Origin of the sequence: Halopseudomonas sabulinigri, from assembly GCF_900105255.1 — a bacterium.
Lineage (GTDB): Bacteria > Pseudomonadota > Gammaproteobacteria > Pseudomonadales > Pseudomonadaceae > Halopseudomonas > Halopseudomonas sabulinigri.
On sequence record NZ_LT629763.1, the window covers coordinates 3,068,518 to 3,122,500 of the forward strand.

52 protein-coding genes, 1 rRNA gene, 1 pseudogene and 1 riboswitch (2 of these 55 running past the window's edge) are annotated in these 53,983 nt (G+C 60.6%); of the genes and pseudogenes, 30 read left to right on the forward strand and 24 right to left on the reverse strand.

Annotation, left to right across the window (positions count from 1 at the left end; all coding sequences use genetic code 11):
- Positions 1–173, forward strand: the 3' end of a protein-coding gene (locus tag BLU26_RS13990; RefSeq protein ID WP_092287502.1) for a tetratricopeptide repeat protein. The gene continues 901 nt to the left of window position 1, outside the view; the window shows 173 of its 1,074 coding nt (coding positions 902–1,074); the start codon falls outside the window, past its left edge; it ends in the stop codon at positions 171–173.
- A 112-nt stretch (positions 174–285) separates the two neighbouring features.
- On the opposite strand, the gene BLU26_RS13995 is transcribed toward BLU26_RS13990, so the two are convergent.
- The 7 genes from BLU26_RS13995 to BLU26_RS14025 all read right to left on the reverse strand — a co-directional run bounded on the left by BLU26_RS13995 (position 286) and on the right by BLU26_RS14025 (position 6,186).
- Positions 286–792, reverse strand: a complete 507-nt coding sequence (locus BLU26_RS13995; RefSeq protein WP_092288499.1) for a DUF3299 domain-containing protein — start codon at positions 790–792, stop codon at positions 286–288.
- Between the two features lie 36 nt (positions 793–828).
- On the reverse strand, positions 829–2,091 hold the full coding sequence (locus tag BLU26_RS14000; RefSeq protein WP_092287503.1) for an ABC transporter permease: 1,263 nt from the start codon (positions 2,089–2,091) through the stop codon (positions 829–831).
- Entirely contained in the window at positions 2,091–2,801 is a 711-nt protein-coding gene (locus BLU26_RS14005; RefSeq protein WP_092287504.1) for an ATP-binding cassette domain-containing protein, read from the reverse strand. Before BLU26_RS14005 ends, BLU26_RS14000 begins: the two co-directional genes overlap by 1 nt.
- Positions 2,802–2,840: 39 nt before the next feature.
- On the reverse strand, positions 2,841–3,434 hold the full coding sequence (locus tag BLU26_RS14010) for a DUF2796 domain-containing protein (RefSeq protein WP_092287505.1): 594 nt from the start codon (positions 3,432–3,434) through the stop codon (positions 2,841–2,843).
- 153 nt (positions 3,435–3,587) lie between these two features.
- Complete coding sequence (gene trxA, locus BLU26_RS14015; protein ID WP_092287506.1) at positions 3,588–4,472, reverse strand: thioredoxin; 885 nt, start codon at positions 4,470–4,472, stop codon at positions 3,588–3,590.
- A gap of 77 nt (positions 4,473–4,549) precedes the next feature.
- Positions 4,550–5,218, reverse strand: a complete 669-nt coding sequence (locus BLU26_RS14020) for a class I SAM-dependent methyltransferase (protein WP_092287507.1) — start codon at positions 5,216–5,218, stop codon at positions 4,550–4,552.
- A 62-nt stretch (positions 5,219–5,280) separates the two neighbouring features.
- Positions 5,281–6,186 carry a LysR family transcriptional regulator gene (locus BLU26_RS14025; protein ID WP_092287508.1) on the reverse strand — a complete coding sequence of 302 codons (906 nt, stop codon included), beginning with the start codon at positions 6,184–6,186 and terminating at the stop codon, positions 5,281–5,283.
- A 130-nt stretch (positions 6,187–6,316) separates the two neighbouring features.
- On the opposite strand from BLU26_RS14025, the gene BLU26_RS14030 reads away from it, so the two are divergent.
- From BLU26_RS14030 to BLU26_RS14120, 19 genes and pseudogenes are all read left to right on the forward strand, one after another.
- Positions 6,317–7,318, forward strand: coding sequence for an NAD(P)H-dependent flavin oxidoreductase (locus BLU26_RS14030; RefSeq protein ID WP_092287509.1), 1,002 nt, complete (start codon positions 6,317–6,319; stop codon positions 7,316–7,318).
- Complete coding sequence (locus BLU26_RS14035; RefSeq protein ID WP_092287510.1) at positions 7,315–8,799, forward strand: AMP-binding protein; 1,485 nt, start codon at positions 7,315–7,317, stop codon at positions 8,797–8,799. Before BLU26_RS14030 ends, BLU26_RS14035 begins: the two co-directional genes overlap by 4 nt.
- A gap of 125 nt (positions 8,800–8,924) precedes the next feature.
- The gene (gene nrdR, locus BLU26_RS14040; RefSeq protein WP_092287511.1) at positions 8,925–9,398 is read left to right on the forward strand and encodes a transcriptional regulator NrdR; all 474 of its coding nucleotides are present in this window, start codon (positions 8,925–8,927) and stop codon (positions 9,396–9,398) included.
- On the forward strand, positions 9,391–10,521 hold the full coding sequence (gene ribD, locus BLU26_RS14045) for a bifunctional diaminohydroxyphosphoribosylaminopyrimidine deaminase/5-amino-6-(5-phosphoribosylamino)uracil reductase RibD (protein WP_172830660.1): 1,131 nt from the start codon (positions 9,391–9,393) through the stop codon (positions 10,519–10,521). Before nrdR ends, ribD begins: the two co-directional genes overlap by 8 nt.
- Positions 10,522–10,533: 12 nt before the next feature.
- Entirely contained in the window at positions 10,534–11,790 is a 1,257-nt protein-coding gene (gene nhaD / locus BLU26_RS14050; protein WP_092287512.1) for a sodium:proton antiporter NhaD, read from the forward strand.
- 28 nt (positions 11,791–11,818) lie between these two features.
- The gene (locus tag BLU26_RS14055) at positions 11,819–12,481 is read left to right on the forward strand and encodes a riboflavin synthase (protein ID WP_092287513.1); all 663 of its coding nucleotides are present in this window, start codon (positions 11,819–11,821) and stop codon (positions 12,479–12,481) included.
- A 23-nt stretch (positions 12,482–12,504) separates the two neighbouring features.
- On the forward strand, positions 12,505–13,599 hold the full coding sequence (gene ribBA / locus BLU26_RS14060; RefSeq protein ID WP_092287514.1) for a bifunctional 3,4-dihydroxy-2-butanone-4-phosphate synthase/GTP cyclohydrolase II: 1,095 nt from the start codon (positions 12,505–12,507) through the stop codon (positions 13,597–13,599).
- Positions 13,600–13,661: 62 nt separating this feature from the next.
- Positions 13,662–14,135, forward strand: a complete 474-nt coding sequence (ribH, locus tag BLU26_RS14065; protein WP_092287515.1) for a 6,7-dimethyl-8-ribityllumazine synthase — start codon at positions 13,662–13,664, stop codon at positions 14,133–14,135.
- A complete protein-coding gene (nusB, locus tag BLU26_RS14070) occupies positions 14,136–14,612 on the forward strand; it encodes a transcription antitermination factor NusB (RefSeq protein ID WP_092287516.1) in 477 nt (158 codons plus the stop codon).
- Positions 14,613–14,645: 33 nt separating this feature from the next.
- Positions 14,646–15,634 (forward strand): annotated as a pseudogene (gene thiL / locus BLU26_RS14075) (thiamine-phosphate kinase).
- Positions 15,627–16,121, forward strand: a complete 495-nt coding sequence (locus tag BLU26_RS14080; RefSeq protein ID WP_092287517.1) for a phosphatidylglycerophosphatase A family protein — start codon at positions 15,627–15,629, stop codon at positions 16,119–16,121. Before thiL ends, BLU26_RS14080 begins: the two are co-directional and overlap by 8 nt.
- Before the next feature lie 47 nt (positions 16,122–16,168).
- On the forward strand, positions 16,169–16,828 hold the full coding sequence (locus BLU26_RS14085; RefSeq protein WP_092287518.1) for a retropepsin-like aspartic protease family protein: 660 nt from the start codon (positions 16,169–16,171) through the stop codon (positions 16,826–16,828).
- 111 nt (positions 16,829–16,939) lie between these two features.
- Positions 16,940–17,563: a GTP cyclohydrolase II gene (ribA, locus tag BLU26_RS14090; protein ID WP_092287519.1), complete on the forward strand. Its 624-nt coding sequence runs from the start codon at positions 16,940–16,942 to the stop codon at positions 17,561–17,563.
- Entirely contained in the window at positions 17,556–17,981 is a 426-nt protein-coding gene (locus tag BLU26_RS14095) for a hypothetical protein (protein WP_092287520.1), read from the forward strand. The genes ribA and BLU26_RS14095 overlap by 8 nt, the downstream gene beginning before the upstream one ends.
- Positions 17,982–18,815, forward strand: a complete 834-nt coding sequence (locus BLU26_RS14100) for a cobalamin-binding protein (protein ID WP_092287521.1) — start codon at positions 17,982–17,984, stop codon at positions 18,813–18,815. It abuts the gene before it with no gap.
- Positions 18,816–19,125: 310 nt separating this feature from the next.
- Positions 19,126–19,644 carry an Hcp family type VI secretion system effector gene (locus BLU26_RS14105; RefSeq protein WP_092282965.1) on the forward strand — a complete coding sequence of 173 codons (519 nt, stop codon included), beginning with the start codon at positions 19,126–19,128 and terminating at the stop codon, positions 19,642–19,644.
- Between the two features lie 118 nt (positions 19,645–19,762).
- Positions 19,763–21,835: a type VI secretion system Vgr family protein gene (tssI, locus tag BLU26_RS14110; RefSeq protein WP_092287522.1), complete on the forward strand. Its 2,073-nt coding sequence runs from the start codon at positions 19,763–19,765 to the stop codon at positions 21,833–21,835.
- Positions 21,836–21,840: 5 nt separating this feature from the next.
- Positions 21,841–22,683, forward strand: coding sequence for a DUF4123 domain-containing protein (locus tag BLU26_RS14115; protein WP_231701953.1), 843 nt, complete (start codon positions 21,841–21,843; stop codon positions 22,681–22,683).
- Positions 22,684–22,695: 12 nt separating this feature from the next.
- Positions 22,696–25,248 carry a LysM peptidoglycan-binding domain-containing protein gene (locus tag BLU26_RS14120; RefSeq protein ID WP_092287524.1) on the forward strand — a complete coding sequence of 851 codons (2,553 nt, stop codon included), beginning with the start codon at positions 22,696–22,698 and terminating at the stop codon, positions 25,246–25,248.
- A 22-nt stretch (positions 25,249–25,270) separates the two neighbouring features.
- Here the strand turns inward: BLU26_RS14120 and BLU26_RS14125 are convergent, their stop codons facing one another.
- Positions 25,271–26,263: a formylglycine-generating enzyme family protein gene (locus tag BLU26_RS14125; protein ID WP_092287525.1), complete on the reverse strand. Its 993-nt coding sequence runs from the start codon at positions 26,261–26,263 to the stop codon at positions 25,271–25,273.
- 219 nt (positions 26,264–26,482) lie between these two features.
- Between BLU26_RS14125 and BLU26_RS14130 the strand changes: the two genes are divergently transcribed.
- Entirely contained in the window at positions 26,483–27,022 is a 540-nt protein-coding gene (locus tag BLU26_RS14130) for a type 1 glutamine amidotransferase domain-containing protein (RefSeq protein ID WP_092287526.1), read from the forward strand.
- 55 nt (positions 27,023–27,077) lie between these two features.
- Here BLU26_RS14130 and BLU26_RS14135 read toward each other — a convergent pair whose 3' ends face one another.
- From BLU26_RS14135 to crp, 11 genes are all read right to left on the reverse strand, one after another.
- Positions 27,078–28,199, reverse strand: coding sequence for a Wadjet anti-phage system protein JetD domain-containing protein (locus BLU26_RS14135; RefSeq protein ID WP_231701954.1), 1,122 nt, complete (start codon positions 28,197–28,199; stop codon positions 27,078–27,080).
- Positions 28,196–31,828, reverse strand: a complete 3,633-nt coding sequence (locus BLU26_RS14140; protein WP_092287528.1) for an ATP-binding protein — start codon at positions 31,826–31,828, stop codon at positions 28,196–28,198. The genes BLU26_RS14135 and BLU26_RS14140 overlap by 4 nt, the downstream gene beginning before the upstream one ends.
- A complete protein-coding gene (locus BLU26_RS14145) occupies positions 31,828–32,490 on the reverse strand; it encodes a DUF4194 domain-containing protein (RefSeq protein WP_092287529.1) in 663 nt (220 codons plus the stop codon). The genes BLU26_RS14140 and BLU26_RS14145 overlap by 1 nt, the downstream gene beginning before the upstream one ends.
- The gene (locus BLU26_RS14150) at positions 32,483–33,922 is read right to left on the reverse strand and encodes a Wadjet anti-phage system protein JetA family protein (protein ID WP_092287530.1); all 1,440 of its coding nucleotides are present in this window, start codon (positions 33,920–33,922) and stop codon (positions 32,483–32,485) included. The genes BLU26_RS14145 and BLU26_RS14150 overlap by 8 nt, the downstream gene beginning before the upstream one ends.
- A 183-nt stretch (positions 33,923–34,105) precedes the next feature.
- Complete coding sequence (locus BLU26_RS14155; RefSeq protein WP_092287531.1) at positions 34,106–35,920, reverse strand: TonB-dependent receptor domain-containing protein; 1,815 nt, start codon at positions 35,918–35,920, stop codon at positions 34,106–34,108.
- 128 nt (positions 35,921–36,048) lie between these two features.
- Positions 36,049–36,252, reverse strand: a riboswitch (cobalamin riboswitch).
- A gap of 22 nt (positions 36,253–36,274) precedes the next feature.
- A complete protein-coding gene (gene dxs, locus BLU26_RS14160; protein ID WP_092287532.1) occupies positions 36,275–38,191 on the reverse strand; it encodes a 1-deoxy-D-xylulose-5-phosphate synthase in 1,917 nt (638 codons plus the stop codon).
- Positions 38,192–38,284: 93 nt separating this feature from the next.
- Complete coding sequence (locus tag BLU26_RS14165) at positions 38,285–39,172, reverse strand: polyprenyl synthetase family protein (RefSeq protein WP_092287533.1); 888 nt, start codon at positions 39,170–39,172, stop codon at positions 38,285–38,287.
- Entirely contained in the window at positions 39,169–39,408 is a 240-nt protein-coding gene (locus tag BLU26_RS14170) for an exodeoxyribonuclease VII small subunit (protein WP_092287534.1), read from the reverse strand. The genes BLU26_RS14165 and BLU26_RS14170 overlap by 4 nt, the downstream gene beginning before the upstream one ends.
- A 100-nt stretch (positions 39,409–39,508) precedes the next feature.
- Positions 39,509–40,231 carry a 16S rRNA (uracil(1498)-N(3))-methyltransferase gene (locus BLU26_RS14175; protein WP_092287535.1) on the reverse strand — a complete coding sequence of 241 codons (723 nt, stop codon included), beginning with the start codon at positions 40,229–40,231 and terminating at the stop codon, positions 39,509–39,511.
- A gap of 4 nt (positions 40,232–40,235) precedes the next feature.
- Positions 40,236–41,588, reverse strand: a complete 1,353-nt coding sequence (locus BLU26_RS14180) for an adenosylmethionine--8-amino-7-oxononanoate transaminase (RefSeq protein WP_092287536.1) — start codon at positions 41,586–41,588, stop codon at positions 40,236–40,238.
- 128 nt (positions 41,589–41,716) lie between these two features.
- Positions 41,717–42,361 carry a cAMP-activated global transcriptional regulator CRP gene (gene crp / locus BLU26_RS14185; protein ID WP_092287537.1) on the reverse strand — a complete coding sequence of 215 codons (645 nt, stop codon included), beginning with the start codon at positions 42,359–42,361 and terminating at the stop codon, positions 41,717–41,719.
- A 181-nt stretch (positions 42,362–42,542) separates the two neighbouring features.
- On the opposite strand from crp, the gene BLU26_RS14190 reads away from it, so the two are divergent.
- Both BLU26_RS14190 and BLU26_RS14195 read left to right on the forward strand, forming a co-directional pair.
- Complete coding sequence (locus BLU26_RS14190) at positions 42,543–42,965, forward strand: OsmC family protein (protein WP_092287538.1); 423 nt, start codon at positions 42,543–42,545, stop codon at positions 42,963–42,965.
- A 145-nt stretch (positions 42,966–43,110) separates the two neighbouring features.
- Positions 43,111–43,386, forward strand: a complete 276-nt coding sequence (locus BLU26_RS14195; RefSeq protein ID WP_092287539.1) for a DUF1145 domain-containing protein — start codon at positions 43,111–43,113, stop codon at positions 43,384–43,386.
- Here the strand turns inward: BLU26_RS14195 and coq7 are convergent.
- Both coq7 and BLU26_RS14205 read right to left on the reverse strand, forming a co-directional pair.
- On the reverse strand, positions 43,374–44,021 hold the full coding sequence (gene coq7 / locus BLU26_RS14200; protein ID WP_092287540.1) for a 2-polyprenyl-3-methyl-6-methoxy-1,4-benzoquinone monooxygenase: 648 nt from the start codon (positions 44,019–44,021) through the stop codon (positions 43,374–43,376). The genes BLU26_RS14195 and coq7 overlap by 13 nt on opposite strands.
- 69 nt (positions 44,022–44,090) lie before the next feature.
- Positions 44,091–44,429 carry a histidine triad nucleotide-binding protein gene (locus BLU26_RS14205; protein WP_092288501.1) on the reverse strand — a complete coding sequence of 113 codons (339 nt, stop codon included), beginning with the start codon at positions 44,427–44,429 and terminating at the stop codon, positions 44,091–44,093.
- Positions 44,430–44,569: 140 nt separating this feature from the next.
- Here BLU26_RS14205 and BLU26_RS14210 point away from each other — a divergent pair, with 140 nt between their 5' ends.
- Positions 44,570–46,051 (forward strand): AAA family ATPase, encoded by a 1,482-nt coding sequence (locus BLU26_RS14210; protein WP_092288502.1) that lies wholly within the window; start codon positions 44,570–44,572, stop codon positions 46,049–46,051.
- Between the two features lie 5 nt (positions 46,052–46,056).
- On the opposite strand, the gene hemJ is transcribed toward BLU26_RS14210, so the two are convergent.
- Positions 46,057–46,539 (reverse strand): protoporphyrinogen oxidase HemJ, encoded by a 483-nt coding sequence (gene hemJ / locus BLU26_RS14215; protein WP_092288503.1) that lies wholly within the window; start codon positions 46,537–46,539, stop codon positions 46,057–46,059.
- Positions 46,540–46,621: 82 nt separating this feature from the next.
- Here hemJ and argC point away from each other — a divergent pair, with 82 nt between their 5' ends.
- From argC to erpA, 4 genes are all read left to right on the forward strand, one after another.
- Positions 46,622–47,656, forward strand: a complete 1,035-nt coding sequence (gene argC / locus BLU26_RS14220; protein WP_092287541.1) for an N-acetyl-gamma-glutamyl-phosphate reductase — start codon at positions 46,622–46,624, stop codon at positions 47,654–47,656.
- Positions 47,656–48,414: a DUF6776 family protein gene (locus tag BLU26_RS14225; RefSeq protein ID WP_092287542.1), complete on the forward strand. Its 759-nt coding sequence runs from the start codon at positions 47,656–47,658 to the stop codon at positions 48,412–48,414. The genes argC and BLU26_RS14225 overlap by 1 nt, the downstream gene beginning before the upstream one ends.
- Complete coding sequence (locus BLU26_RS14230; protein WP_092287543.1) at positions 48,414–48,836, forward strand: bactofilin family protein; 423 nt, start codon at positions 48,414–48,416, stop codon at positions 48,834–48,836. The genes BLU26_RS14225 and BLU26_RS14230 overlap by 1 nt, the downstream gene beginning before the upstream one ends.
- Positions 48,837–48,903: 67 nt before the next feature.
- A complete protein-coding gene (gene erpA, locus BLU26_RS14235) occupies positions 48,904–49,257 on the forward strand; it encodes an iron-sulfur cluster insertion protein ErpA (protein WP_092287544.1) in 354 nt (117 codons plus the stop codon).
- A 21-nt stretch (positions 49,258–49,278) separates the two neighbouring features.
- Here the strand turns inward: erpA and BLU26_RS14240 are convergent, their stop codons facing one another.
- Positions 49,279–50,361 (reverse strand): anhydro-N-acetylmuramic acid kinase, encoded by a 1,083-nt coding sequence (locus BLU26_RS14240; protein ID WP_092288504.1) that lies wholly within the window; start codon positions 50,359–50,361, stop codon positions 49,279–49,281.
- A gap of 24 nt (positions 50,362–50,385) precedes the next feature.
- A complete protein-coding gene (locus tag BLU26_RS14245; RefSeq protein WP_092287545.1) occupies positions 50,386–51,804 on the reverse strand; it encodes a peptidoglycan DD-metalloendopeptidase family protein in 1,419 nt (472 codons plus the stop codon).
- A gap of 232 nt (positions 51,805–52,036) precedes the next feature.
- Here BLU26_RS14245 and tyrS point away from each other — a divergent pair, with 232 nt between their 5' ends.
- Together tyrS and BLU26_RS14255 are read left to right on the forward strand one after the other, a co-directional pair.
- A complete protein-coding gene (gene tyrS / locus BLU26_RS14250) occupies positions 52,037–53,236 on the forward strand; it encodes a tyrosine--tRNA ligase (protein WP_092287546.1) in 1,200 nt (399 codons plus the stop codon).
- A gap of 532 nt (positions 53,237–53,768) precedes the next feature.
- Positions 53,769–53,983 (forward strand): 16S ribosomal RNA (locus tag BLU26_RS14255); it runs 1,322 nt beyond the window's last position.

Below are 53,983 nucleotides of genomic sequence, written 5' to 3' on the forward strand. Positions count from 1 at the left end.
GGCAAAGTGGTGATACGCGCTACTGGCTGCAGGTAGCTTTTCTGCAGTATCAGCAGAACGACTGGGCCGCGATGCAGACGACGCTGGGGCAGTTCCGGCCCGCTAACGCTGAACAGCGGCGCCAGGTGCAATCGCTGCGTAACGCCGCTGCTGCGGCCCAGGCCGGGCTCTGATCTTGCCGCGATAATGTGTTGGGCGTGGGGGCTGGCGCTTTGGTCGAGGGCCAGTTGGCAATGCTGGACGTGGCCCGTTACTCGGCAAGGCAAGTGCGGCGGGCGGTTCCGTTCAGTACTCGAAAATCTCAATCTGGCTGGCGCTGAGGCGGTAGCCGGCGCTGGCCAGTTCACTGTCGCTTTGCTCGACGTGCAGGGTGCCGGTCACCCAGATCGGGATGTAGGCCGCATCCAGCGCGACCCCGTCTTCACTCTGTACCAGCACAATCTGGTTGGACGGCGGCGGCGGTACGTGAATGCAGGCGCCAAAATACGGCACCAGCAGAAACTCGGTTACACGGTTATCGTCACTTAGCGTCAGCGGCACTATGTAACCGGGCAATTTCACCTCCTGACCATCCAGCTCGGGCACCGTTGGCGCCTGCGGCTGCTGCTGTTCGATGACCGAGCTGTTGTTGCCGGTGGCGTCCTCGCTGAGCACGTCTGCCAATTGCGACAGGTCGTGCATCGGCTGCGGCATGCCGAATTGATTGGCGCTGCCCGGGGGGATCAATGCTTCCCAGCTAAGCTCGCGGGCCGCCTGCGCGGCGGAGCTGCCGAGCAGCAGGGCGGACAGCATGAAAACAGGTATCAGGGCGCGCACGGGATTACATCCTCAGGTCTTGATCGACAGGCCATCTACCAGCGCCAGGCGATAAGCGCGCCAGGCTGGGATACAGGCCAGTAACAGGCTGGCCAACAAGATGGTTGCCAAGAGTTTCAGTTCCGCCGGGCTGGGCCAGGCAAAGGGCATGAACAGGCCGTACTCTTGCTCAAGTACTGGCCTTGCCAGCCCGAGGCCAATGTACAGCAAGCCGAGGCCGAGCAATATACCCGCGGCAGCCAGGGCCATGGCCTCGAGTACCAGCAGGCTGAAAATATGCCAGGGTTTGGCGCCAACGGAGCGCAATATGGCCATTTCCCGGCGGCGCTCGTTCAGGCTGCCAAGGATGGCACTGAGCATGCCGACGAGGCCTGTCAGCACCACGCAGGCAGACACCAGCAGCAGCGCTTTTTCTGCCACGCTGAGCAGGCTCCACAGCTCCTGCAGTGCGACGCCCGGCATGATCGCCAGCAGCGGCTCGCCACTGAACTGGTTGACCTGGCGTTGCACCGCAAAGGTGTCGATGCGTCGGTTCAGCCCCACTAGCATGGCGGTGATGGCTTTGGGAGTGAGATCCAGCTCGCGTGCCTGCGCGGCGCTGACGTGGCCGGCGCCGCGCGCCGGCATGCCCTGTTGCCAGTCGACGTGCAGCGCTTCAATACCTTGCAGGCTAACGTGAATGGTGCGGTCAACCGGCGTGCCGGTCTTGGCCAGGATGCCACTGACGCGAAAGGGTTTGTCGGCATGCTCGACAAAGCTCACCGCCCCGGCGCCGTGCGCCAGCACCAGCTCGGTCCCAACCTGATAACCCAGTTCACGCGCGATGTCGGCGCCAATCACTGCGTCGTAAAGATCGTCGAAGGGCTTGCCCTGGGCGAAGCTCAGGGGGATGTCGCGGCCGAAACGAAAATGCGTGAAATAGCTCTGATCGGTGCCCATGACGCGGAAGCCGCGGTGCGAATCGCCCAGTGAAATGGGGATAGCCCACTTCACCTGGGGCAGCGTGCTGATGTCGTTGTAGCTGTCCCAGCGGATATTGTTGGTGGCGTTGCCGATGCGAAATACCGAGTACAGCAGTAACTGCACCGAGCCGGAGCGCGCGCCGACGATCAGGTCGGTACCGCTGATGGTGCTGGCAAAGCTGGCGCGGGCCTCGCTGCGCACCCGCTCGACGCTCAGCAGCAGGGTGACGCTGAGGGCAACCACCAGCACCGTGAGCAGGGCGGTGACACGGCGGTTGTTGAGGCTCTGCAGAGCCAGGCGCAGCAGATACATCACAAGCCCTCCAGATGCGTGGCGCGGTTCAGCTCGGGCAGCGCCAGGCTGCGATCGAACAGCGGCGCCAGTGCGGTGTCGTGACTGACAAACAGCAGGCTGCTACCGGCTTCGCTGCACTCGGCAAACAGCAGCTGCAGGAAGGCCTCGCGGCTGTCGGCATCCAGTGCCGAGGTGGGCTCGTCGGCGATCACCAGCTCCGGGTTGCCGATCAGCGCCCGGGCAGCGGCAACCCGTTGTTGCTGGCCGATGGACAGGGCGGTGGCCGGGCGACGCAGCAAGGCCGGATCGCTCAGCCCCAGCCCGTTCAGCAAGTGTGCGGCCGCTGCCTCCAGGCTGCCGTGGCGCTGGAGCGCACGGTCTTTGCGGCGCGCCGAAAAGCGGCACGGCAGTAATACGTTGTCCTGCACCGAGAGGTAGGGCAGCAGGTTGAACATCTGGAAAATGTAACCGGTGTGCTCGGCACGAAAACGATCGCGCTGGCGTGCCGAGAGGCTGGCGAGCGATTGTCCCAGCAAGGTGACCTCGCCCTGCTGGGGCAGGTGCACGCCGCCGAGCAGGCCGAGCAGGGTTGTCTTGCCGCTGCCCGAAGGGCCTTTCAGAAACAGCCGCTCACCGGCCTGCAATCGAAAATGCACAATATCGAGCAGCACCGGCTGCTGCGGCCAGGCGAAGCGCAGCTCATTGAGCTCTAGCAGGGGGCTGGTCATCGTACTGAAAGTCCTCGGGCGTGGGGTCGGTTCAGGATATCAGTCGAACTGCACTGTGGCGCGCTCGGCAGTCAATTCGGCCCCCATCTGGCCCTTGGGGGTGATGCCTTGAAGGTTGATACGTTCCAGACCGGGATAGACGGCAAACAGTGGCAGCTCCAGGTGAGTGAGCTGGTCCGGCTCGGCGCAGTTGAAGGTATAGCTCGCCTCGATATCAGCGTGATGATGCGCAGGCTCTTCGTCGTGGTCGTGCGCGCCGTCGTGGTCATGATCCTCATGCTCATGCTCCGCGTCGTGCTGGGTGGCGAACAGCGGGCTGTCGAGGTCGGCCGAAGCCAGGGTGCAATCGGCAGCTGCCGGGAAGCGGAACAGCTGGTCTGCCTGCTGCAGTTGCGCTTGCACCGCCTTGACCTTGGCAATGTCGTCTGGCGAATGGGCGGCATGCTCAAAGCCGAGCAAGTTCATGGCGGGGCTGTCCAGCTCCAGCTGCACCTGAGCGCCTTCGATCGCCAGATTGAGGCTGGCAACACCGTGCTCATGAGCTCCCAGGCTGGCGTGCTCATCGTGTTCGTAGGCCAGCGCATGGAGGCTGAGTGGCAGGGCAATACTGAGAGTAAGCAGTTGGCGACGCATGGATAGGATCCTTGGGTGAGGGGTAGCGGCTGCCATAATGTTATCTTATTTCATTTTTGTAAAGGGCCGATCTGCCGAGCGCGGCGGCCTGCTGGGCTGGTTGCTGTTGGGGGCAGGTGAGTGGGCGAGCGGCGGCTGCCGCTCGCATCGGGATCAATACAGCGCCTGATACAGCTTGCGGCGATACTGGATGCTTAGCGGGTTGCCGGCGCCGAGCAGATCAAACACCTGCATCAGGGTTTTCTGGGCGATGCCGTCGGCATAACTGCGGTCGCTTTGCATCAGCGCCAACAGCCCGCCCATGGCAGTGTCGTACTCCTGCCGGCCAAGACTGATGATCGCCAGCTGGTAAGCCGCTTCGCTGTCGCTAGGGTCTTTGGCCAGGCGGTGGGTGAGCAGTTCGGCCGGGGGTAACTCGGCGGCCTGGCGCTGGAACACCAGGCGGGTGCGCAACTCGGTGATCGCCTGTTTGTGTGCATCGGGTTTGCTGATGGCGCCCAGCACCTGTTCGGCATCGTCCAGCTCGCCGGTTTCCGCCAGCGCACGAGCCAGCAACAGCAGCAGGGCGTCGCTCGATTGCTCGGCAATCGCCTGTTGCAACACCGTGATGGCCTCGGCGGCGGCCCCGGAGGCCAGCAGCTCGGTGGCATGGGCCGCCGGGTCCATTGGCTGGGAGGGTGCGGCTGCGGTCTCTGGCATGGCGCCAATGTGCGGGACCAGCAACTCGCGAATCGCGCTTTCCGGCTGAATGCCGGCAAAGCCTTCTACCGGCTGGCCGTCCTTGAACAGCACCACGGTGGGCAGACTGCGGATGCCAAAGCGCTCGCTCAGGGCCGCTTCTTCATCGCAATTGACCTTGGCCAGCAGCAGCTCGCCGGCGTAGCTGTCGGCAATGGCGGTGAGCGTCGGCAGCAGAGCCTTGCACGGCGCGCACCAGTCGGCCCAGAAGTCGACCAGAACCGGCTTGTGGAAAGAATTTTCGAGCACGTAACGATCGAAGGTGTCGGTGGTGACATCAAACAGGTAGGGCGATGACATGGCGATTCCGATACAAGGGTGGCAAGGCGCTGCGGCCTTTGGTCTGGCAGTCTTTATAGGGCGGGTGCGGGGCTAGATCAAGTAGTGCCGAGTGCTGCGCCGGCGGCATAGAGGCTGACCTGGCGAAACTCCAGCGGCTCGCCAAGGTCCGGCCAGGTGCGCCCGGGTAATATCTGCTGGCGCTGGTAGGGCGGATGGTTCAGTTCGCGCACGCGTGAATCGGCGATGAGGACGGCATCGGCGCGTTTGGCAAAGTGGTCGAGAAATGGTCGGTTCTCGGCATCGTAAAGCACATCGGCGGCGATGATCAGATCCAGCGGGCCACTCACTGCAAAATAGTCGGCGGCGATCGCCAGCTGCATGTCGTTGAGTTTGGCGTTCAGTGCGCAGGCCAGCTGCGCGGGTTGGTCCAAGTCGCAGGCAATCACGCTCTCAGCGCCGGCCAGCTTGCAGGCCAGGGCGACTACGCCGGAGCCGGCACCAAAATCCAGCACCCGCAGGCCGCGCACCTGGTGCGGGTTGTCGAGTATCCAGCGCGCCAGCGCCAAACCGCTGCCCCAGCAAAAGCCCCAGTAAGGAGGATGTTCCAGCAGGCGACGGGTTTCTTCGTTGTCGAAAGCGCGGTCCAGATTCGCCGGGTCGAGCAGCCAGAGCTCCAGCTCTTCCAGTCCGGGCAGGCGCGCTGGCAGCAGTTGCGCGTCGCTCAGCACCTTGTTCAGTTCGGCGTTCAGGGCAGCAAGGGTCATGGGGTGGTCCACAGTGGTCTCGGCGGCATTGTAACGTCGGTGACGGTCTGTCGGCAGCCCCGTCAGACCGGTAACTCGCTGCGCAGTCGGCTGTGCAGAAACTCGATCAAGGTGCGGGTGGCCAGCGTGGGATAGAGGTTGGGTGCGGTCAGCAGGTACAACTGGTCGCCCCAGGCGCTGACCCGCACGCGCTGGTCGAGCAGCAGGCGTATCAGCTCGCCACTGTCGAGTTCCTGCTGCACGCTGTACAGCGGCAGCAGGGCGCATCCAATGCCGGCCAGTGCCGCGCGCTTGAGGAACAGCATGTCTTCGGTTTGCAGGCGCGGGCGCAGCGTCAGCGTGCGGGTCTGGCGGCCGTCGAACAGTTCCAGCGGCAGGCGCTGCTCGGGCAGGTTGACGCTGACCATATCAAGTTGCAGTAGATCGTCCGGCTGCTGCGGCGTGCCGTGCTGCTGCAGATAGGCAGGGCTGGCGCATAGCGCCCAGTCGACCGGCCCCAGGTCACGCGCCACCAGCGTATCGGGCGGGGTGGAGGTCACGCGAATGGCGACATCGATCTCCGCGGCGACCAGGTCGAAGATACGGTTGCTGAAGGTCAGTTGCAGGCTAACCTCTGGGTAGAGCGCGGCGAACTCCAGCAGCAAAGGTCCGACCACCTGCTGGCCCAGGGCAACCGGTACGCTGAGGCGAATATGCCCGCGCAGGTTCTGGCCAAGATCGTCAACGGTGGCCTGCAGGGCGGCGAGCTCCTGACTGATGCGCGCAGCGTGCTCGTAGAGTGCCCAGCCGATCTGCGTGGGTTCTACTCTACGCGTGGTACGCCGAAACAGCTGTACCTGCATGCTCTGCTCCAGTGCCTTGAGTCGCCGGCTGACATGCGAGCGTGAGGTACCCAGGCGTCGCGCGGCACTGCTCATGCTGCCGGCCTCTACCACGGCGCTGAGAAACTGCAGGGTTTTTATATCCACTGATTGTTGCCTATTTGTAAACAGTTTGGGCTTGCTGGCGGGTATTGTAGATCAATTGGTCGGCTTCTATAGTCCAAGCACTCGAACATTCTGGTGCTGTCATCGCACGACTTATCCAAGGAGAACAACAATGAGTCTTCCCAGCGTTCTGCAGAATTCACTCAAACTGCCGGTTATCTGCTCCCCTCTGTTCATCATCTCCAACCCTGATCTGGTGATTGCCCAGTGCAAGGCCGGCGTGGTCGGCTCCTTTCCGGCGCTCAATGCACGGCCGGCGGAAGAGCTGGAGGTTTGGCTCAAGCGTATTACCAGTGAGCTGGCCGACTATCAGGCGGCCAACCCGGATGCGGTGGTGGCGCCCTTCGCGGTGAACCAGATCGTGCACAGCAGCAACGATCGCCTGCAGCACGATGTGGAAATGTGCGTGAAGTACAAGGTGCCGATCATTATTACCAGCCTGCGCGCGCCTAACGAGGTGGTCGGCCCGATTCACAGCTACGGCGGCCTGGTGTTCCATGATGTGATCAACGTCAAACACGCCAAGAAGGCCATCGAGGCCGGGGTAGATGGCCTGATTCTGGTCTGTGCTGGCGCCGGTGGTCATGCCGGACAGCTCAGCCCGTTTGCCCTGGTGTCGGAGATTCGCGCTTTCTACGATGGCCCTATTATCCTCTCCGGCTCAATCGCCAAGGGCGAGCAAATTCTTGCCGCGCAGGCTATGGGCGCCGACCTGGCCTACATGGGCACGCGGTTTATTGCTACCCACGAAGCCAATGCCGATCAGGCCTACAAGCAGATGCTGGTAGATACCACTGCCGATGACATCGTCTACAGCAACCTGTTTACCGGCGTGCACGGCAACTACCTCAAACCCAGTATTCAGAATGCCGGCATGGACCCGAATGCGCTGCCCGAAGGCGACAAGAGCAGCATGAAGTTTGGCTCCGGTGGCAGTAACAAAAGCAAAGCCTGGCGCGATATCTGGGGCGCAGGGCAGGGCGTAGGCAGTATCGGCGCTATTACCTCCACCGCCGAAGCGGTCATGCAGTTGGAGCAGGAATACGCTGCCGCGCGGGCGCGGATGCAGCAGATCGCCAGCCCCTATGTTGGCAAGACCGGTGACAAGGCATGACGGCGCGCCTGATTTGCGGGGAGCTTGACCGCAGCGGTGATCAGGTAGCCCAACGTGCACTGCAGCTGGCGGGCGGTTTGGCCCGGTTGGGGGTCGAAGACGGCGATGTGATTGCCGTGATGCTGCGTAACGGGCCGGCTTTTATCGATGCGATCCAGAGTTGTCAGACCGCCGGCTGTTTCTATTGCCCGGTCAACTGGCACTTCAAGGCTGATGAAGTCGCCTTCCTGCTGCAGGATTCGGCGGCCAAGGTGTTTCTGGTCGAGGCCGATCTGCTCGACGCGCTGGCCGGTGCTATTCCCGAGGGCGTGGTGGTGCTGGTGAATGGCGTTGAGGCAGGTTTGACCGCTGGCCGGTTGCCCTATGAGCCCTGGCTGGCCGAGCAGGCACCCTACGCCGGTGAACCACGCACCCCACGCGCGCACATGGCCTACACCTCAGGCACTACCGGGCGGCCCAAGGGCGTCAAACGGCTGGCACCGGCGCCGGAAGAGCGTGAGGCCATGGCGGCGGCCATGCGGGGGTTGTCGCGTGCGGCCTGGGGTATTGAGCCCGGCGTGCGGACGTTGGTATCGGCGCCGTTGTACCACAGCGCCCCCAGCTCCTTTGCCCAGCAGTCGATTCTGCAGGCCGAGTTGATGGTCGTGATGCCGCGTTTTGATGCCGAGCAGACATTGGCGCTGATCGAGCAATACCGCATCGACACGGTTTTTCTGGTGCCCATCATGTACGTGCGGCTACTGCGCCTGCCGGCGGAGACAAGAGCCAAGTACGATTTGTCGTCGGTGCGCTTTGTTGCGTCTACCGGCGCGCCCTGCGCACCGGACGTGAAGCTGGCAATGCTCGATTGGTGGGGACCGGTGATCTTTGAGACCTACGCCTCCAGTGAAACCGGCATGATCACTATCCAAGACCCGGCCTCGGCACGGCGCAAGCCGGGCAGTGTTGGCTTGCCGATTGGCGACACCCGCATCCGCATTGTCGATGAGCAGGGCAATGACTGTCCGGTGGGCGAGCCCGGCGTGATCTACGTACGTCAGCCCGCGGTGCCGGACTTTACCTACCTGAACAACGAGGGCGCGCGGGAGAAGGCCGGACTGGACGATCTGGCGACCGTGGGTGATATCGGCTACTTGGACGAGGAAGGTTACCTGTACGTTTGCGATCGCAAGTCGGACATGGTGATTTCCGGTGGCGTGAATATTTATCCGGCCGAGATCGAGCATGTGTTGATCACCCTGCCTGGGGTCATCGATTGCGCGGTGGTGGGTATGCCTGATGCCGAGTACGGCGAGTCCCTGATGGCGGTGGTCGCTGCGCCAGCGGGGCTGCTCAGCGCAGAGCAGGTGCAGCAGTTCGTGCGCGAGCGTCTGGCCGGCTACAAGGTGCCGCGCCGGGTGGAGCTGATCGAGGCGCTGCCGCGCGATGACAACGGCAAGGTGGCCAAACGTCGGCTACGCGAACGCTTTGTTGCATCTTGAGCCCGAAAGCCCGGGATATCTGCCTTCCCGCCGGCTTTTTGGTTTGGAAATGTAAGGATACATTTTTATCGCGGCCTACAAGAGAGTAAGATGTAGGCCGCTTTTATCCTTCCAGGAAATCTTACATGCATTGTCCATTCTGTGGCGCCAATGACACCAAGGTGATCGACTCTCGCCTCGTGGCGGAGGGTGACCAGGTGCGCCGCCGCCGCGAATGCCTTGCCTGTCAGGAACGCTTTACCACCTTCGAGACCGCCGAACTGGTCTTGCCCCGCGTGATCAAGCAGGACGGCCGCCGCCAGCCCTTTGATGAAGACAAGCTGCGTGCCGGTTTCCAGCGCGCGCTGGAAAAGCGCCCGGTCAGCGTCGAGCAGATCGAAGCCGCGATTGGCCACATCAAGCACCGCCTGCGCGCCACCGGCGAGCGTGAGGTCAAGGCCATGGTGGTGGGCGAGATGGTGATGCGCGAGCTCAAGCAACTGGACGAAGTCGCCTACATCCGCTTTGCCTCCGTCTACCGCCGTTTTCAGGATCTGAACCAGTTCCGCGAAGAAATCGAACGGCTGTCGCGCCGCGAGCAGGACGATGCCGATGCCTGAGAGGAGCAGCATTGACCGCGAGTGGATGAGCCGTGCGCTGGAGCTGGCCGCACGCGACCTCTACACCACCGAACCCAATCCGCGCGTGGGTTGTGTGCTGGTGCAGGGCGACGCTCTGGTCGGTGAGGGCTGGCACGTGCAAGCTGGCGAAGGCCATGCTGAGGTCAACGCGCTGGCACAGGCCGGCGAGCGAGCCCGTGGCGCCACCGCCTACGTCACCCTGGAACCCTGCAGCCACACCGGCAAGACACCGCCCTGCGCCGATGCGCTGATCAAGGCCGGCGTCAGCCGCGTGGTGGCGGCCATGCAGGACCCCAACCCGCTGGTTGCGGGCCAGGGTCTGCAGCGTCTGCGCGACGCCGGCATCGCCGTCGATTGCGGTCTGCTCGAAGCGCAGGCGCAGGCGCTGAATCCGGGTTTTATCAAGCGCATGCAGCAGGGCTTGCCCTGGGTGCGAGTCAAGCTGGCGATGAGTTTGGATGGCCGCACCGCGATGGCCAGCGGCGAGAGCAAATGGATTACCGGCCCTGCCGCGCGGGCCGATGTGCAGCGCCTGCGCGCGCGCAGCGGCGCGGTGATCAGCGGCGCCGATAGCGTGTTGCTGGACGACTCGGCGCTGACCGTGCGGGCCAGCGAACTGGGCTTGCCCGACGATGAAGCGGCCGCCGCCGTGCAGCGCCAGCCGCTGCGCGTATTGATCGACAGCCTGCGGCGCGTGCCGCTGGAGCAACGTTTTTTCCGCGAGACCGGCCCCACCTTGGTGATCAGCACCAGTGCCGAGCAGGCCGCGGAGTCCTATCAGGCTATTGGCAGCGAACTGCTGGCACTGCCCGGTGACGACGGCAAGGTGGATCTGACCACCGTGCTGCGCACCCTGGCCGAGCGTGGCTGCAACGAGGTGCTGGTCGAAGCCGGCGCTGCGCTGTCGGGTGCTTTCTGGCGTGCCGGTCTGGTAGATGAACTGATTGTGTATATGGCGCCGCGCCTGCTGGGAAGCCAGGCGCGCCCCCTGATGCAGCTCCCCTTCGAGAGCATGAGCGAGGCGATGGACGTCGCCGTTTCCGATATGCGAGCCATAGGCCAGGATTGGCGCATCACCGCACGCCCGATTTTCCCTTCCTGAGAGTGTTAAACAATGCAAAGCAGCGTACAGCTACTGCTATTGGTGATGGCAATCATCGCCTTTTTGGGCGTGGTTCTTGAAGAAGTCATCCATGTAAACAAGGCCAAGGTGGTGCTGCTGTTCGGCGCACTGTCGTGGGTGGTGCTGTTTATAGCGGCGCCCGACGAGGCCATGCGCGTGCGAGTGCAGGAGGCGCTGAACGAGAACATTACCGACATCGCCAGCCTTTGGCTGTTCCTGTTGGCGACCATGACCTTTGTGGCCTACCTGAACAAGAAGGGCCTGATCGAAAACATCATTTACCGGATTTTGCCGGGGCGAATTACCGAGCGAAAACTGCTGTTTCTCACCGGTATTTTCTGTTTTGTTTTCTCCTCGATCGCCGACAACATTACCGCCACCCTGGTGTCGGTGGCGCTGGTACTGAGCCTCAATCTGGAGCTGCGCAAGATGTTGCGCTTTGCCACTTTGGTGGTGTTTGCGGTGAACTCCGGCGGCGTGGCGATGATTACCGGCGACGTGACCACCCTGATGATCTTCATGGCCGACAAGGTCGAGATCACCAACCTGCTGCTGCTCAGCGCGCCGGCCCTGCTGGCGGTATTGCTGCTGGCGGCGTTGCTGTCGGTGGGTCTGAACAGTGAAGTGGTGATTGAAAAGAACGCGCTGCACGAGTTGCGCGGGGTCGATAAGCTGATCGGCGCGCTCTTCCTGCTGACCATTCTCGCCACCATTCTGCTCAGCCTGTTCTTCGCCATCCCGCCGGTACTGACCTTCCTGACCGGCCTGGCCAGCATGTTTTTGCTGGCGCGCTTCTTCAACGAAGATATTGATAACGATCCGATTCTGGAATACATCCGCGTCATCGAATTCGAGACGCTGCTGTTCTTTCTCGGCGTACTGTTGCTGGTGGGCATGCTGCAGTTCATCGGCACTTTGCAGAGCCTGACCTCGCTGTATGACATCATGCCGAGCCTGCTGGCCAACTTCCTGATGGGCATGCTTTCGGCGCTGATTGATAACGTGCCGCTGACCGCTGCGCTGCTCAAGGCCGACCTGCAGATGAGCGTCGCCGAGTGGATGGGGCTGACCTATGCTGTCGGTGTGGGCGGTTCCCTGCTTATAATTGGCTCCGCTGCCGGCATCGTTGCCATGAGCAAGATGCCCGGCCTCACATTCATTACCTACCTGCGCAGCTTTGGCCTCCTGTTGATGGCCTTTGCTTTCGGCTTTATCGCCGTCTACGGGTTGGGGCTGCTGGTCGCCTGACCGGCACTGAACAAGCAAGAGGCAGTTTATGTTTACCGGCATCATCGAAGCGGTTGGCCAGATTCAGAGCATGCAGCCCAGTGGTGGCGATGTGCGTCTGTATGTGAAAACCGGCAAGCTCGATCTGGGCGACGTCAAGTTGGGTGACAGCATAGCGGTCAACGGCGTTTGTCTGACCGCGGTCGAGTTACCCGGCGACGGCTTCTGGGCTGATGTCAGCCAGGAGACCATCCGCCGCACCGCCCTGTCGCGGCTCAAGCCGGGCAGTCGGGTCAACCTGGAAAAGGCGCTGACGCCGACCACGCGGCTGGGCGGTCACCTGGTCAGTGGCCATGTGGATGGCGTCGGCAAGGTGCTGTCGATGCAGGAGGATGCGCGTTCCTGGCATTTTCGCATCGAGGCGCCGGCAGAACTGGCCAAATACATCGCCGAGAAAGGCTCGATCACCGTCGACGGCACCAGCTTGACCGTCAACGCCGTGGAGGGCGCGGTCTTCCACCTGAACATAGTGCCGCACACCCTGCAGGAAACCATCATGGGCGACTATGCCAACGGCAGCCCGGTCAATCTTGAAGTTGACCTGATCGCCCGTTATCTCGAGCGCCTGCTGCTCGGTGAGAAGGCCGCAGAGCCGACCGCCACGGGTATCAGCATGGCCTTTCTGGCCGAGAACGGTTTTCTGAAATCCTGATTAACCAGCCCCTGGAGGGCCGGATGAAACTGAACAGCATTGAAGAACTGATTGAAGACATTCGCGCCGGCAAGATGGTCATCCTCATGGATGACGAGGACCGCGAGAATGAAGGCGACCTGATCATGGCCGCCGAGGCCTGTCAGGCCGAGCACATCAACTTCATGGCCCGTTATGGCCGCGGCCTGATCTGTATGCCGATGAGTCTGGAGCATTGCGAGCGCCTCAAGCTGCCCTTGATGGTGCAGCGCAATGGCTCGGGCTTTGGTACCAAGTTCACCGTCTCCATTGAGGCCGCCGAAGGCGTTACCACCGGTATCTCCGCGGCTGACCGTGCACGCACTGTGCAGGCGGCGGCAGCGCCGAATGCGGTTGCCGAGGACATCGTCAGCCCCGGTCACATTTTCCCGCTGATGGCCCAGCCCGGCGGCGTGCTGGCGCGGGCCGGCCACACCGAGGCGTCCTGCGACCTGTCGCGCATGGGCGGTTTTGGCGAGTCGGCGGTGATTTGCGAGATCATGAATGACGACGGCAGCATGTCGCGTCGGCCCGATCTGGAAAACTTTGCCAAGCAACACGATCTGAAGATCGGCACCATTGCCGACCTGATTCATTACCGCCTGCTCAATGAGCGCACCGTCGAGCGCGCCGAAGAAAAGCAGCTGAAGAGCGAGCTGGGTGAATTCCGCCTGGTTGCCTACCGCGACCGCACCGACGATGTGGTGCACATGGCGCTGACGCTGGGCGATATTCAGCCGGAAGAGCCAACCCTGGTGCGGGTACACAACGTCGACCCGCTGCGCGACCTGTTTCTGGTCCCGGAAGGCGGCCGTTGGAGCCTGCAGGACGCCATGCGTCGGGTGGCTGCGGAAGGCCGTGGCGTGGTGCTGCTGCTGGGTAATCAGGTCGACAGCGAATCGCTGCTGGCGCATGTCAGCAACCTCGGTGAAGGCAAAGCGGCGCCGCGCCGCCCTTCGACCTACAATACCGTAGGGGCCGGTTCACAGATTCTGCGTGACCTGGGCGTGCGCAAGATGCGCCTGCTGTCTGCGCCGATGAAGTTCAATGCCATATCCGGCTTTGATCTGGAAGTAGTAGAATACCTGCCCTGCGAATAAACGCATTGATTCACGACAGCGCCTGAGCGCGCTGCCGGTTCTTTAATTGAGAGAGAGTGCCCATGACTATCCGTACCATCGAAGGCGATTTTGTAACTGGCCAAGGCCGCTATGCACTGGTTGTTGGCCGGTTCAACAGCTTTGTCGTCGAGAGCTTGGTCGAGGGCGCCGTAGACTCACTCAAGCGTCACGGCGTGAAAGAGTCCGATATCACCATCGTCCGCGTGCCGGGCGCCTTTGAAATCCCGCTGATGGTCAAAAAGGTCGCTGACCTGAAAAAGTACGACGCCATCATCACCCTGGGCGCGGTTATCCGTGGCGGCACGCCGCACTTCGAGTATGTTGCCGGTGAATGCGTCAAGGGCGTGGGCTCGGTCTCGCTGGAATACGGTATTCCGGTTGCCTTCGGCGTACTGACCGTCGACAGCATCGAGCAGGCCATCGAGCGTTCTGGCACCAAGGCCGGCAACAAGGGCGCAGAAGCGGCCATGTCGGCCTATGAAATGGTCAGCGTGATCAAGCAGCTGGAGGCCTGAGTGGACAACCACGAGCAGCAACCCGCAGCGGCCGGTCGTCCCAAGGCGTCGGCGCGGCGCAAGGCGCGCAGTCTGGCGCTGCAAGCGCTGTACTCCTGGCATATGGCCGATCAGCCGTTGTCGGATATCGAAGCGCAGTTTCGCACCGACAACGACTTCAGCAAGGTCGACAGCGCCTATTTTCATGAGCTGCTGACCGGCGTGCCGCGCAATCTGGACGAGCTGGACAACCAGCTGGGTGCGGTGCTGGATCGCGATATCAAGGATCTGGACCCGATCGAGCTGGCTGTACTGCGCATTGGCGTGTACGAACTGCTCAAGCGTATCGATGTGCCGTATCGCGTGGTGATCAACGAAGCCATCGAGATGGCCAAATCGTTTGGCGCCACCGACGGTCACAAATACGTCAACGGCATCCTCGACAAGCTGGCACCCCGCTTGCGCAAGGCCGAGGTCAGCGCTGCGCGCAACCGGTAAGCCGTTATAGCGGTGGGAGAGGGCGGCATGGCACTGGATGAATTTGCGCTGATTGGCCGCTACTTTCGTACCGCAGAGCTGGAGCGTGCTGCCGATCCTTCGGCCATTGCGCTGGGCATCGGTGACGATGCCGCTCTATTGCAGCTGGCCGCCGACCAGCAACTGGTTATCTCTACCGATTCGTTGCTGGCCGGCGTGCACTTCCCTGAGCAGTATCCCCCGCCGAGCTCGGTTATCGAGCTCTGGCGGTGGCAGTCAGCGATCTGGCCGCCATGGCCGCTACCCCTCTTGCCTTTACCCTTGCCCTGAGTCTGCCCAAGGTAGACGAGCCCTGGTTGCAGGCGTTTTCCCGCGGCCTGTCGGTTGCCGCGCGTGACTTTGCGATCAACCTGATTGGTGGCGATACCACCCGTGGGCCGTTGAATCTGGGCGTTAGCGTGTTTGGGCAGGTGCCGCGCGGACAGGCACTGCGGCGCGACGGCGCGCGGGGTGGAGATTTGCTCTGCGTTGGCGGGCCGCTGGGCGATGGCGCCGCTGGTCTGGCCGTGGTGCAGCGCCGCGATGTACCAGCTGGGCTGCCGCTGGTCGGCCAGGATTATCTGCAGCAACGTTTCTGGCGACCACAGCCGCAGCTGGCGTTGGGGCAACTGCTGCGCGGCGTGGCAACCGCCGGCCTGGATGTATCCGATGGCCTGCTGGCCGATGCCGAGCATATCGCCAGGGCCAGCGGCGTAGCGCTGCATATTGATGCGGCGCGTCTGCCGGCCAGTGAGGCGCTGGTCAGTTGGCCCGAACGTCAGCAACTTGAGTGGATGCTGCGCGGTGGTGACGACTATGTGCTGCTGTTCACCCTGCCGCCAGCGGCAAAGCCGCGTATCGCCCAGTGGCGTGCAGCAGGGCATGCGGTCAGCGTGATCGGCAGCGTGCATGCGGGCGACGGTGTGCTGCTGGATGTCGGCAAGGGCTACGCCCCGCTCAGTGGCGAGCGTGGTTATCAACATTTCAGGAGTTCGGATGACTGATTCGCAGGAGCACGCCCCCGCCTCGGTATGGCGTAACCCCATTCACTTTCTGGCCTTCGGCTTTGGTAGCGGGGCCATGCCCAGGGCGCCCGGTACCTGGGGTACGCTGGCGGCGTTGCCCTTTGTGCTGCTTTGGCAGCAGCTGCCGCCCTGGGGCTACGAGACAGTCCTGGTGCTCAGCACCCTGGTGGGTATCTGGCTATGCCACAAAACCGCGGCGGATCTAGGCGTGCACGATCATGGCGGCATCGTCTGGGACGAGTTCGTCGGCCTGTGGATCGCAATGTGGCTGGCGCCAACTGGCTGGCTCTGGCTGTTGGCCGGTTTTCTGCTGTTCCGCCTGTTTGATATCTGGAAGCCCTGGCCTATTCGCTGGATTGATCACCATGTGGGCGGCGGGCTCGGCATCATGCTGGACGACATCATCGCCGGTTTCATGGCGCTGGCCGTGCTGTTGCTTGCCGAGTACCTATTGGCTATGGTCTAACGCGGTCTTCCGGCCGACAGTTCCGCACGCAGAAAAAGGATAATCGCATGCATAACACCCTCATCAAGCTGATCAACTCAGCCCTCTTGCCGCTGGCCTTGCTCGCCAGCGCCGCCTGGGCCGAGCCGGTGGTGCGCGTGGTTGGCCTGTTTGCCAATGCGGCGGTGGTGAATATCGATGGCCAGCGGCACATGCTGCGGGCAGGTAAGCCGGGGCCGCAGGGCGTAACGCTGATTTCGGCAAACAGCACGAGTGCGACCATCAGCATCAACGGTCAGCGGCGTCAGTACGGCCTGCAGCGCGAATACACCGAAGGCTTTGCCGAGCGCGACACCCAGCAGGTCAGCATTGCACGGGGCGAGGGCGGGCATTTCATTGCGCATGGCTCGATCAACGGCCATAACGTGCAGTTCATGGTGGATACCGGCGCCACCAGCGTGGCGATGAACGCCTTTCAGGCACGGCGCTTGGGCATCGACTTTCTGGTTACCGGTACCGAGGTGCGCGCCAATACCGCCAGTGCCAACGTCAAGGCGTATCGGGTCCAGCTCGACCGCGTCAAGGTCGGTGATATCGAACTGCGCGATGTGCAGGGGCTGGTGCTGGAGGGCGGTTTCCCGACGGATGTACTGCTGGGGATGAGCTGGCTCAGCCGGGTGCGCATGGATGATCAGGGCAGCACTCTGGTGCTGGAACGCAAGTACTAAACGGCACCGGTGCATTCACCGGGCTGATTCAGGCCTCTTGAACGTCGCCCGGGCGGCCTTCTCCTGCTAATATAGCTGCCCCTTTATGCAGCAGCTGTACAGGAGACCGGTGTGACAGTCACCTTTATTGCGTCATCCCAGCTACCCACCCAGTGGGGCACATTCACCATGCACGGCTTTCTCGAACAGGAGACCGGCAAGGAGCATGTGGTCCTGACCATGGGTAACGTAGCCGATGGCGAGCCGGTACTGGGCCGTTTGCACTCCGAGTGCCTGACCGGCGATGCGCTGTTCAGCCTGCGCTGCGATTGCGGCTTTCAGCTCGAAGCAGCGCTCGCTGCCATTGCCAAAGAAGGCCGCGGCGCGCTGCTGTACCTGCGTCAAGAAGGTCGCGGCATCGGCCTGATGAACAAGATCCGCGCCTATCACCTGCAAGATGGCGGCGCCGATACCGTCGAGGCCAACGAGCTGCTGGGTTTTGGTGCCGATCAGCGCGATTACGGCATCTGCAAACCGATGCTGGAACATCTGGGTATCACCAGCCTCAAGTTGCTCACCAACAACCCGCGCAAGGTCAAAGCCATGCAGGGCTTTGGGGTCGAGGTAGCGCAGCGGCTGCCACTGCAGTTTGGCAAGAACCCCCACAACAGCAAGTATCTGGCGACCAAGGCTGGCAAGCTTGGGCACATGCTGGGGCAGCTGCATCAAGCTGAAACCGAGCCTGACGATGTTTGACGCCAAGCCGCAGTGGCGCACCCTACGCACGGTCTGGCGCATGCAAAGCGCCAGTGCGCTGCTGATTCCCATCATTGTGGTCTGGGTTATGGGCGACTGGGATGGCGTGATTCAAGCCGCGGCCATTCCGCTGTTTACGCTGGCCATGGCTAGCCTGTTTGTCACCCTGTGGCGGTTTCGGCGCTACAAGCTGGCGCTGATTCACGCCGAGGCACTGGGCAACGACGAGGGCGCCAAGGCGGCCTGGTCGGTGCTGCACCGTGAACAGATGTTTGGCCTGCTGGCAGCGGAGCTGCCCGGTTTTATTGGCGTGATTCACTTCTTCTGCATCGGCGAGTGGATTCCACTGTTGTTGTTGGTGCTGGTCAGCCTCGGCGCCATGGCACTCTATCGCCCGCCGGCAGCCTGGGTTCAATAGATGCTGCCCAGGCGGCGGATCTGCCTGTGGGCAGCCTTGCTGGCCTGTTTATTTGCGCTGCCGGCTCAGGCTGCAGCGCAGCGCATTGTCAGTCTCGCTCCCTTTCTCACCGACATGGTGCAATTACTTGATGCCGGCGACCGTCTGGTCGGCGTGTTGGACGACGGCCAGCTCCCCCCCGAGTTGGCCCAAGTGCCGCGTGTGGGTGCCTACCAGACGTTGTCTGCCGAGAGCATAGTCGCGCAACGCCCGGACCTGGTGTTGGCCTGGACCTCCGGCAATTCACCGGCGTTGCTGCAGCGGTTGCGCAGCTGGCATATCCAGGTGGTCGAATTTGATCCGCAAAGCCTGGCGGATATTGCCAGCGCCACGCAGGCCCTCGGCGAGTTGCTCGGGCAGGATACGCAAGCCGAACAGGTACTGAGCGACTATCATCAGCAACTGCAAAGCCTGGCGCCGCCGGCCGGTCAGCGGCCGCAGCGGGTCTTTATCCAGTTGTGGGACAACCCGCTGTATACGGTCGCCGGCGGTCAGCTGGTCTCGGACGCCCTGCAACATTGCGGCGCGCAAAATGTGTTCGCCAAGCTGCCGGGGTTGGCGCCGCAGGTGGGCAGGGAAGGGGTACTGGCGGCCAACCCGGATATCATCATTGCCCTAGCCGATCAGGCCATTTCGGCCCAGCCCTGGCTGGATGACTGGCGACGTTTTCCGCAGCTCAAGGCGGTGGCCGATGAGCGTCTTTATGTGCTGGCCAGCGATCAACTGGTGCGTCCAACTCCCCGTGTGGTCGAAGGTGTGGCCAAGCTTTGTGCGCTGGTGACTGCTCCCCGCTGAGGGCGGTTACCGGTTTTTGAGTCTGCGTGAGGTTGGCAACTATTGGCGCAGCAACCACGCCGCCATCCTGCTAAAAGCGCCTGCAACCCCCGTGCTACGCTGCCTCCACCCCACTGCGCAATAACTTGCACAGCACTGCGCAACATCCTGCGCAACTTTGCGTGACCGAGATCACAAACGGCTTTTCGGCTGCCTGCCTGATCACTCCAATCGTTTGATTTAATTGCCCTTTTTATTCCTGGCACAGCTCTTGGTTGTACTGGGTCAACCGGATCAGCCGGTCACCCCATTTCAAGCAAGGAGAGCAGCAATGCCAACACCCGCGTATCTGACCATCGAAGGCACCAAGCAGGGCCTGATCACCGCCGGTACTTTCACCGAAGACTCAGTCGGCAACATCTTCCAGGAAGGCCACGAAGACCAGGTGCTGGTGCAGGGCTACAACCACCAGGTCATCATCCCGCGTGACCCGCAGTCCGGCCAGCCCACCGGCCAGCGCGTCCACAAGCCGCTGATGATCACCAAGGTGTTCGACAAGTCCTCACCGCTGATCTTCAACGCTCTGACCTCCGGCGAGCGCCTGAGCAAGTGCCGCCTGGAGTGGTACCGCACCTCTGCCACCGGCACCCAGGAGCACTACTTCACCATCGAACTGCACGACGCCATCATCGTCGATGTGCAGTCGCAGATGCCTAACTGCCAAGACCCGAACATGGCGCACTTCACCCACCTGGAAGACGTCTACTTCACCTACCGCAAAATCGTCTGGACCCACGAAGTCTCAGGAACCTCCGGTTCTGATGACTGGCGCACACCCATCGCCGCCTAAGGTCTTTACAATGCCAGGCCACCGAGTGACTTGAGAGTCAGTCGGTGGCTTTTCGCGTTCAAGCGTCTCGCCGATCCCCGCCTGGATCGCTGAACGAATTCTGTAAAAAGGACAACGGATGTTCTCTCCAGCCAATGAAGCGGCCTTCAGCCTGCACATCGACGGCGCCGCCCACGACTTCAAGGTACTGGCCTTCACCGGCAGCGAGGCCCTCAACCGGCCCTACGCCTTTGAGCTGGAGCTGGTCAGTGAACAGCCGGACATCGACCTGGCCTCCCTGCTGCACCACACCGCCTATCTGGACATGGGCCAGGGAGCAGGCATCCACGGCGTAATCGACCGCCTCGCCCAGGGCGAAGCCGGCAAGCGCCTCACCCGTTATCATCTGTGCCTGCGCCCCCAGCTCAGCTACCTGGCGCACCGCACCAATCAACGCATCTTCCAGCACCTGACAGGGCAGCAGATCATCAGCCGCCTGCTGGAAGAGCACGGCATCCAGAGCGATGCCTACCGCTTTCAACTGCACCAGAACCATCCGGCGCGCGACTACTGCACCCAGTACGACGAAACCGACCTGCAGTTCATCCAGCGCCTGTGTGAAGAAGAAGGTATTCACTACCACTTCGAACACAGCCAGGAAGGCCACATCATTGTCTTCGGTGACGACCAGACCGCCTTCCCGCAATTACAACAAATCGGCTACAGCCAGGGCACCGGCCTGGTCGCCGACCAGCCGGTCGTCAAACGCTTCGGCTTAAGAGTAGAAACCCGCCCCAGCCGCGTCACCCGCCGGGATTACGACTTCGAGAAGCCCCGCCTGCTGATGGAAGCCGCCTACAAAGGCGAGGCCACAGCAGAAGAACAAAATAAACCCCAACCCGACCTCGAAGACTACGACTACCCCGGTCGCTTCACCGACCGCGAGCGCGGCAAACAGCTCAGCCAGATCGCCCTCGAACGCCATCGCGCCGAACAACAACTGGCCGACGGCAGCAGCGATCAACCGCAACTGCGCAGCGGCCACTTCATGCCGCTCACTGGTCACCCCAGAGACGACTGGAACGACCTCTGGCTGCTGACCGAAATCCAGCATGAAGGCAAACAACCACAAGTGCTCGAAGAAGGCGTCACCAGCGATGTCAGCAAAGCAGACGGATTCACCCAGGGTTACCGCAACCACTTCAAGGCCACGCCCTGGCAGATCCTCTGGCGACCACAGCTCGATCACAGAAAACCAAAGGTCCTCGGCAGCCAAAGCGCCGTAGTCACAGGCCCTGAGGGCGAAGAAATCCACTGCGACCAGTACGGTCGCATCAAAGTCCAGTTCCACTGGGACCGCGAGGGCCAGGCTGACGACAAAACCAGCTGCTGGCTCAGAGTCGCCTCCAGCTGGGCCGGCGACCGCTACGGCGGCATCGCTATTCCCAGAGTCGGCATGGAAGTACTCATCTCATTCCTCGAAGGCGACCCCGATCAACCCCTGGTCACCGGCTGCCTGTACCACAAGGAACACGAAGTCCCGTACGAATTACCCGCGCACAAAACCCGCAGCGTGTTCAAAACTCTCAGCAGCCCTGGAGGCGACGGCTACAACGAACTGCGCATCGAGGATAAAAAGGGCGAAGAACAGATCTACCTGCACGCGCAGAAGGACTGGGACGAGAACATAGAGAACAACCAGACAGTGCGCGTCGGCAACGAACGCCACGACACGGTCGAGGCCAACAGCTACAGCGAGTTCAAAGCCGAAGAGCACCACACCACCCACAGCGACCGCAAAACCGAAATCAAAGCCAACGACCATCTCACTGTCGGCACCAGCCAGCACGTCAAGCTGGGTGACAGCCAACTGGTCAAAGCTGGCCGCGAAATCCACCTCAAAGCCGGCCAGAAAATGGTCATTGAAGCTGGCAGTGAAATCACCCTCACTGCGGGCGGCGCCTTTATCAAAATTGATCCCAGTGGGGTCACTCTGGTCGGGCCGAATGTGAAGATGAACGCGGGTGGCGCGCCCGGTAAAGGCTCAGGGGCGGCCCCGGCACTACCAGCACAAGCAGCTGCGGCGGATACGGCGGAATCCGGCATAGTGCTTGAGCAGTACCGTGCTCAGGCGCTGGCAGGCCACCTGCTGCCAGCCGAGGGCTGTGTATTTGATGCCAGCGGCAAATGCACTATTCATACGCACGGATAAGAACCATGCCCCAAGAGATTTCTTCTCCCTTTGAGCGCGCTCCCACGGGTATGTCAGGCAAGCGTTGCGTGGTTCTGGATGCCACGGCGGATGCTGAATTGTGGCGCTGGATTTATCAATTAGCGCCGCAGGGCGAGCCTCAATGGACATCCCTGTTTCATGGCACTGAATATGCGGCTTTGAGTGAACACGGTCCGGCACTGGTGCTTTCCGAGCAAGCGGGCGATTGGGTTGACTACGCCAGCGCTTTGTTGGAGCAGAGCAATGGTGGTTGTGTGCTGTATCTGGATCACCCGCAGGATTGGTCTGCTGCGGTTGAACATTGTCAGAGCTTGCTAACCGTGACCACGCATGACGGCCGCAAGCAGTTGATGCGCTTTTTCGAGCCACGCTGGCTTGAGCCGTTGCTCGTGAGTTTGACAGCGGTCGAGCGCGACGAATTTCTCGGTCCCTTTTCTGGCATAGCGTGGCGAAATGAACTGGGTTGGCGGTATGTCGCACGGTCCGGTGCCTGGAGTGGCGCAGTGCAGAAGCCCGGTTGGCTGCACCTAGGCCCGCAGCGGCAACAGCAAATAACTCAGGCGCGGCTACAGATAATCGCAGCTGAACTGACGCTTGATTACCAATCCGTACTCACCATGCCTGAACCAACGGATTTTGTTTTCAACCAACTGCTCGCCGCGCAGGCTGCCGGTGCGGAACAAAAGGCCCACTACGAACGTTGGCTCAGATTGGCGCTTTGCTGTGAAGGCGCCAATTGGCCCTCTCCGGCAGCAGATGCGGTGCTTGCGCGTAAGGATTTGGTTATGACGGGCAAACTGGATGAATTGGAACGCCTACAGGGCTAGGGACGAAAGGATATGCCAAACAGCAACGAGTACATTGTGCAGACCGGCGACACACTCACCGCGATTGCTCGGCAACACGGCACCAGCTCTAAGGAATTGCAGGAGCGCAATCCCATCATTCGGAGTCCTGACAACATTCAGTCCGGCTGGAAGCTCAAGCTGCCCCCGCGGGATGCTGCCGCCAATGATGCTTCGATTGTGAGTGCTCCTACGCCCGCAAATACTTCCAGGTCATCCCTGCCGCCTGCCCGGCATACAGATGATTGCAGCAGCACCCAGACCCAAGCTGGCAGCCCTTGCACAGCAGAGCTGGTGGATGTGGTGCACGTGACAGGTGATCCGCATCTTTATGTGCTGACCGAAGAACAAGCCACGGTGTTGAATCGTGAGATTGACCGGGTCCAAGCGTTGATGGATGAGCTGGAGGCGTCACTCGCTGCCGCCCGTCAGCGAGTCGACTGCCAGAAAGAGCAGAGCCCCGATGCTGAATGCGCCTGCGCGCGGTGCAAGAAGGAGGAGTGGAACAGGAAAGCCGAAGAGGCGGGCCTGCTTAGCATTGACCCTCCCGCTGCGCAGCCGCAACCCACCCTGACTAGCGAAGAGGATATTCAAGGGCAGCTCACCAAGCTGCGCCAAGCGCGTGAATGGTATATCGCCTATAGCCCGGTGCGTGCACTTGATGCGGGAAACATGCTGGAAAGCAACTGGGAGCCCCTGCGCGCAGAGAAAATTAAACAGCTGGATGCAGAGATTGTTCGACTGCGGGGCATGCTTAAAAGTGAACCTGAAGACGGCTCCTCACTAGCAAACGGAGCAATGCCAAATGTTGATTACGGCTGGCGTGGTAGCCGACAAACACAGAGGGAGAGAGGTTCCCGGCAACGCAGTGGTATAACCGTGGTTGAGGTCAGTCTGTTCGGTCGGCCTGACCGCCGCTATTACGTGGCGGCACGATTCCACGAGCAGGTTGATTGGAAAATCAAAGTGAGTACCCGCGTGCTGAAAGGCAAGTCCTTTGGCAGGCAATTGGGTAAGCAATTGCTGGACGAGATACGCAAAGAGATTGGCAACGACCGTAGAGCGAGCCCGCTGGGGAGTCTTGAGGCCAAGCTAGTTAGTTGGAGCAGCCAGAACGACAATCTGCTCAACTCGCTACACAAAGAGACAGCTTGGACCAGCAACAGTGATGATGCTGCGCCCTACGCAGTGTCCGCAGAAGCGCATGCCCTGCGCTTTGCCGCCAGCGCCAGCGCAGGAGTCAATAGCTGGAACCCAGCCGAAGGAAATATTGAGGTGGGCGCCAAGGGCAGTGCGGCGTACTCGCTTGGCGAAGCCGCAGTGGCATTTACTGCTTTTTTTCCTTCGCAGGGCGGAAGAACCATGCAGCTAGCCTATCGCAACGCCAATGGTGAGGCGGTATTGCACCCGTTCGGCGTGTTCCGGCTGCAGGGAAAACTAGAATTCTCAGCTTTCCTGGGAGCGCAGGTACAAGGCCACGCGCGGGCAACAGCGCAGTATAAGCCGAGCGACGAAGGCCCAAGCGGCGCAACGGCCTTGTTTGGCTCACCACGACTCGAGACAAGTCGAGGAGGATATATTGGGGTTAAAGGTGATGCCTTTGGCGGCGTCCAGGCAGGCGGTGCACTGAGCGGCGCGCTGCAATGGATTGAGCCGAGCAAGGTGGGTCGTGGCAAGGTCGTTTCTGGGCAGTCTAACGCCAGTAGCAGCTGGACTAGTCTGGCGGAGATAAAGGCTGAGGGTAATGGTGCGCTGGGTATTGGTGCCGGGTTTGATTTTGGATTAACGATTCGTAGTGATCGCCTGGCTCTTAATTGCAATGGTCGTTTGGTTTTTGGACCCGGAGCCAGTGGCGGTTTTGCGACTGTGGTTGATCTGGAAAATACATACAAGGTAGTGAGGCTCTTTTGCGATGCATTGGCTGAGGTGGATTACTATTACCTGCTAAGTGTTAACGAAGATGCTTTTCGATACCTTGTTCAAGGCCTCTATCAGGTGCTTTCGACGCCAGGCAAGGCTGCAATAAAAGTATTCGAACAGGGAGCTCTGGAGCTGGACTTGTGGTGGAAGTCGCGTCAAGCCTCTAAGTTGGAGGCTGAAAATATGGCGAATTACCTGCTAACTCATCAAGCCGTGCTTGTGGATGGTGAGCGCCTTTCTCTGGGTAAGCTACCTCCTGAAGTGCTGGGCCCCATTGTCTACCTGTTAAGCGAAAGCTTTATAGAAAGTTGGCACGAGAAGCAGGAGAGAGCCTTGGTTCTACTGTTGTCGCATATTCGGAGCTGGAGGCAGATGATTAAATTGCTGGAGTGCTGTTCCCCGAAGGGTGAAAACGTCAACGCCATGGACAGTCTTAACCGTTTAAATCGGCTGTTGGATGCTCGTGAACAGGGGGAGTTTAACCGCTTCATGCGTACCTTGTCTGTTGCTCAAGGCGCACATTCTGCTGCTTCTGTGGGTTTGGCATGGACCCCGTCCGCTCCTCTGAACAAGCGAGAAACGTTGCTGGCGGCCCAACGCAGTGGTCAGTTTGATGGGCTTGCCTAGAGCTGAGAAGCTATCGCTGTCTCTAGAGTGGCGCATCTGATTGTATTGAACAGCGAAAGCTAGTGCCTGGTAGGTGTCTGCTCTTTTCAGGCTCGTCATTCCAGCGCCGGACGGTGTTCGCGCTCATCCACATAGACTCTTGATAGTTCGACCCGCGACGTACTCTTTGCGTGCCAGTGGCTGGGCCTTTCGGGTTTTCTACTGGCGATACCCGGTAGTAATTTTCGGAGTACCAATCGCTGACCCAGTCGGTGGCGTTGCCGGCCATGTCATACAAGCCAAGAGGCGTGGGCGTAAAGTGAGCGATAGGTAATTCGTCGGTAACCTCGTCCGCTGCGATATTGCGACCGTAACCCAGGCTGCCATTATCAGTAGGATACTGCACGTACTGCCCACGATTCCGTGCCGCGTATTCCCACTGAGCCTCAGAGGGAAGGTCTACGGGGTAGCGACTCAGTTCTCCAAGCCATAAGCAGTAATCTTTTGCTTCCTTCCAGTTTTTCGTCCATGCAGGTTTAGCCGGATGAAAGAGTTCTTGAAGGTCTTCACGCTTCCGCAGCTCCGCATCGAACAACTCCAACCCCAAACTCGTGCGAAACAGATCAAAATCCTCAAGCCGCGTCTGATATCGCGACAGGTGATAACTGCTCAAACGCACCTGATGCAGGTAATCATCATGCCGCTCGGGCGTAATGGGACATAACCGCTCCGGGTCCTGTCCATAGGGCCAAGTGCCCATGTTCGCCGGGTCGTACTGGCAGAGGGTGCCAAAGTCACCCATCTCGAACTCGCCGCCTTCAATAAACACCATATCGTCCAGCGAGCGCACCACGGTAGCGAGGATTCGCTCACGCAAATCGCGCGAAAGGTCGGGATAGTTGGTTTCGACGCGCTCAGCGATAGCTTTGACTTTGTCGGTGCTGAGTTTTTCGCTTTCGGGGAGCGGCTGAGACTGGGCTTCGCAGCCTGTCAGCAGGGCGAAAAGGGTTGCCGACAGTAAAAGGCGGGCTTGCATGGACACGTCCTTGTTTGTTGCAGGTCACGTTGAATTCAGGCGAATAAATTTAACAGGTAGTCGGCAGAAAAACGTCGGTCCTGTTCACGAATGACGGATATTCTGCGCCGTAGTCTTTCATTGATGCTCTCTGAATACGCAGACACAATTTAAAACTGTCGGAACCACTGTTCGGATACGCGGCCATAACAAGTACACCTATCCGAACAGGAGAAATTTATGAGCAATTCACTGAGCGGCAAAAGCATTGCGTTTCTCGCCACTGATGGCGTGGAGCAGATCGAGCTGACGCGTCCCTGGCAAGACCTGAAAGGCGCGGGGGCTACTGTGCATCTGGTGTCGCTTGAGAGCGGTGAGGTCAAAGGCTACAACCACCTGAGCGAGGCGGATTCCTTTACCGTCGATAAAAGCGTGAAGGCGGTCTCGGCTAGTGATTACGATGGCTTGGTACTGCCCGGTGGCGTGGCTAATCCGGATGCGTTGCGGATGGACGCAGACGCTGTCGCTTTTATCAAATCGTTCTTCACCGCGGGCAAGCCGGTTGCCGCTATCTGTCACGCGCCCTGGACGCTGATCGAGGCGGGCGTGGTCGAGGGCCGTACTCTGACGTCCTGGCCCAGTCTGAAGACCGATATTGCGAACGCCGGCGGTAATTGGGTGGACCAGTCGGTGTGCGAAGACAGCGGGCTAGTCACCAGTCGCAAGCCTGACGATCTGGATGATTTCTGCAGCAAGATGCTTGAAGTGTTTGCTGCCTGATTACAATGTAAAACCGTCCAACTCGTCGGTTTGAGTTCGGTAAAAACTGGTTGCGTCAGCCTTGACCTTCATTGATCAGAAAACCTTCTTGATCGATGAAGCGTCCGGTCATGCGTAGTGCTGGCAATATTTCCGCGTCCGCAAAATCGCACCCTGTGTTGAGTGGGTCTGTCTGTTCTTCTTTTTTTGCTTGCTCGGGAGTATGGCCAGCCCCTTCGAGCAGAGAGCTTAACATCGGCGCATAGCCCGGACGCCAAGCTGTCAGCGTGGGAATGCTATTACGCAAAGCCCGCAAGATACTCATGCCTGCATAATCAAGGTCGCCCCAGAAGTGAGCTTGGGTAGGTGGCCAGTTTTGCTTGAAATAACCGTGGTCTGATCCGGGTAAAAAGCTGAAACAAGTATGCTCGCTGAGCAGGCGTTGGGCTCCGGCCCGAAAGCCACCGCTATAGAGTAGGGCGCAGCTGGTTGGCGGCCTTTCGTACAGGCGTAGAAAGCTATCCTGGTTTTCTACGATTAATACTCGGTCAAACGCGACTGGGGCCCATACGTTTAATAACAGAGGTCGTGCCTTAATGGCTTCGGCGTCCGCTCCATACAGCTGCGCCAGTAGGTCGTATCGCCGATCCAGAACCTTGGAGTTACCCAGGAAGCAACGTGCCGATAGTTCGCGTAGGCTAAAGCCTTGTTGCAAGTGGTTGCCTACGGCAACCAGTCCTTGTACTACTTGATTGGGCGTCAATCCCGGAATATCTATCCTGCGCTGGTGAAATACCTTCCGCTGCTCGGCGGAATCTGCCGCGTAAAGATCAATCGCTTTTTGCCAGGCAAGCTGTTCTTCTGAAATCTCAGGACGATTGAGCCACAGCCTAAGCAATGGTTCAGCGAGAGAGTTCAGGCGCAACTGGGCGTCTTGGTAGCGCTCCGTTGTACTGCTCTGACGAGCGTAACGAACTTGGAAAATCTCATAGTTGTTCGCCAGCTCTTCACTTATCAGCTCCCAGCGATAAGTAACCGCTTCATTGAAATCAAATAACGCTGGAATATTCTTTGCGGTAACCCTTCTGATGACATCTCGTTGGCGGTCTGTCTCAAGCCGGGTTAGAAACCAGTCGAGCAAGTGCATCAACCAAGGCTCGTCGGTTATGCAACGTGGAGGGGGTGGCAACTCGCTCATAAGTCCGCCATAAATTCCAGCGCCCCCTGCTGCCGAATAACCCGACGATGCTGCGCCCATAGCTCAGCCACCTTGTCGCGGTTGAGTTGTTGGCGGTCGAGTAGCACGCGGGTGTTGAGTTCACCGACGGCCACTTTGCTCGGCACCTTGCTGAACACAAACTGGTTGCTGACCATTTCCAGGAAGGGGCCGGCCTTACTGGTGGGCATGATGAAGGTGAGCTGCAGGCCGAGGGTTTCGGTCAGGTAGGCGATCACCTCGCGCGAGCGGGTTTCGTCCATGTGCATGAAGGCTTCGTCGACGATCACCATGCGCAGGTGGCTGTCGCCCTCGTTGAAGCGGAAGGCGCTGGTGACGGCGGCGGCGCGGATGATGTAGGCCGGGGTTTCCAACTGGCCGCCCGAGCCGGTGCCGTATTCGCTGAGGCGGATCGGTTGCTTGCCGGCGGGATGCTTGAGGATGTCGTAGCGGCGATAGCGGCGGTAGTCGCTGATACGCTCCAGCTCGCGCAGGGCCTGCTGTTCATCGCCATCGAGCAACAGACTGAGCAGCTGATCGCGGATGCCGCTGGCCTTGTCGGACAGGCTGCTGTCGAACAGGCTGGCGCCGTCCCCCAAATTGGGCGTTTGCATGATCTCCTTGAAGAAGTCCCAATAGCCCTTGTACTCGGGCAGCCAGTCCCAGTCGAACTGAAAGCGCTCGCGGTCGGCGCCGAACTGGTGGTGCTCGAGCTCCTGATTGAGGTTCTCCAGTACGCGGCGGCCGTCGTTGATGGCCTGGTGAATTTCGTGGCACAAGTCGCTGACGAAAGTGGTATTGAAGCTGTCACGCAGGCTGGCGAGCTGTTCCTGCTTTTCCAGCAGCACGTTGTTGCGCAGGCGGTTGTGCAGGTTGTCGAGCTGCTGGTGCAGGCCGCCGACGTGGCTGAAGAACGCCAAGCTGTGCAGTTCTGCCGGCGTGTCTGCCATCAGCATGTCGGCTGGCTGGGCTTGCAGGTTGTACTGCTCCAGCGCGCGCTGTAGTTCAATTGCCTGACGGTGCAGTAGGTCGGTGAGCGCCAGGCTGTCGGCGGCAAAGTCGAACTGACCGCCGCTTTGCTGCAGCATGCTGTCGAGCTCTTCCAATCGCGCTTGTGGGTCTAAGCCCGGGACTTTGGCGGCGGCCTCGAGTAGTGCATGTTCGGCGGCGTCCTTGGCGTCTAATAGCTGATCGCTCTGGGCGGCAAAATGCTGAATGCGCTGTTCGCGGCCGCGCAGCTTTTCTTTCAATTCGCCATGCTGCTCGCCCAGCGCGTCGCGCTTCTGCTCCAGCTCGGCATGCCGCTGGCTGACGCGTTGTTGCTGATCTTCCAGATCGCGGTGTTCGCCCAGATCCAGCGTGGCCAGTTGCTGTTCGACGTCGTGCAGTTGCCGCTGGCTGTCGAGCAGGGCGGCGGCGCGGGCGGCGTAGTCCAGCGGTTGAATCTGGCCCAGCTGGCGGGCTAGCTGCTGAAGCGCTTGGTGCTGTTGTTGCTGGCTGTGGCGTTGCACGCTGAGCTGCTCCAGCGCGGCCTCTTGCGCCGCCAGGTTGCGCTCGCGGGCAGCGGCGCCGAAGACCAGTTGACTGTCGTCAATGTCGCAACGGAAGAGTGCGTAATTGCCCGAGCCCATACCCTCGCTGGTCACACCACGGCGGGTATGGCGCAGGGCTTCCGCGTCGGCCACGCGGCTAACGCTGGCGTAGGAGGCGCGCAGATAATATTCGGCAATCTTGTGACTGAAGCGCATGACCTTGAGGATGGAGTCCTCGGGCAGGCTGATACGTTCGGCGTCCTGGCGTGCCTTGTGGCCCTGAATCACGCGGGCACGGTTACGCTCGCGGCTGTTCATCTGGCGCACGATACGGATGGCTTCGGCCTCGAACTCGGGCTCGACCAGAATCGCATAGCGGCTGCCACCGATATAGCCTTCGATTGCCATCTGCCAATCGGGGTCGACTATTTCCACATGGTCACAGAGCACGCGCGGGTCGGCCTGCGGGCAGCGTTGGCGAATGGTGCGCAGCGCCTCCTCAACATACAGCGGGTAGCTGACGCGGCTGGACTTCAGCGCGCTGATGCGCTGATTGGTCTGGTTTATCTGGCGTTCCAGCTGGCTGAGCTCGGCGGCGCTTTTTTGCTCAAGGCGATCAAGCTGCTGCAGCACCGTAACGCCTTCAGCATCCTGCGTGCTGAGCAGCTCGGCCAGCTGATTGTGGCTGGCCTGCTGACTGCGAATGGCGTCCAGGCCGGCGTCCAGCGGGGTAAGGTCAATCCAGTCGCGCGCCAGCAATTGATTGAGGTCGGCCACCGGAGCTTGCTCGGCACTCAACACCGCCTGGCTGCGCTCCCGCCAGCCACGACTGGCCAGGGCCGGCAATGACAAGCTGAGGCTGTGTTGGCTAAGCAACTGTTGAGTGGCGCGCAGGGCATCGATATTTCGGTCACGCTGCTGTGCCTGGGTCAGCAGTGCGGGCACCGCGCCGCGCAGCTGGTTGCTCAGTTGGCTCTGGCGTTGCTCCAGCTGGTCCTTGTTCTGCAGGGCGGGGATGCCCTGGCGGCGGGCTTCGAGCTGTACCAGCTCAGCGTGGGCCTGCTTGATGCGCTCGGCGGTGAGTTTCTGCTCCTCGCTGATGTTGGCGAGCTCGCTGCTCAGCTGTTTCTGCTCTTCCTTCGCGGCCAGATAACCCTGCTGGTTCTTTTGCCAGCTGTGTGCGGCAGCGGCGTAAGTCAGGCCGGTGCGCTCCAGCCAGGTCTGCTGGTAGCGCTCGGCCTGCTGGCTGGCGTGCGACAGTAGCTCGACCGCCGCGCGCACGCGGCTGGCTTCCTGCTCCATTCCGTGCACGGTGCGCAGCAGCTCGCGGATGCGTTTGATGGTGTCGCCAAACTCGCGGGCCTCCAGCACCTCTTCGGCGACAAACTGATCGATGGATTTGACCGGCTTGTAGGCCATGAAATTGGCAAAGGTACGCGCGGCGTTCTTGGCTTCGCGCACCGAGACGGCATCCGGGCGGCCGCGCAGCGCGCCGTACAGGCGAGCCAGATAGGCGCTCTTGCGCTCGTACACTTCGACTTGCTGTTTGCCGAACTGGCGGCGCAGCAGGTTAGGCAGCTCGGTGACGCTGACCGCGTGGCGGCCATCGTCGCGGCTTTGCACAAAGTGCGAGAGCGAGAGCATTTCGCCCGGCACTATCATCAGCAGGAGTTCGTCCTGGCGGGCCTGGCGGCTGCTGCCGGCGGCGTCCAGGTGGGCACGTACGCCGATGACCGCAGTAAAGGGGTCGGCAGATTCGCCCTGGGTCGGGTGGAACACGCCGACGATGTAGCCGTCGGTGTCCCAAGGCCGCGCAAAGGCGCCGTCGTCGCAGCCCAGCACATAGGAGGCGAGGGTGCGCACCTGCTTGCCGCCGCGCCCACGTTGGGTGGTTTCATCCTGCCCGGGGTTGTAGTTGAACAGATTGTCGTGGGCGGCGGTCATCAGCGTTTGCAGGGCGTCGGCGGCTGTGGTCTTGCCGGAGCCGTTGCCACCGGAGAACAGGTTGACCGGACCGTACTCGAGTTCCTCAACCGGCAGGTTGCCCCAGTTGACGGTGATTGAGCGTTTCAGATACATCAGTGGCTATCCTCGGCGGGCAGGTCGTCGTTGTCATCGGTCGGCGCGCTGGCCAGCTGTGCCAGCGCGCTGTCGGTCACCAGGCTGATGATGCCGGGGCGGATGGTCAGCCAGGCCTCACCCTCATCCAGCGCGGCATCGCTCGGGCTGCGGATCAGCCGCAATTGGCGCAGACGGCGCAGCAGGGCCTTGCGCTCGCCCTGCTGCTCGGGCAGGGAGCGGCCGAGCAAGTTGCGGCAGCTCAGGTTGAGCGCTTCCAGTGACAGCATCACCTGGCCAAACTCGTCGATCTGGCCTTCGCGCAACGCCTGGTCGTACTCGGCGCGCAGCACCAGGATCAGCGCCACTTCCTGTTGGCTCAGCCGTTCGCGCAGGCCGCTGCTGAAGCTGTCGTCGGTATCGGCCAGTCCGGGTACTTCGGCACCCGGCGGGAAGATGCGCAGCAGATTGAAGCGTGGCTCGTGCAGCACACGGATGCGCAGCACCGAGAGGTAATCTTCCACCAGCTCACTGACCTGCAGGTAGCGATCGTAGAGTTCGGCTTCGCGCTGGCTTTCGTCGCGGCACAGCACGCCGCGGTCGAGCAGGCGGATCATCAATTCCGAAAAGGCTTCCGGGCTGAGGCCGCGTTCGTTGAGTTGGCTATCCAGTGCGTCACGCATGATCGTCTTGTTCCAGGTCGATGATGAAGCCATCGCGGCGGGAGAAATAGGTTTCGTCGGTGATTGGCTTGCCCGTGGGCTCGATACGCACGCGCAGGCCATGGCTGGCATGATCGGCCCCGGCCAGTTCGATCAGGTGGCTGAGCGCAAGCAGGTCGCGCGCGTTGCTGATCGGCAGGTCGCGGTTGTCGATGCGCGTACCGCTGCCCAGCGCGCTGCGCAGGTAGTCGCGCAGGTTGCTGGCGTTGATGGTGAAGGCCTTGTCGAGTAGCTGCTGTACGCCCAGCTCGTGCAGGGTGTCGTCGTCCGGCTGGTCCAGATCGCTCATCAGACTCTGCACCGGCGGGCGCTCGCGGCGCTCGCGCAGCCGCACACTGGCCGGGTCGACCAGCCCTAGCCGCACGCTGGCCATGGCCTCGCCGGCGGCATCGAGCCGCGCTGCGCACTCGTCTGCCGGCAGACTGGACAACTCGCGGCACAGACCCACCACGTCGCTGTGCTTCTGGCTATGCAGGTAGCTGAGTTGACGAATGATGATGTCGGCGCGTTGGGTAAAGCCTTGCAGCGTTTTGCGCAGCGCCGGCAGCATGATGTCCGAGGCATTGCGCAGGCGGCTTTCGATGCCGTCGAGCAGTTGCCAGAGCACCGAGCTGTTGGCGTCGATCAGCAGGTCCGGGGCCAGTCGGCGCAGGTCGCGCTCGGCCTGTGCCTTCCATTCGCGCGGCTTGCGGCGGATGCGTTCGATGGTCTCCTGGATGCGCTCGCGGTGCTTTTCAACGCTGTCGGCGGACAGACGGATGGCCACGTCCGGTTGAAAGCGGCGCTCCATGAAATCGAAGAACTGGTCGCTGGCCTGCTGTACCAGCTGCTGCGCTTCTACCTCGCGCACCAGTTCACGCTTGCGCTCTTCCAACTCGGCGATGATGTCGGTGAAGTCGGCGATGATGCGCTCGGAGTACTCGTGGGCATCCAGCAGGTCATAAACCTCGCCGTGATTGAGAAACGCCGAGAGGGCGTTGAGCGTATTGCGCGTGTTGCGGTGGCGGGTGCGCACGCTGCGACCGTCGGCTTCCACCAGCGGTTGGGTAAACAGCCGGCCCATGCGGCTGAACGGATAGGTGGACTGGAAGGTGGCCTGGTCGACCTGGCGCTCCAGCCAGCCGTGCTCCAGCAGAGCTGTGAGTACCCAGCCGGCCTGTTCGCGGTTGCTCTTGAAGCGGCCGCTGTCGTCGTCTTCACCCTCCAGCAAGGGCGCACGTTCCAGCGCCTCGCAGAAGATATCCAGTACCTGCTCACGCTTGAGTGACTCACCATAATCGGCGCGCGCGCTGTACAGCCGCTCGTGCAGCAGGCGCAGGCATTCGACTATCTGTTCGCGGTATTTGCTGGTGAGCGGGCGGAAGAAGTGCAGTCGCTCGTCGGTGAAAAACATGCGGGAATCGGGTCCGGTCTGGGCAAAGGCGCATTATGCCTTAAACGCAGCGCCACGCCGCAAGGGACAAGCGACAAGCTGTGATCTGGTTTTGCGGTTGCGTAGAGGTGGGTGGCAGCGTTGTGGGGGGATAAAAGCCAGCCTGGACGGGTCAAGCCATCCAGGCTGTCGTTCAGGCAGTGCTTAGAACTGAGGCGTCCAGGTCAGTGCCAGATTGCCGGTCAGCCCTTCGTTCTGGTAGGCGTAGGTCTGGCCGTTGTAGTTGTAATTGGCCAGACGGTAGTCCTTGTCGAAGGCATTGCCGATTTTCAGGTCCCAGCGTAGCGCATCGCTCATCAACCAGTTGGCGCGCGCTTCTACGGTGCCGAAGCCGGAAAGCTTCTGGGTGTTATCCAGGTCGTTGTAACGGGTGCTGTTGGCAACCAGGCTGAAGCCCAGGCCGACAACGCCGAACTGACGGTCGGTATCAATACTCAGCAGACGTTTCGGCCGGCGCGGCAGTTGCTTGCCGCTTTCGCGGTCGCGTGGGTCGAGCCAGGTGGCGGAAACCAGCGTACTCCATTCCAGCACTGTAGTGCCGGCACTTAACTCCAGGCCGTGAATGCGAGCGCTGCTGATGTTCTGCGCGACAAAGAAAGGGTCCAGCAGGATCAGGTCTTCGATGTCGGTACGATAGGCGGCTGCCTGCAACTGGGTATCGTCCCACTGGCCACGCCATTGCAGTTCGTAGCTTTTGGATTTCTCGGGCTGCAAGTCTGGATTGGCGCCGAAGGCGGTGTACAGGTCGTTGAAGGTGGGTGCGCGGAAACCTTCGCCATAGGACGCAATCACTTGCTGATTAGTGTCGAGCGGCACCGTTAGCGCGGCATTGAAGGTGTTTTCGTGGCCGAACTGCTCGTTGTCGTCATGGCGCCAGCCGAAGTCGGTGCTGAACCGCTCGGCATCGTAGCGATGCTGCACAAACGCGGCCTGATTGTAACGTTCGGTCTGGTTGAATGCCGAGGTGCTGTTCAGGCGGTCTTCATACCAATCCAGCCCGGCCTGCAGGGTGTTGCGCTCGCCCAATTGCAGGTTGTTCAGCCAGCTGGCGGAGTCGCGGTAGGTATTGTAGGCGAAGGCAAAAAAGTCGTAGTTGCTGTCGCGCTTGTCTTCGGCATGGCCGGCCTCGACACGGGTACGCCACACATCGTTGACCTGCCATTGCAGGTGGGTTGCCACGGTGCTGAGGCGGAAATCGTCTTCCGGGTTGCCGAACAGGTCGTACTCGGTATTACCGCTTTGCTCCAGTACGCGGATGCCGACTTCCAGATCGTCGGTGAAGTTGTGCGCGAAACTGGCGTTGTAGGCGCGGTTGCGATAACCGTCTCGGTCCTGATCACCGTCGGCGTTGTGGCGAGTGCGGTCGATGCCGGCGGTTTCATTCAGGCTGGCGCCGAGGTTGAAACGGGTCTGACCGTTTCCGCCCGACAAGCCCAACTCACGGGTGTAGGTCTGGTTGCTACCGACGCCAAGCTTGATGCGAGGGTTCAGGCCATCACTGCCCTGGCGGGTGAAAATCTGAATGACACCGCCAATGGCGTCTGAGCCATAGAGCGCCGAGCGCGGGCCGCGGACAACTTCGATACGCTCGATCTGATCAACGTTGATGAATTCAAGACTGGCTTGGCCTGCAGAGGCGCTGCCGATCCGCTGGCCGTCAATCATCACCAGACTTTGGGTGGCGCTGGTACCGCGCAGCGACAGGCTGGTCAGACTACCGATGCCACCGGTTGTGGTGATCGACATGCCGGGAACGCGGCGCAGCAGGTCGGCGACGCTGGCAGGTTGCAGGCGATCAATGTCGTCACGGGTAAACACGGTGGTGGCGGCTGAGCTGTCGCTGGCGGACTCTGCCTGCCGCGAGGCGGTCACTATGGTATCGGGCAGGTCCACGGCCTCGTTGGCCTGGGCGATGGCGCTGGCCAGCAGCGCGGGCAGCAGAAAGAGTGACTTGTTCATTCAGAATCCCCAAAAGTACGGCTTTTGAGGAGGGCGGGGAGTCAGGAGGGGTCCGGGCAGCGGACGACCACGCCGACCGGTGACGCCCTCCGCGACACCTCAGCAGTAAAGTCGTGGCGCAGGGGCGCAGCAACTTAGCGCAGTGGGCCGGTCTCCGGGCTTAGAATCTGACTGCGGTCGCCTTCCCGTGCGGTGCACAGTGGCTTGCTTGACAGCAGCTGCAGGTGGACCTGCGATTCCTTACCGTTGCGGGGGCAGCGTCGGACTTGAACCGACTTCCCGTTTCACCCGATCCGCGTGGCGGATCAGGCACCCAGTGCGAGTACCAAGAATTGGAGCGGGACTCTAGGGCTTTCAGTCGGTGGGGTCAAGCCCTTGATCAGGCTCGGGGAGGGTGCTCAGGCGCTGGCGAATGGCGGCTTCGATGCCAGCGGCTTCCAGTCCACATTCGGCCAGCATCTGTGCGGGTTTGGCGTGCTCGACAAAAACATCGGGCAGCCCCAGGTTGAGCACCGGGGTAGCTATCCCCTCGGCCAGCAGCCATTCATTGACGGCACTGCCGGCGCCGCCCATGACAGTGTTCTCTTCCAGGGTAACCAGCAGCTTGTGAGTAGCGCTCAACTCGGCGATCAGGGCGGTATCCAGCGGCTTCACGAAACGCATGTTGGCCACACTGGCATTCAACGCTTCGGCTGCCTTGAGCGCCTGCTGATGCAGAGTGCCGAAGCAGAGAATGGCCACCTCCTGGCCCGCACGGGTGACCACGCCCTTGCCGATCGGCAGGGTGTCGAGCGCCGGGTCAATGGGGGTGCCCGGCCCGGTACCGCGCGGGTAGCGCACGGCCGCTGGCCCGTTGTGCAGAAAGCCGGTGCTGAGCATCTGCCGGGTTTCGTTCTCATCGGCTGGTGCCATGATTACCATGTTCGGCAGGCAGCGCAGGAACGACAGGTCGAAACTACCGGCGTGGGTCGGGCCGTCCTCACCCACCAGCCCCGCGCGGTCGATAGCAAAGAGCACATCTAGGTTCTGTACGGCTACATCGTGTACAACCTGATCGTAGGCGCGTTGCAGAAAGGTCGAGTAAATCGCCACCACCGGCTTGGCGCCTTCGCAGGCCATGCCGGCGGCCAGCGTCACGGCGTGTTGCTCGGCAATGGCAACATCAAAGTAGCGGTTGGGATACTGCTCGGCGAAGGCGATCAGGTCGGAACCTTCCTTCATCGCCGGGGTGATGCCGATCAAGCGCGCGTCCTGCGCGGCCATGTCGCACAACCACTGACCGAAGATATTCGAGAATTTTGGCTTGCTGGCGCCGGTGGCCGCGGCGGGCTTGGGTTCCAGCTTGGTAATCGCGTGGTAGCCAATCGGGTCGGCCTCGGCGGGCGAGAAGCCTTTGCCTTTTTGCGTGACTACGTGGAGAAATTGCGGGCCCTTGAGTTCACGCATGTTCTTCAGGGTTTTTACCAGGGCGGGCAGGTCGTGGCCGTTGATCGGGCCGATGTAATTCCAGCCCAGCTCTTCAAACAGGGTGCCCGGCACCAGCATGCCCTTGGCGTGCTCTTCGGTCTTGCGTGCCAGTTCCCAGGCCTGCGGCAGTTTCGACAGCACCTTCTTGCTGCCCTCACGCATGTGCGAGTAGGTGCGGCTGGAAAGAATCTTGGCCAGATAATTGGACAGCCCGCCGACGTTGCGCGAGATCGACATGTCATTGTCGTTCAGTACTACCAGCATGTTGGCCTGGGCGTCGCTGGCGTGGTTCAGCGCCTCAAAGGCCATGCCGGCAGTCAAGGCGCCGTCGCCGATGACTGCGACCGTGCGGCGATCCAGTCCCTGCAGGTTGGCCGCAATCGCCATGCCCAGCGCGGCGCTGATCGAGGTGCTGGAGTGACCAACGCCAAAGGTGTCGTAAGGGCTTTCTACGCGGCGAGGGAAGGCGGCCAGGCCATCTTTCTGGCGCAGGCTGGCCATCTGTTCGCGGCGACCGGTAAGAATCTTGTGCGGGTAAGCCTGGTGGCCTACATCCCAGACCAGGCGGTCCTCCGGGGTGGCGTAAACATAGTGCAGCGCGATGGTCAGCTCGATAACCCCCAGGCCCGCGCCAAAGTGCCCGCCGGTCTGGCCTACGCTCCAGAGCAGAAACAGCCGCAACTCATCGGCCAGTTCAGGCAGACGGCTTTCGTCCAGCTCGCGCAGTTGCGCGGTGTCGTCAAGACTGTCCAGCAGGGGGGTGCTGGGGCGTTGGTGCGGTATTTCGTGGAAAGTGCTGGGCATCAAACAAGGCTCTGAATGCCATTGGCAATGGCAGGAAAACAAGTGCGCAGTTTAACCGATGCACCCCGATAGCCCAACAGTTAGCAGGGTTGTTTAAAAACGGCGTTGCACTATGTAGTCGGCGAGTTGCTGCAGGTGGACGGCCGCGGCGCCCAGTGGCTGCAGTGCGGCGACGGCTTGATCGCGCAGCTGGTCGGCCAGTCGGTGCGCACCTTCAAGCCCCAGCAGAGCCGGGTAGGTGGGTTTGTCGCGCGCGATATCGGCGCCCTGACGCTTGCCCAGAACACTGGTCTCGCTTTCGATGTCGAGTATGTCGTCCTGCACCTGAAAGGCCAGGCCAATGCAGTCGGCATACACGGCCAGGGTTTGCAGTTGATCGGCACTGGCGCGTTCGCTGGCCAGGGCACCCAGCTGAATGCTGGCGCTGATCAGCGCGCCGGTCTTGTGCCGATGCATCAGCTCCAGCGTGGCCAGATCAATCTTCTCGCCGACGGCGCCCAGGTCGATGGCTTGGCCACCCACCATGCCCTGGGGGCCGGCAGCACGGGCCAAGGTCTGTACCATCTGCAGGCGAGTCGCCGGCTGCCAGTCACCCAGCGTGCTCAGCCAGTCGAAGGCCAGCGCCTGCAGGGCGTCGCCGGCAAGAATGGCGGTGGCTTCGTCGAAGGCGCGGTGGCAGGTGGGCTGGCCACGGCGCAGGTCGTCGTCGTCCATGGCCGGCAGATCGTCGTGAATCAGCGAGTAGGCATGCACCAGTTCAACCGCGCCGGCGGCGGGGTTGGCTGCAGCGGGGTCGCCGCCGAGGGCTTCGCAGCTGGCGTAGCACAGCAGTGGACGTACACGCTTGCCACCGTTGACGACGCTGTAGCGCATGGCGGCATACAGGCGCTCAAGGCGAAGTTGCGGGGTATCCAGTTGGCTCAGCAAAAAGCCGTTGATACGCGTCTGGCAGGCCTCAAGGTAGGCAGCAAACTCGCTCATTCAGCGGCGCCGTCGAAGGGTTCGGTGCTCAGCTCGCCGTTTTTCTCGACCAACTGCTGCACTTTCTGCTCGGCCTGCCTGAGCGCCTGCTGGCAGTCGCGGGTGAGTACGACACCTTGTTCGAAGGCGCTAAGAGACTCTTCAAGGCTGAGCTCGCCGCTTTCCAGTCGCTCGACCAACTGTTGCAGCTCGCCCAATGACTGTTCAAAGTCCACGGTGGTTTTTTTGCGGGCCATGCGCTACCTCGTCTGCGGCGTGGATAAAACGGCTGAACATTACCCAAGGGTGGGGGTGTGGTCAATCGGCAGCGTTGCGCTCTGAGCTAGAAGCCGCAGGCTAGAAGTCGCCCCAGCGTTGTTGCGCCATGCTCAAGGCGACTACCGGGGCGGTTTCGGTACGCAGTACGCGCGGGCCAAAGCGGGCGGCCACGAAGCCGCTGGTTTCAGCCAGGTGAATCTCGTCGGCGCTCAGGCCACCTTCGGGGCCAATCAGCAGGGCCAGCGAACCGGGCTTGGGCAACTGGTCCAGATCCTGGTCGGTACGGTGGTGCAGTACCAGTTTGAGGTCAGACGTCAGTGCCGGCAGCCAGTCGTGCAGACTGGTCGGCGGGTTGATGGCGGGCACCACACTGCGGCCGCACTGCTCGCAGGCGCTCACTGCCACCTGTTGCCAGTGTGCCTGGCGCTTGTCGGCGCGCTCACCCTGCAGCTTGACCTCGCAGCGTTCGGTAAACAGCGGGGTGATCTGGTTGACGCCCAGCTCCACCGCCTTTTGGATCGCCCAGTCCATGCGCTCGCCGCGCGACATCGCTTGACCCAAGTGAGTCTGCAGGGGCGATTCGGGCAGGCCGGCAATCGCCGCCTGCAGTTTGATCAGCACCTCGCGCTTGCCCGCCGCCATGACTTCGCCCGGCCATTCCTGACCGCTGCCGTTGAATATCTGCACTTTGGCGCCCGGCCCCAGGCGCAGCACGCGGCCGATGTAATGCGCAACGTCACCGGTCAGTGTCTGCTCACCTTCATTGAGCGGTGTGTCGAGGTAGAAGCGGGAAACGCGCATTGGCTCAGTCCCGCGTTGCCAGTTGAATACCTTCCCAGGCAACGCTGGCAAGATGGTCGATCTGGTCCGGGGTGATCACGTAGGGCGGCATGAAATACACCACGCTGCCGAGCGGGCGCAACATGGCCTCGTTCTTCAGTGCGTGCTGATAGACACGGATGCCACGCCGTTCCTGCCAGGGATAGGCTTCCTTGGTGGCCTTGTTCTTGACCATCTCGATGGCCAGTACCATGCCGGTCTGGCGCACTTCGGCAACATGCGGATGATCCACAAAATGCGCAGTGGCCTTGGCCATGTGCGCCGACAGCGCCTTGTTGGCCTCGATTACGTTGTCGCGCTCCAGCAGATCGAGGGTTGCCAGCGCCGCGGCGCAGGCCAGCGGGTTGCCGGTGTAGCTGTGCGAATGTAGGAAGGCGCGCATGCTTTCGTAGTCGTCGTAGAACGCCTGGTAGATCTTGTCGTTGGTCATACACACCGCCATCGGCAGGTAGCCAGCGGTCAGCGCCTTGGACAGGCAGAGAAAGTCCGGCGCGATCTCGGCCTGCTCACAGGCGAACAGGCTGCCGGTGCGGCCGAAGCCGACGGCAATTTCATCGTGAATCAGGTGCACGCCGTAGCGGTCGCAAGCCTCACGCAGCAGCTTGAGGTAGACCGGGTGATACATGCGCATGCCACCGGCGCACTGAATCAGCGGCTCAACAATAACGGCGGCGACCTCGGTGTGGTTCTGCTCCAGCGCGCGCTCCATGTGGGCAAACATCTTGCGGCTGTGCGCTTCCCAGCTTTCGCCCTCTTCGCGGTCGTAGCAGTCGGGTGAGGGTACGGTGATCACGTCCATCAGCAGCGGCTGATAGGTTTCCTTGTACAGCGCCACGTCGCCGACGGCGAGGGCGGCCAGGGTCTCGCCGTGGTAACTGTTGGACAGGGTGATGAAGCGCTTTTTCTCGGGCTTGCCGATGTTGAGCCAGTAATGGAAGCTCATTTTTAGCGCCACTTCGATGCAGGATGAGCCGTTGTCGGCATAAAAGCAGCGGGTTAGCGGCGCCGGTGTCATTTTCACCAGGCGTTCGGACAACTCGATCACCGGCGGATGGCTGAAGCCGGCCAGAATTACGTGCTCCAGGGTGTCGAGCTGATCCTTGATGCGCTGGTTTATATAGGGGTTGGCGTGGCCGAAGATGTTGACCCACCAGGAGCTGACGGCATCCATATAACGGTTGCCTTCAAAATCATGCAGCCAGATACCCTCGCCGCGCTGCACCGGAATCACCGGCATGTGCTCATGGTCTTTCATCTGGGTGCAGGGGTGCCACAACACCGAAATGTCACGTTGCATCCAATCGTTATTCAAGCCCATGTTCACCTCATTATTATCAGAAACCGTGGTCGCTGAATTGTACATGAGGCGGGCGGCGACTGCCGAGGACGCAAGCGCAGAGGCTGGCACCGGGCACCTTGTCCCGGTCTGCAGAAAAGAACGTGAGGTTAGCGGGTGCCGTAGACCACCATGGTTTTGCCTTTGACTTCGATCAGGCCCTGTTCTTCCAGGCTCTTGAGCACCCGGCCGACCATTTCACGTGAACAGCCAACGATGCGGCCGATCTCCTGGCGGGTGATCTTGATCTGCATGCCATCAGGGTGGGTCATGGCATCGGGTTGCTTGCAAAGATCGAGCAAGGTGCCGGCAACACGACCGGTGACGTCCAGAAAGGCCAGGTCGCCGACCTTGCGTGTGGTCGCATGCAGGCGCTCGGCCATCTGCTTGCCCACAGCGTACAACAGCTCGGGGTCGCGCTGGTTCAGTTCGCGGAATTTGGCGTAGGTGATTTCGGCAACTTCGCATTCGGTTTTGGCGCGCACCCAGGCAGTACGGTCGTGGGTCGCGGGGGTCATGTCGAACAGGCCCATCTCGCCAAAAAAATCGCCCTGATTGAGGTAGGCGATGATCATTTCGCGGCCCTGATCATCTTCGATCAGAATGGTGACCGAGCCTTTGATTATGTAGAACAGACTGTCGGATTGGTCACCGGCGTGAATGACTGTGCTGCGCGCGGCAAAGCGGCGGCGGTGACAATGAGCAAGGAATGCATCTAGATTTTTTATTTTAGGTGTCAGGGTGATCGAAACCATTAAATGTGTCCTGGCCGTAGTCGCGCAAACCGAAGATGCGGGGCATCCGTGTCAGCCTCAAGCTTGAGACCAAACGGGATTATGTCCAGTTTTTGCGGCTATGGCCAGTGCGGCAGTATGCCACCTGCCGGCTGTGGTATTCTGCGCCTCCTCTGAGACAAACGAGTGGCGGGGCCAATAGATGAAAGCGCATATCAAGTGGGTAGACGGCGTCATGTTTCTGGGCGAGTCCGGCAGTGGCCACACGGTGGTGATGGACGGTCCCGAGGAGTCTGGTGGCCGCAATATGGGTATTCGCCCGATGGAAACCGTATTGGTTGGCCTCGGTGGCTGCGCCAGCTACGACGTAGTCAGTATTCTGAAGAAAGCGCGGCAGGATATTCGCGATGTGCATACCTTGCTGGATGCCGAGCGTGCTGATAGCGAGCCCAAGGTCTTTACCAAGATCCACCTGCGTTTTGTGGTTACCGGCAAAAACCTGAAGGAAGCCCACGTCAAACGCGCGGTAGAGCTGTCGGCCGAAAAATACTGCTCGGCATCGATTCTGATGGGGCGGGCCGGCGTTGAGGTAACCCACGACTACGAAATAGTCGAGATCGACTGAAAGCGCTGGCGCACACGGCGGTAGTTGGCACGTTCAGTTTGATGAGTGGCGACGCAGGCCCTTCTGTTATGCGCCGCAGGTAATACCATGACGCAGGTAGGCCGCTGTGTGGCAGCGGCCATCACCCAAGGACAGGAACAAGAATATGCGCGTGGTATTTCTTATCGGTAAGTTAGTGACTCTGGCGTTCTGGCTGGTGGTTATCCTCAGCCTGCTTGGTCTGGTGCAGGTGCCCGACCCGCAGCGCCTCAACTGGCTGGCGCTGGCGATATTGCTGATTCACCTGCTGGAGTGGGCGCTGGTCGGCAAGCAACTGAAGAAGATCGGCGAACCACTCACGCAGTTCGCGCTGGTCATGTTGTTTGGCGTTTTCCATGTCAAGGCGCCAGATACCCGCCGTGCAGTAAATCAGGCTTTGTAAGCTGCCTTGGTCATGACCTTGGATAACAGGGTCATGGCCTGCTTGACCGGCGCCGGAAATACCGCGCCCCCTGCCTCCAATGCCTGATTGCCGTGCTCGATTTCATCTTCGCGCATCTGCTCCAGAATCGCCCGTGACTTGATGTCCTCCTCCGGCAGCTGCAGCAGGTGGTCATCAAGGTGACGTTCCACCAGTTGCTCGGTGGCAGCGACAAAGCCCAGGCTGATGCGATCGCTGATGAGGCCGGCGGCGGCCCCAATGCCGAACGACATACCGTAGAACAGCGGATTGAACACGCTGGTGCCGCTGTTCAGTTCGGTCAAGCGTTGCTCGCACCAGGCCAGGTGGTCGATCTCTTCGGCCGCCGCGTGCTCCATCTTCTCGCGCACATCCGGCAGTTTGGCAGTCAGCGCCTGACCCTGATACAGCGCCTGGGCGCAGACTTCGCCGGTGTGGTTGATACGCATCAGGCCGGCGATGTGCTGGCGCTCTTCCTCGTCCATGGGCACATTGGCCAGGTGCTGGGCCGGTGATGGTCGATTTGGCTGCGCTGCGCCCGGAATCAGCGTGCGCAGTGACTGATCAGCCTGGTTCAGCAGGCGGTCGATAAAACTGTAATGGCGTGATGTACTCATATGCTGTCCCTCGTCGGCGAGTTCACAGTAGCGGTCAGGGCCTGGGTAAAGTGGCGATCGGTGCGCGGCTTAGCCCGGCGGCCAGCTCATCTGCCGCTGCCCCAGTACGTGCAGGTGAATATGGTAGACCGTCTGGCCGCCCTGTTCGTTGCAATTGAATACGGTACGAAAGCCTGCTTCACAGCCCAACTCGTTCGCCAGCTTCTGAGCGGTGAATACCAGGTGGCCGACGGTGGCGCTGTCTTCGGCGGTCAGATCATTCAGGGTCGCGATGTGCTTCTTCGGGATAACCAGAAAATGCACCGGGGCTTGCGGATTGATGTCATGGAAGGCGAAACACTGCTCGTCTTCGTATATCTTCTTGGACGGAATCTTGCCGTCGATGATCTTGCAGAACAGGCAGTCCACACTGAGCTCCTTGCGATGCATTATGATGCCGGTAGGCCCGGATACGATGGCCTCAGTGTAACGGCAGCGCAATAGAATGACACTAGTTCGCCCTGCGGCAGCGGCGCGCAGAGTGGAAAAAGCAGCAAGGGAGTGTGCGTTTGAAAAACGATATTCATGATTTGGCACTGGTGCTGGACTCGCGTGTTCGTCTGGTGGTGATCGAGTCCTGGGAAGAGGCACGGGTGCTGCAAACCATCGGCACCCTGGCGGTGCGCCGCGCGCAGACCTGGTACACCTGGAATCACATCGACGGTCTCAGCCGCCTGGGCTTTGGCACGGACATGGACGCAGAGACCGATACCCGCGACGCCGAAGCCGCGCTCGAGCAGGTGCGCCGCGCGGGCGAACCTGCGCTATATGTGTTCTGCGACCTGCACCCCTTTCTCGATTCGCCGCGCATCGTGCGCCTGTTGAAGAGCCTGGCCATGGCCAGTGAGGCGGCGGCACCTACCTTGATTCTGGTCAGCCATGCGCTGCCGCTGCCAGCCGAGTTGAGCCGGCTGGCAGCGCGTATCAGTCTGAGTATGCCGTCTGACGAACAGCTGGCGGCCATCGTGCGAGAAGAAGCCACACGCTGGAGCGAGCAGAATCGGGGTGAACGGGTACGCACCGACAATCAGACGCTGCAGCAGGTGGTGCGCAACCTGCGCGGCACCACGCACGAAGAGGCTCGTCGGTTAGCGCGCAACCTGATCGTGGATGACGGCGCGATTACCCAGGAAGATTTGCCAACGCTGAACAAGGCCAAGTTCGAACTGCTCGATATGCAGGGCGTGCTGAGCTACGAGCAGGAAACGGCGCACTTTGCTGACGTGGGTGGCCTGGCGCAGCTCAAACGCTGGCTGACCGAACGGGAAAGCGCCTTCAGCGGCAACACAAGCATTAAAGATATTCCCCGCGGTGTACTGCTGGTCGGCGTGCAGGGCGCGGGCAAGAGTCTCGCGGCCAAAGCGGTGGCCGGGCTCTGGGGGCTGCCGCTGCTGCGTCTGGATGTCGCCGGGCTGTACAACAAGTACATTGGTGAAACCGAAAAGAACCTGCGTGACGCGCTGCAGTTGGCCGATGCCCTGCAGCCCTGTGTGCTGTGGATCGATGAGATCGAAAAGGGGCTGGCGCCGGATGGCGGTGAGCAGGGCGTGTCGCGGCGCCTGCTGGGCACGTTGCTGACCTGGATGGCCGAGCGGCGATCACGGGTCTTTCTGGTGGCCACCTCCAACGACGTTTCGCAGCTGCCGCCGGAGTTGATTCGCAAAGGGCGTATCGACGAATTGTTTTTTGTCGACCTGCCGGCAGTAGAGGTGCGTGCAGACATTTTTCGCATTCATCTGGCCAAGCGCGAGCTGGCTGCCGAGTCCTTTGATCTGCTGGCGCTGGCGCAGGCCAGCGACGGCTTCTCTGGTGCGGAGATAGAGCAGGCGGTGGTCAGCGCGGTATACAGTGCCGCCGCCAGTGAGCAGTCCGTGGGCGATGCCCATGTACTCAGGGCGCTGAGCGAAACTTCGCCGCTGTCCGTGGTCATGGCGGAGAAGCTAAGCGCGCTGCGCGCCTGGGCGGCTGAGCGTGCGGTGCGCGCTGACTAGCCGGTTCAGAATGGCTTGAGCACCACCAGCAGCACGATGCCTACCAGGGCCAGCACGGGCGCTTCATTGAACCAGCGATAGAATACGTGCGAGTGCGTATTGGCGTCGGCGGCGAAGCGCGTACGAATACGACCGCACAGGTGGTGGTAGACCACCAGCAGTGCGACCAGTGTCAATTTGGCGTGCATCCAGCCCTGGCTCAGCCAGCCGGGGGAGAGGTAGAGCATCCAGGCGCCAAGCAATAGCGCGACCACCATGGAGGGGTTCATGATGCCGCGCAGCAGCTTGCGCTCCATTACCTTGAAGCGCTCACGGCTGAGCTCGTCTTCAGCTTGGGCGTGATAGACGAACAGTCTGGGCAGATAGAACAGGCCGGCAAACCAGGTGATAACGGCCATGATGTGAAAGGCCTTGATCCAGAGGTACACGAGAGGCTCCTGTCGGGATTGGGTCCCCGCGCTGGTAATTTCTGTCAGCGCTTTTATCATAGGGTGCCGCAGCGCACGTCGTTTTACCGACAGCGCGAGGCGAGTCATTCAAACACCATTCAACCGTATTCAGGAAGTAATGATGATCAAAGTAGGCATTGTAGGCGGAACCGGTTATACCGGGGTAGAGCTGCTGCGGCTGCTGGCCCAGCATCCCGAGGCGCATGTCGAGGTCATTACTTCGCGATCCGAGGAAGGTGTCAGCGTTGCCGACATGTACCCGAACCTGCGCGGTCATTACGACAACCTGCGTTTCAGCGTGCCCGACGTGCAGTTGCTGGGTGCCTGTGATGTGGTGTTTTTTGCCACCCCGCACGGGGTTGCACATTCGCTGGCGGCTGAGCTTTTGCTGACCGGGGTGAAGATTATCGATCTGTCAGCGGATTTTCGGCTGCGTGACCCGGATGAATGGAGCAAGTGGTACAACCAGCCGCACGGTGCACCCGAGCTGCTGGGCGAGGCGGTCTACGGCTTGCCCGAGGTCAATCGCGCCGCCATCAAGTCCGCCCGGCTGATTGCCGTGCCGGGCTGCTACCCCACGGCGACTCAACTGGGCTTCCTGCCGCTGCTGGAGTCCGGCCTGGCTGATCCGGCGCACCTGATTGCCGACTGCAAGTCAGGCGTCAGTGGTGCCGGGCGTGGCGCCAGCGTGCCATCACTGTTTTGTGAGGCAACGGAAAGCATGAAGGCCTACGCGGTGGCCGGTCACCGGCATCTGCCGGAGATTCGTCAGGGCCTGCAGTTGGCAGCGGGCCAGCCGGTTGGGCTGACCTTTGTGCCGCATTTGACGCCCATGATTCGCGGCATCCACTCATCGCTGTACGCGACGGTTGCCGATACCAGTGTCGACCTGCAGGCGCTGTTTGAAGCGCGCTATGCCGACGAGCCCTTTGTTGATGTGATGCCGGCTGGGAGTCACCCCGAAACGCGCAGCGTGCGCGGCGCCAATGTTTGCCGGATTGCCGTACATCGCCCGCAAGGTGGTGACAAGGTCGTGGTGCTGTCAGTAATCGACAATCTGGTCAAGGGTGCCTCCGGGCAGGCGGTGCAGAATATGAATATTCTCTTTGGGCTTGATGAGCGTGCAGGGTTGGCGCACCCGGCCCTGATGCCCTGATGATTGACTTCAAACGGCGGCGCGCCCTGCGGGAACACAGCGTCACCATTCACCCGCGGGACTCGAAGGCGTTTCGGCGCTGGAAGCGCGGCGTGGTTATCCTGTTGTTGATCTTGGTTCCGGTGAGCGCCTGGCAAGGGTGGGAAGCAGCTATGCGTGCTCAACAGCCGCACGAGCTGGAGCGCCAGGCGCTGATTGAGCGTCAGGGCCAATTGGTCAAGGAAGTCGAAGACTGGCGGCAGCGCTATCACCAGTTGGAAGTGGATTTGCTGGTAGCGCGGGATGCGGCGGTCGAAGGGCGCGAAACCGTGCACGAGTTGGAAGCGCAGCTGTTCAAGGTGCAGCAGAGCCTGGCGCAATACCAGGGGGTGCTCGCACCCAGTGCGATGGATCCGGGTATCCGAATTCAGGCCTTTGAGTTGCATGCCACAGAAGTTGCCAACGTTTTCCGCTATAAAGTCATGGTCAGCCGCGTGGGTAACGAGAGTGATACCGTGCAGGCTGACTTGCAGCTGACGGTAATGGGCGAGCAGGCTGGCGAGGCGAGCAGTTTGACGCTGGATCAGCTGACCGGCGATGCCAGCACGCTGGCAGTTGATTTTCGCTATTTTCAGGTGGTGCCGGCCAGCAGCGAGCAGGCCCGGTTGACCTTGCCCGAGGGCTTCGTGCCACAACAGGTCAAGGTTGTTGCCAGTCAGGAGGGCAAACCCGTCGTCGAGCAGGTTTTTGATTGGACAGTCACAGGAGCAATACCCTGATGTGGGGATCGGATAAGCATAAAAAAGCGGACATCAGTCAGTTCGGTGGCAAAACCACGATCATCGCCCAGGATGCGCAGATTACCGGAGACATGCGTTTCACGGGTGCTGTGCAGATTGATGGCCGGGTCATCGGCAACATTGAAGCGGACGAAGGGCTGGTGCGCGTCAGTGAACACGGTTACGTAGAAGGTGTTATTCGCGCGCCGCATGTGCTGATCAACGGCCAGGTGACCGGCGATGTCCACGCGCTTGAGCATTTGGAGCTGGATGCCAAGGCACGGATTAGCGGCGATTTGCACTACCGTTTTATGGAAATGGTGATGGGCGCACAGATCAGTGGGCAACTGAATTATCTGGATGAAGCTACAGCACAGCTGCCGCTCGACCAGGACCTGTTGGCTGTGCCTGACAATAGTTGACCAAAAGACTCGGGAAAAAGGATAATGGCAGCATTGTTGTGCTGCGGCACCTGCTGCTGGAGGTTGTATGTCTACCGCTGAAGTCTATGTTCCCACCCCGCTGGTTTTTAGTGATAACGCCGTAAGCAAGGTACGTAACCTGATTGAAGAAGAGGGTAACGACCGGCTCAGTCTGCGTGTATTCGTTACAGGTGGTGGCTGCTCGGGTTTCCAGTATGGCTTCACCTTCGACGATGAATTGGCCGAGGATGACACCATTGTCGAGCGAGACGGCGTCAAGCTGATCGTCGATCCGATGAGCTTTCAGTATTTGGCTGGCTCCGAAGTGGACTACCAGGAAGGCCTTGAAGGCTCGCGTTTTGTTATCAATAATCCCAACGCCGCGACAACCTGCGGCTGCGGTTCGTCTTTCTCGATCTAACTCTCTTTGTCGTGCTACCCGTCAGGCGGGGTAGAGCGCACCGAGCACGCGCTCACCCCGTGCGCCGGTCACGCTCGGCAAGTTGCCCGCCAAACGCTCGTCGAAACGCCACGCCAGCCAGGCAAAGGCCATCGCCTCCATCCAGTCAGGATCTGCGCCCAGCGCCTGCGTTGTAGCTACCTGTTGCTCGGGTAACAGCTGATCCAGCTGGTCGAGCAGCAAAGTATTGCGCGCGCCACCACCACAGAGGTATACCGCCGCGCTGTCGCTCGCAGTAAGCCTGACGCTATCGGCGATCGAATGCGCTGTCAGTGCGAGCAAGGTCGCCTGCACATCGGCAGCCGGTATCGACGATCCGTAGCGTGACAGCTGCTGATCGAGCCAGCGAGGATTGAAGTACTCGCGGCCGGTGCTTTTGGGGCCGCGGCGGGCGAAGTACGGGTCGGCCAACAGTTGCTGCAGCAGCTCGGGCACGACGCTACCCTGGCGCGCCCATTGGCCCGCGTCATCGTAGGCCAGGCCTTGGTGCTGTTGAATCCATGCATCCATCAAAGCGTTACCTGGGCCGCTATCAAAGCCGGCGGGCGGCTTGCCTGGCCGCATGATGGTCAGATTGGCAAAGCCGCCGATGTTGATCAGCGTGCGCGTACGTTGCGGATCGCTCAGTAGCCAGGCATGAAACGCCGGTACGAGCGGCGCGCCTTCGCCACCGGCGGCAAGGTCGCGGCTGCGAAAGTCGCTGATGACATTGATGTTGGTCAGTTCAGCCAGCAGGGCAGGCGCGCCGATCTGCAGACTGAAGCCCAGTTCAGGGTGATGGCGGACGGTTTGGCCATGACTGCCGATGGCGCGTATGGCGGCCGCATTCAGCTGGTTGCGCTGCAGCAATTGGTTAACGCCTGCGGCGGCAAGTGTGGCCCAGTGGTTACCGGCCTGGCCGGCACGCACCAGTTCGTCATCCGCGCTGGCGCACAGACTCAGCAGTTGTTGTTTGAGCTCATTGGGGATGTCGAGACAAATGGCATCCAGGCATTCTGCCTGCTGCTGATCTGGATTAAACCGAGAAAGAGCTATGTCGATACCATCCAGGCTGGTGCCTGACATGATACCGACATAGAGAGCGCACACTTACTGCTCCAGTGCTGCGATCTGTGTGGTGCGGTTTTGATCCATGCTGGCCATCAACTTGTTGCTGATGCCTAGGAACGCAGTGCGCTCGCGCTGGGGAATGGGGTCGGCGACGGGCAGCTTGACACCCAGTGGGTCTACATGGCGACCGTCTACGCGGAACTCGTAATGCAGGTGTGGGCCGGTGGCCAGGCCGGTCATGCCGACGTAGCCAATGACCTGTCCCTGGGTCACGTGGGTGCCAGCGGTGATGCCGCGCGCGAATCGGCTCATGTGGCCATACAGGGTTTGGTACTTCTGGCCGTGCTGAATGACCACTGCGTTGCCATAGCCGCCCTTGCGTCCAGCAGAAACCACGCGGCCATCGCCGGTTGCCTTGATCGGCGTACCGGTAGAGGCCGCGTAATCCACACCCTTGTGCGCACGAATACGATTGAGTACGGGGTGCAGACGGCCGGGGTTGAAGCGTGAACTGATGCGGGCGAAGTCGACCGGCGTGCGAATGAAGGCCTTGCGCATGCTGGTGCCATCGGCACGATAGTAGCTGGTGAAGTTGTTCTGATCGGTATAGCGCACGGCGGTGAAGGTTTTGCCGCGGTTGACAAAACGGGCCGCCAGAATATTTTTGCTACCGACCGTCTTGTCGCCGACGCGCAGCTCCTCGAACAGCACCTCGAAATGGTCGCCCTTGCGGATATCGCGGGCAAAGTCGACGTCATAACCAAAGATACTGGCCATCTGCATGGTCAGATTGTGGTTCAGGCCGGCGCGTTGCGCGGCCAGAAACAGTGAGCTGTCGATGGTGCCTTGTACGTAGCGCTCGCTGACCTCAGGCTCGATAACGTCCTTGCTGAAGCTGTAACCCTCGTCGGAGTGGTCAATACGGATGGTTTCCAGGTCATTCAGCTTGGAGCGCATCGCAAGCAGTTCGCCGCTTTCGGCGGTCTGCAGCTCCAGAACCTGACCAACGTTCAGGCGGGTGAAGCGCTTGGCCTCGGGGCTGCTATTGATGACCTCATGCAGGGTGCTGACGCCCACGCCGGCCTTCTCAAATAGCACGGACAGAGTGTCGCCGCTGTTGACGGTCAGGCTATGCCATTGCGGGCCAGTTGCTACAGCAGGTGCAGCGTCGGCAGGCAGCAAGGGGGCTGCAGTAGCGGTTTGCGTGGCCTGCTTGGCAATATCCAGCGGCTTGGTCAGTGTGACTGTATCGCTGACCAGTGCGTCCAACTCTTGCTCGGAGGCCTGATCGATAGCGGATTCTGGGGCTTGCAGCTCAAGTTGAACAAAAGTCTTCTTGGCTTCGACATCGGTGGTTGGAATAACGAGCAGAAAAATGCTCAGCGCTGCGGCGATTCCACTAGCTGCCACGAGGTGGCTTTTGGGGTATCGCGGTGACTTCGTATCTTGGGAACCCATAAGCGCTCTTGTAATAAATTCTATATAAAGTGGACTAACTTGCTAAATTATAATTGAAAAGCCTCCTTGGCAAGTCTTTGCCAAACCCGTCTGTCAGATTTGCCGCGTCAAAGTTGCGACCACCTTTGCCCAGCTGCCCGCCGAGCTTGTAATTGATAGCTAATGTTGTATGGTTTGTTCCCCTGATTTTTCCCCTTTCTCTGACCCTTGCATGCACAGGATATCTGGAACTATGAAGCCCGTTGACGAGCAGTTGGCGCTGATTAAGCGCGGCGCGGATGAAATTCTGGTGGAGAGTGAGTTGCGCACCAAGCTTGAGCGCGGCACACCTTTGCGAATCAAGGCGGGTTTTGATCCGACCGCGCCGGATTTGCACCTCGGCCACACAGTGCTCATCAATAAGCTACGTCAGTTTCAGGAGCTGGGTCATGAGGTGCTGTTCCTGATCGGCGATTTCACCGGCATGATCGGCGACCCGTCGGGCAAGAACGTGACGCGCCAGCCGCTCACCCGCGAGCAGGTCGCGGCCAACGCGGAAACCTATAAAGAGCAGGTTTTCAAGATTCTCGATCCGGCCAAGACCACGGTGATGTTCAATTCCACCTGGATGGACAAGATGAGTTCGGCCGAGATGATCCAGCTGGCTGCCAGCCACACCGTGGCGCGCATGCTGGAGCGTGATGATTTCGACAAGCGCTACAAGAGCGGGCAGTCGATCGCCATTCATGAGTTTCTTTATCCGCTGGTACAAGGGTATGACTCGGTCGCCATGCGGGCCGACGTGGAGCTGGGCGGTACCGATCAGAAATTCAATCTACTGATGGGTCGCGAGCTGCAGCGCCAGTATGGTCAAGAGCCGCAGATTACGTTGACCATGCCGATTCTTGAAGGCCTGGATGGCGTCAAGAAGATGTCCAAATCATTGAATAACTATATAGGTATCAATGATGCTCCTGGCGAGATGTATAACAAGCTGGTGTCCATGCCGGACAGCCTTATGTGGCGTTACTTCGAGCTGCTGAGCTTTCGCAGCATGGAAGACATCGCCCAGTTGCGCTCCGACGTAGGGGTCGGGGCCAATCCGCGAGACATCAAGATCAAGTTGGCCGAGGAGTTGGTCGCGCGCTTTCATGGGGAGGAGGCTGCGGCCAATGCGCATCGTTCTGCCGGCAACCGGCTGAAGGATGGCGAGCTGCCAGCGGACCTCCCGGATGTGGAAATTGATGCTGATGATGATCTTCCGGTTTCGGCGGTGCTCAATCGTGCGGGAATGGTAAAGAATGCGGCAGCTGCTCGCGACCTGCTGGCTGCCGGCTCGGTGAAGGTGGATGGCGAGGTTGTGGATCGCGAATTTGTGTTCAAGCCTGGTGTTTCCTACGTCTGCCAGGCGGGCAAAAAGAAGTTTGCGCGCATTGTGTTGAAAAAGGCTTGACGGCCCCGCTGAAGTCTCTATAATTCGCCCTCTCGCTGAGCAGGAAGCTCCAAGTAAAGCGCTTATTAATCAATAAGTTAGCTTGAAAATAAGGGTTGACAGGCTGGCGAGATGGCGTAGAATGCGCCGCTCTGATTCGGGGCTGAAGTTAAGGTCTGAATCAGGTTGATGAGAAGCTCTCATCGAGTTTGACGGAAGGTGTTGACAAGGGGTTTAGCTCCTGTAGAATGCGCCTCCCTGACACGCAACGGCGAAGCCGGCGCGGGTCGCTCAAGCAGGTTTTGAAGCGGTTAAAAACTTCAAAAAAATGCTTGACGGAACAGAAGGTTAGCGTAGAATACGCGGCCTTGGTTAGGCGGAGACGCTGACCGAATCGCTCTTTAACAATTTGAATCAAGTAATTCGTGTGGGTGCTTGCTGACTGGATGTGATGATCCGAAAGATTATCAGCCAAGCAAGTTACTCTGTGAATTCAAGAGTTTTTTGTAAAGCTGAGCCTAGTTTAGGGTTTTTTCAAAACCCAATCAGTATTTAACTGAAGAGTTTGATCATGGCTCAGATTGAACGCTGGCGGCAGGCCTAACACATGCAAGTCGAGCGGTAGAAGGAAGCTTGCTTCCTTTGAGAGCGGCGGACGGGTGAGTAATGCCTAGGAATCTGCCTGGTAGTGGGGGATAACGTTCGGAAACGGACGCTAATACCGCATACGTCCTACGGGAGAAAGCAGGGGACCTTCGGGCCTTGCGC

Coding starts and splice junctions, on each gene's coding strand:
- BLU26_RS13995 (WP_092288499.1), bottom strand. CDS start 792: ATGCTGTCCGCCCTGCTGCTCGGCAGCTCCGCCGCGCAGGCGGCCCGC.
- BLU26_RS14000 (WP_092287503.1), bottom strand. CDS start 2,091: ATGTATCTGCTGCGCCTGGCTCTGCAGAGCCTCAACAACCGCCGTGTC.
- BLU26_RS14005 (WP_092287504.1), bottom strand. CDS start 2,801: ATGACCAGCCCCCTGCTAGAGCTCAATGAGCTGCGCTTCGCCTGGCCG.
- BLU26_RS14010 (WP_092287505.1), bottom strand. CDS start 3,434: ATGCGTCGCCAACTGCTTACTCTCAGTATTGCCCTGCCACTCAGCCTC.
- trxA (WP_092287506.1), bottom strand. CDS start 4,472: ATGTCATCGCCCTACCTGTTTGATGTCACCACCGACACCTTCGATCGT.
- BLU26_RS14020 (WP_092287507.1), bottom strand. CDS start 5,218: ATGACCCTTGCTGCCCTGAACGCCGAACTGAACAAGGTGCTGAGCGAC.
- BLU26_RS14030 (WP_092287509.1), top strand. CDS start 6,317: ATGAGTCTTCCCAGCGTTCTGCAGAATTCACTCAAACTGCCGGTTATC.
- BLU26_RS14035 (WP_092287510.1), top strand. CDS start 7,315: ATGACGGCGCGCCTGATTTGCGGGGAGCTTGACCGCAGCGGTGATCAG.
- nrdR (WP_092287511.1), top strand. CDS start 8,925: ATGCATTGTCCATTCTGTGGCGCCAATGACACCAAGGTGATCGACTCT.
- ribD (WP_172830660.1), top strand. CDS start 9,391: ATGCCTGAGAGGAGCAGCATTGACCGCGAGTGGATGAGCCGTGCGCTG.
- nhaD (WP_092287512.1), top strand. CDS start 10,534: ATGCAAAGCAGCGTACAGCTACTGCTATTGGTGATGGCAATCATCGCC.
- BLU26_RS14055 (WP_092287513.1), top strand. CDS start 11,819: ATGTTTACCGGCATCATCGAAGCGGTTGGCCAGATTCAGAGCATGCAG.
- ribBA (WP_092287514.1), top strand. CDS start 12,505: ATGAAACTGAACAGCATTGAAGAACTGATTGAAGACATTCGCGCCGGC.
- ribH (WP_092287515.1), top strand. CDS start 13,662: ATGACTATCCGTACCATCGAAGGCGATTTTGTAACTGGCCAAGGCCGC.
- BLU26_RS14080 (WP_092287517.1), top strand. CDS start 15,627: ATGACTGATTCGCAGGAGCACGCCCCCGCCTCGGTATGGCGTAACCCC.
- BLU26_RS14085 (WP_092287518.1), top strand. CDS start 16,169: ATGCATAACACCCTCATCAAGCTGATCAACTCAGCCCTCTTGCCGCTG.
- BLU26_RS14095 (WP_092287520.1), top strand. CDS start 17,556: ATGTTTGACGCCAAGCCGCAGTGGCGCACCCTACGCACGGTCTGGCGC.
- BLU26_RS14100 (WP_092287521.1), top strand. CDS start 17,982: ATGCTGCCCAGGCGGCGGATCTGCCTGTGGGCAGCCTTGCTGGCCTGT.
- BLU26_RS14105 (WP_092282965.1), top strand. CDS start 19,126: ATGCCAACACCCGCGTATCTGACCATCGAAGGCACCAAGCAGGGCCTG.
- tssI (WP_092287522.1), top strand. CDS start 19,763: ATGTTCTCTCCAGCCAATGAAGCGGCCTTCAGCCTGCACATCGACGGC.
- BLU26_RS14115 (WP_231701953.1), top strand. CDS start 21,841: ATGCCCCAAGAGATTTCTTCTCCCTTTGAGCGCGCTCCCACGGGTATG.
- BLU26_RS14120 (WP_092287524.1), top strand. CDS start 22,696: ATGCCAAACAGCAACGAGTACATTGTGCAGACCGGCGACACACTCACC.
- BLU26_RS14125 (WP_092287525.1), bottom strand. CDS start 26,263: ATGCAAGCCCGCCTTTTACTGTCGGCAACCCTTTTCGCCCTGCTGACA.
- BLU26_RS14130 (WP_092287526.1), top strand. CDS start 26,483: ATGAGCAATTCACTGAGCGGCAAAAGCATTGCGTTTCTCGCCACTGAT.
- BLU26_RS14135 (WP_231701954.1), bottom strand. CDS start 28,199: ATGAGCGAGTTGCCACCCCCTCCACGTTGCATAACCGACGAGCCTTGG.
- BLU26_RS14140 (WP_092287528.1), bottom strand. CDS start 31,828: ATGTATCTGAAACGCTCAATCACCGTCAACTGGGGCAACCTGCCGGTT.
- BLU26_RS14145 (WP_092287529.1), bottom strand. CDS start 32,490: ATGCGTGACGCACTGGATAGCCAACTCAACGAACGCGGCCTCAGCCCG.
- BLU26_RS14150 (WP_092287530.1), bottom strand. CDS start 33,922: ATGTTTTTCACCGACGAGCGACTGCACTTCTTCCGCCCGCTCACCAGC.
- BLU26_RS14155 (WP_092287531.1), bottom strand. CDS start 35,920: ATGAACAAGTCACTCTTTCTGCTGCCCGCGCTGCTGGCCAGCGCCATC.
- dxs (WP_092287532.1), bottom strand. CDS start 38,191: ATGCCCAGCACTTTCCACGAAATACCGCACCAACGCCCCAGCACCCCC.
- BLU26_RS14165 (WP_092287533.1), bottom strand. CDS start 39,172: ATGAGCGAGTTTGCTGCCTACCTTGAGGCCTGCCAGACGCGTATCAAC.
- BLU26_RS14170 (WP_092287534.1), bottom strand. CDS start 39,408: ATGGCCCGCAAAAAAACCACCGTGGACTTTGAACAGTCATTGGGCGAG.
- BLU26_RS14175 (WP_092287535.1), bottom strand. CDS start 40,231: ATGCGCGTTTCCCGCTTCTACCTCGACACACCGCTCAATGAAGGTGAG.
- BLU26_RS14180 (WP_092287536.1), bottom strand. CDS start 41,588: ATGGGCTTGAATAACGATTGGATGCAACGTGACATTTCGGTGTTGTGG.
- crp (WP_092287537.1), bottom strand. CDS start 42,361: ATGGTTTCGATCACCCTGACACCTAAAATAAAAAATCTAGATGCATTC.
- BLU26_RS14190 (WP_092287538.1), top strand. CDS start 42,543: ATGAAAGCGCATATCAAGTGGGTAGACGGCGTCATGTTTCTGGGCGAG.
- BLU26_RS14195 (WP_092287539.1), top strand. CDS start 43,111: ATGCGCGTGGTATTTCTTATCGGTAAGTTAGTGACTCTGGCGTTCTGG.
- coq7 (WP_092287540.1), bottom strand. CDS start 44,021: ATGAGTACATCACGCCATTACAGTTTTATCGACCGCCTGCTGAACCAG.
- hemJ (WP_092288503.1), bottom strand. CDS start 46,539: ATGATAAAAGCGCTGACAGAAATTACCAGCGCGGGGACCCAATCCCGA.
- argC (WP_092287541.1), top strand. CDS start 46,622: ATGATCAAAGTAGGCATTGTAGGCGGAACCGGTTATACCGGGGTAGAG.
- BLU26_RS14225 (WP_092287542.1), top strand. CDS start 47,656: ATGATTGACTTCAAACGGCGGCGCGCCCTGCGGGAACACAGCGTCACC.
- BLU26_RS14230 (WP_092287543.1), top strand. CDS start 48,414: ATGTGGGGATCGGATAAGCATAAAAAAGCGGACATCAGTCAGTTCGGT.
- erpA (WP_092287544.1), top strand. CDS start 48,904: ATGTCTACCGCTGAAGTCTATGTTCCCACCCCGCTGGTTTTTAGTGAT.
- BLU26_RS14240 (WP_092288504.1), bottom strand. CDS start 50,361: ATGTCAGGCACCAGCCTGGATGGTATCGACATAGCTCTTTCTCGGTTT.
- BLU26_RS14245 (WP_092287545.1), bottom strand. CDS start 51,804: ATGGGTTCCCAAGATACGAAGTCACCGCGATACCCCAAAAGCCACCTC.
- tyrS (WP_092287546.1), top strand. CDS start 52,037: ATGAAGCCCGTTGACGAGCAGTTGGCGCTGATTAAGCGCGGCGCGGAT.